General features: G+C 46.8%; 45 protein-coding genes, 1 tRNA gene and 1 riboswitch (2 of these 47 only partly in view). Of the genes, 20 read left to right on the top strand and 26 right to left on the bottom strand.

The genetic code is table 11. From position 1 onward, the window contains the following. Positions 1–875, top strand: the 3' portion of a protein-coding gene (locus KUA48_RS05580) for an L-fucose/L-arabinose isomerase family protein (protein WP_218432441.1). The gene continues 604 nt to the left of window position 1, outside the view; the window shows 875 of its 1,479 coding nt (coding positions 605–1,479); its start codon lies off the left edge, out of view; it ends in the stop codon at positions 873–875. 198 nt (positions 876–1,073) lie between these two features. On the opposite strand, the gene KUA48_RS05575 is transcribed toward KUA48_RS05580, so the two are convergent. From KUA48_RS05575 to KUA48_RS05560, 4 genes are all read right to left on the bottom strand, one after another. Continuing rightward, entirely contained in the window at positions 1,074–2,078 is a 1,005-nt protein-coding gene (locus KUA48_RS05575; protein ID WP_118154936.1) for a TerC family protein, read from the bottom strand. A gap of 306 nt (positions 2,079–2,384) precedes the next feature. Further along, a complete protein-coding gene (locus tag KUA48_RS05570; protein WP_218432439.1) occupies positions 2,385–2,849 on the bottom strand; it encodes a copper resistance protein NlpE in 465 nt (154 codons plus the stop codon). A 150-nt stretch (positions 2,850–2,999) separates the two neighbouring features. After that, entirely contained in the window at positions 3,000–3,293 is a 294-nt protein-coding gene (locus KUA48_RS05565; protein ID WP_117587460.1) for a hypothetical protein, read from the bottom strand. Between the two features lie 60 nt (positions 3,294–3,353). Further along, positions 3,354–5,009, bottom strand: a complete 1,656-nt coding sequence (locus KUA48_RS05560; RefSeq protein WP_218432437.1) for a carboxylesterase/lipase family protein — start codon at positions 5,007–5,009, stop codon at positions 3,354–3,356. 201 nt (positions 5,010–5,210) lie between these two features. On the opposite strand from KUA48_RS05560, the gene pafA reads away from it, so the two are divergent. Both pafA and KUA48_RS05550 read left to right on the top strand, forming a co-directional pair. Next, the gene (gene pafA, locus KUA48_RS05555; RefSeq protein WP_118255002.1) at positions 5,211–6,836 is read left to right on the top strand and encodes an alkaline phosphatase PafA; all 1,626 of its coding nucleotides are present in this window, start codon (positions 5,211–5,213) and stop codon (positions 6,834–6,836) included. Between the two features lie 324 nt (positions 6,837–7,160). Continuing rightward, positions 7,161–8,186, top strand: coding sequence for a lysylphosphatidylglycerol synthase transmembrane domain-containing protein (locus KUA48_RS05550; protein WP_218432436.1), 1,026 nt, complete (start codon positions 7,161–7,163; stop codon positions 8,184–8,186). On the opposite strand, the gene KUA48_RS05545 is transcribed toward KUA48_RS05550, so the two are convergent. Then, entirely contained in the window at positions 8,176–9,216 is a 1,041-nt protein-coding gene (locus KUA48_RS05545; RefSeq protein ID WP_218432434.1) for a carbohydrate porin, read from the bottom strand. The two genes, KUA48_RS05550 and KUA48_RS05545, sit on opposite strands and share 11 nt — an antisense overlap. Positions 9,217–9,575: 359 nt before the next feature. Between KUA48_RS05545 and KUA48_RS05540 the strand changes: the two genes are divergently transcribed. Continuing rightward, positions 9,576–10,049: a PaaI family thioesterase gene (locus KUA48_RS05540; protein ID WP_006848268.1), complete on the top strand. Its 474-nt coding sequence runs from the start codon at positions 9,576–9,578 to the stop codon at positions 10,047–10,049. A gap of 69 nt (positions 10,050–10,118) precedes the next feature. Here KUA48_RS05540 and KUA48_RS05535 read toward each other — a convergent pair whose 3' ends face one another. The 3 genes from KUA48_RS05535 to KUA48_RS05525 all read right to left on the bottom strand — a co-directional run bounded on the left by KUA48_RS05535 (position 10,119) and on the right by KUA48_RS05525 (position 14,918). Further along, positions 10,119–10,955 (bottom strand): CPBP family intramembrane glutamic endopeptidase, encoded by an 837-nt coding sequence (locus KUA48_RS05535; RefSeq protein ID WP_218432432.1) that lies wholly within the window; start codon positions 10,953–10,955, stop codon positions 10,119–10,121. Positions 10,956–12,257: 1,302 nt separating this feature from the next. Continuing rightward, positions 12,258–14,243 carry a cation-translocating P-type ATPase gene (locus KUA48_RS05530; RefSeq protein ID WP_218432426.1) on the bottom strand — a complete coding sequence of 662 codons (1,986 nt, stop codon included), beginning with the start codon at positions 14,241–14,243 and terminating at the stop codon, positions 12,258–12,260. A 237-nt stretch (positions 14,244–14,480) separates the two neighbouring features. Next, positions 14,481–14,918 carry an Hsp20/alpha crystallin family protein gene (locus tag KUA48_RS05525; protein ID WP_022121596.1) on the bottom strand — a complete coding sequence of 146 codons (438 nt, stop codon included), beginning with the start codon at positions 14,916–14,918 and terminating at the stop codon, positions 14,481–14,483. Positions 14,919–15,367: 449 nt separating this feature from the next. On the opposite strand from KUA48_RS05525, the gene KUA48_RS05520 reads away from it, so the two are divergent. Both KUA48_RS05520 and KUA48_RS05515 read left to right on the top strand, forming a co-directional pair. Then, on the top strand, positions 15,368–18,022 hold the full coding sequence (locus KUA48_RS05520) for a SusC/RagA family TonB-linked outer membrane protein (protein WP_218432495.1): 2,655 nt from the start codon (positions 15,368–15,370) through the stop codon (positions 18,020–18,022). A 12-nt stretch (positions 18,023–18,034) separates the two neighbouring features. Then, the gene (locus KUA48_RS05515) at positions 18,035–19,717 is read left to right on the top strand and encodes a RagB/SusD family nutrient uptake outer membrane protein (RefSeq protein ID WP_218432424.1); all 1,683 of its coding nucleotides are present in this window, start codon (positions 18,035–18,037) and stop codon (positions 19,715–19,717) included. 72 nt (positions 19,718–19,789) lie between these two features. Here the strand turns inward: KUA48_RS05515 and KUA48_RS05510 are convergent, their stop codons facing one another. Further along, positions 19,790–21,838 carry an outer membrane beta-barrel protein gene (locus tag KUA48_RS05510; protein WP_218432422.1) on the bottom strand — a complete coding sequence of 683 codons (2,049 nt, stop codon included), beginning with the start codon at positions 21,836–21,838 and terminating at the stop codon, positions 19,790–19,792. A gap of 195 nt (positions 21,839–22,033) precedes the next feature. Between KUA48_RS05510 and KUA48_RS05505 the strand changes: the two genes are divergently transcribed. Then, positions 22,034–23,557 carry a sensor histidine kinase KdpD gene (locus tag KUA48_RS05505; RefSeq protein ID WP_218432420.1) on the top strand — a complete coding sequence of 508 codons (1,524 nt, stop codon included), beginning with the start codon at positions 22,034–22,036 and terminating at the stop codon, positions 23,555–23,557. A 76-nt stretch (positions 23,558–23,633) separates the two neighbouring features. Next, positions 23,634–24,365, top strand: a complete 732-nt coding sequence (locus KUA48_RS05500) for a response regulator transcription factor (protein WP_218432419.1) — start codon at positions 23,634–23,636, stop codon at positions 24,363–24,365. Between the two features lie 142 nt (positions 24,366–24,507). Here KUA48_RS05500 and KUA48_RS05495 read toward each other — a convergent pair whose 3' ends face one another. Then, complete coding sequence (locus KUA48_RS05495; RefSeq protein ID WP_006846406.1) at positions 24,508–24,783, bottom strand: hypothetical protein; 276 nt, start codon at positions 24,781–24,783, stop codon at positions 24,508–24,510. A 234-nt stretch (positions 24,784–25,017) separates the two neighbouring features. On the opposite strand from KUA48_RS05495, the gene KUA48_RS05490 reads away from it, so the two are divergent. From KUA48_RS05490 to KUA48_RS05470, 5 genes are all read left to right on the top strand, one after another. Further along, positions 25,018–26,106, top strand: a complete 1,089-nt coding sequence (locus KUA48_RS05490; protein WP_218432417.1) for a glycerate kinase — start codon at positions 25,018–25,020, stop codon at positions 26,104–26,106. A 51-nt stretch (positions 26,107–26,157) separates the two neighbouring features. Next, the gene (locus tag KUA48_RS05485) at positions 26,158–26,796 is read left to right on the top strand and encodes an HAD family hydrolase (protein WP_218432415.1); all 639 of its coding nucleotides are present in this window, start codon (positions 26,158–26,160) and stop codon (positions 26,794–26,796) included. Positions 26,797–26,881: 85 nt separating this feature from the next. Further along, positions 26,882–27,102: riboswitch (cobalamin riboswitch) on the top strand. A 74-nt stretch (positions 27,103–27,176) separates the two neighbouring features. After that, positions 27,177–29,168: a TonB-dependent receptor gene (locus tag KUA48_RS05480; protein ID WP_218432413.1), complete on the top strand. Its 1,992-nt coding sequence runs from the start codon at positions 27,177–27,179 to the stop codon at positions 29,166–29,168. Between the two features lie 5 nt (positions 29,169–29,173). After that, entirely contained in the window at positions 29,174–31,234 is a 2,061-nt protein-coding gene (locus tag KUA48_RS05475; protein ID WP_218432411.1) for a YncE family protein, read from the top strand. Between the two features lie 38 nt (positions 31,235–31,272). Next, positions 31,273–32,058 (top strand): DUF4465 domain-containing protein, encoded by a 786-nt coding sequence (locus tag KUA48_RS05470; RefSeq protein WP_218432409.1) that lies wholly within the window; start codon positions 31,273–31,275, stop codon positions 32,056–32,058. A 641-nt stretch (positions 32,059–32,699) separates the two neighbouring features. Here the strand turns inward: KUA48_RS05470 and ettA are convergent. Next, positions 32,700–34,397, bottom strand: coding sequence for an energy-dependent translational throttle protein EttA (ettA, locus tag KUA48_RS05465; RefSeq protein ID WP_218432407.1), 1,698 nt, complete (start codon positions 34,395–34,397; stop codon positions 32,700–32,702). A 182-nt stretch (positions 34,398–34,579) separates the two neighbouring features. Between ettA and KUA48_RS05460 the strand changes: the two genes are divergently transcribed. Continuing rightward, a complete protein-coding gene (locus KUA48_RS05460; RefSeq protein ID WP_022120191.1) occupies positions 34,580–35,233 on the top strand; it encodes an MgtC/SapB family protein in 654 nt (217 codons plus the stop codon). A gap of 58 nt (positions 35,234–35,291) precedes the next feature. Here the strand turns inward: KUA48_RS05460 and KUA48_RS05455 are convergent, their stop codons facing one another. Both KUA48_RS05455 and KUA48_RS05450 read right to left on the bottom strand, forming a co-directional pair. Next, complete coding sequence (locus KUA48_RS05455; protein ID WP_218432406.1) at positions 35,292–36,017, bottom strand: bifunctional 2-polyprenyl-6-hydroxyphenol methylase/3-demethylubiquinol 3-O-methyltransferase UbiG; 726 nt, start codon at positions 36,015–36,017, stop codon at positions 35,292–35,294. Positions 36,018–36,054: 37 nt separating this feature from the next. Further along, a complete protein-coding gene (locus KUA48_RS05450; RefSeq protein ID WP_218432405.1) occupies positions 36,055–36,744 on the bottom strand; it encodes a DUF4476 domain-containing protein in 690 nt (229 codons plus the stop codon). A 36-nt stretch (positions 36,745–36,780) separates the two neighbouring features. Here KUA48_RS05450 and KUA48_RS05445 point away from each other — a divergent pair, with 36 nt between their 5' ends. Then, positions 36,781–36,948, top strand: coding sequence for a hypothetical protein (locus tag KUA48_RS05445; protein ID WP_153073310.1), 168 nt, complete (start codon positions 36,781–36,783; stop codon positions 36,946–36,948). Positions 36,949–37,324: 376 nt separating this feature from the next. Here KUA48_RS05445 and KUA48_RS05440 read toward each other — a convergent pair whose 3' ends face one another. The 5 genes from KUA48_RS05440 to KUA48_RS05420 form a co-directional block, all read right to left on the bottom strand. Then, positions 37,325–39,028 (bottom strand): acyl-CoA dehydrogenase family protein, encoded by a 1,704-nt coding sequence (locus KUA48_RS05440; protein WP_153080266.1) that lies wholly within the window; start codon positions 39,026–39,028, stop codon positions 37,325–37,327. A 35-nt stretch (positions 39,029–39,063) separates the two neighbouring features. Beyond that, positions 39,064–40,086 carry an electron transfer flavoprotein subunit alpha/FixB family protein gene (locus tag KUA48_RS05435; RefSeq protein WP_006847062.1) on the bottom strand — a complete coding sequence of 341 codons (1,023 nt, stop codon included), beginning with the start codon at positions 40,084–40,086 and terminating at the stop codon, positions 39,064–39,066. Between the two features lie 13 nt (positions 40,087–40,099). Next, positions 40,100–40,969: an electron transfer flavoprotein subunit beta/FixA family protein gene (locus tag KUA48_RS05430; protein ID WP_006847063.1), complete on the bottom strand. Its 870-nt coding sequence runs from the start codon at positions 40,967–40,969 to the stop codon at positions 40,100–40,102. 271 nt (positions 40,970–41,240) lie between these two features. Next, on the bottom strand, positions 41,241–41,843 hold the full coding sequence (locus KUA48_RS05425) for a riboflavin synthase (protein ID WP_218432404.1): 603 nt from the start codon (positions 41,841–41,843) through the stop codon (positions 41,241–41,243). A gap of 116 nt (positions 41,844–41,959) precedes the next feature. After that, the gene (locus KUA48_RS05420) at positions 41,960–44,494 is read right to left on the bottom strand and encodes a glycosyl hydrolase 115 family protein (RefSeq protein WP_218432403.1); all 2,535 of its coding nucleotides are present in this window, start codon (positions 44,492–44,494) and stop codon (positions 41,960–41,962) included. Positions 44,495–44,703: 209 nt separating this feature from the next. Between KUA48_RS05420 and dnaG the strand changes: the two genes are divergently transcribed. Together dnaG and cls are read left to right on the top strand one after the other, a co-directional pair. Beyond that, positions 44,704–46,665, top strand: coding sequence for a DNA primase (gene dnaG, locus KUA48_RS05415; protein ID WP_153073318.1), 1,962 nt, complete (start codon positions 44,704–44,706; stop codon positions 46,663–46,665). Positions 46,666–46,734: 69 nt separating this feature from the next. Next, entirely contained in the window at positions 46,735–48,159 is a 1,425-nt protein-coding gene (gene cls, locus KUA48_RS05410; protein WP_153095115.1) for a cardiolipin synthase, read from the top strand. A 48-nt stretch (positions 48,160–48,207) separates the two neighbouring features. Here cls and rsmD read toward each other — a convergent pair whose 3' ends face one another. Genes rsmD through KUA48_RS05395 form a run of 3 tightly spaced genes read right to left on the bottom strand, consistent with a single transcriptional unit; the run spans position 48,208 to position 50,127 of the window. Then, on the bottom strand, positions 48,208–48,777 hold the full coding sequence (gene rsmD / locus KUA48_RS05405) for a 16S rRNA (guanine(966)-N(2))-methyltransferase RsmD (RefSeq protein WP_264915842.1): 570 nt from the start codon (positions 48,775–48,777) through the stop codon (positions 48,208–48,210). A gap of 55 nt (positions 48,778–48,832) precedes the next feature. Then, the gene (locus KUA48_RS05400; RefSeq protein WP_218432402.1) at positions 48,833–49,642 is read right to left on the bottom strand and encodes a DUF3822 family protein; all 810 of its coding nucleotides are present in this window, start codon (positions 49,640–49,642) and stop codon (positions 48,833–48,835) included. Positions 49,643–49,647: 5 nt separating this feature from the next. Further along, positions 49,648–50,127: a hypothetical protein gene (locus KUA48_RS05395; protein WP_117586237.1), complete on the bottom strand. Its 480-nt coding sequence runs from the start codon at positions 50,125–50,127 to the stop codon at positions 49,648–49,650. Positions 50,128–50,204: 77 nt separating this feature from the next. Between KUA48_RS05395 and KUA48_RS05390 the strand changes: the two genes are divergently transcribed. Next, the gene (locus KUA48_RS05390; RefSeq protein ID WP_217755444.1) at positions 50,205–51,737 is read left to right on the top strand and encodes an ATP-dependent RecD-like DNA helicase; all 1,533 of its coding nucleotides are present in this window, start codon (positions 50,205–50,207) and stop codon (positions 51,735–51,737) included. Positions 51,738–51,839: 102 nt separating this feature from the next. On the opposite strand, the gene KUA48_RS05385 is transcribed toward KUA48_RS05390, so the two are convergent. The 5 genes from KUA48_RS05385 to potA all read right to left on the bottom strand — a co-directional run bounded on the left by KUA48_RS05385 (position 51,840) and on the right by potA (position 56,505). After that, a tRNA-Tyr gene (locus KUA48_RS05385) sits at positions 51,840–51,921 on the bottom strand. A 157-nt stretch (positions 51,922–52,078) separates the two neighbouring features. After that, on the bottom strand, positions 52,079–53,386 hold the full coding sequence (locus KUA48_RS05380) for an ABC transporter substrate-binding protein (RefSeq protein ID WP_215652458.1): 1,308 nt from the start codon (positions 53,384–53,386) through the stop codon (positions 52,079–52,081). Positions 53,387–53,466: 80 nt separating this feature from the next. Continuing rightward, complete coding sequence (locus KUA48_RS05375) at positions 53,467–54,261, bottom strand: ABC transporter permease (protein ID WP_118154242.1); 795 nt, start codon at positions 54,259–54,261, stop codon at positions 53,467–53,469. Between the two features lie 23 nt (positions 54,262–54,284). Next, positions 54,285–55,070, bottom strand: coding sequence for an ABC transporter permease (locus KUA48_RS05370; protein WP_153073323.1), 786 nt, complete (start codon positions 55,068–55,070; stop codon positions 54,285–54,287). A gap of 31 nt (positions 55,071–55,101) precedes the next feature. Further along, positions 55,102–56,505 carry a polyamine ABC transporter ATP-binding protein gene (potA, locus tag KUA48_RS05365; protein WP_118154221.1) on the bottom strand — a complete coding sequence of 468 codons (1,404 nt, stop codon included), beginning with the start codon at positions 56,503–56,505 and terminating at the stop codon, positions 55,102–55,104. A 137-nt stretch (positions 56,506–56,642) separates the two neighbouring features. Here potA and KUA48_RS05360 point away from each other — a divergent pair, with 137 nt between their 5' ends. After that, positions 56,643–57,308 (top strand): SprT-like domain-containing protein, encoded by a 666-nt coding sequence (locus tag KUA48_RS05360; protein ID WP_118255449.1) that lies wholly within the window; start codon positions 56,643–56,645, stop codon positions 57,306–57,308. A gap of 53 nt (positions 57,309–57,361) precedes the next feature. Then, a protein-coding gene (locus KUA48_RS05355; RefSeq protein WP_218432395.1) for a hypothetical protein crosses the window boundary here: on the top strand, positions 57,362–57,671 show its start. It continues 635 nt past the right edge of the window; the window shows 310 of its 945 coding nt (coding positions 1–310); the start codon lies at positions 57,362–57,364; the stop codon falls past the right edge of the window.

Here is a 57,671-nt window from a genome sequence, read left to right as displayed (position 1 = left end):
TAGCTTACAAGGAGCACGAGAACGACCCACGTATCGACGATGTTTGCGCTGATATGGCCAAGGAGATGGGCGAGGGATGCTACTATCCTGACCTCAGCCGCAGAATGGCACAGTTTGAGTTGACATTGCTCGACTGGGCAGAGGCTCACAAGGGTTCTCGCCAGTATGTAGCATTCGCTGACAAGTGCTGGCCTGCATTCCCAAGCCAGTTCGGTTTCGAGCCTTGCTATGTAAACAGCCGTCTCGTTAGCCGTGGTATTCCTGTAGCTTGCGAGGTAGATATCTATGGTGCACTCTCTGAGTACATCGGTATGTGTGCTTCTGACGATACCGTTACATTGCTCGATATCAATAACTCTGTTCCTCAGTATATCTATGATGAGGACATCAAGGGCAAGTATGATTATAAGTTGACTGATACCTTCATGGGCTTCCACTGCGGTAACACTCCACAGTGCAAGATGTGCTCTAGCCGTAAGATTAAGTATCAGCTCATCCAGAACCGTTTGTTGGAGAATGGTGGTAAACCAGACTTCACCCGTGGTACTTTGGAGGGTGATATCGCAGCTTCTGACATCACATTCTACCGTCTGCAGTGCGATTCTGAGGGCAACCTCCGCAGCTACATCGCAGAGGGTGAGGTTCTCGATGTTCCTACCCGTTCATTCGGTGGTATCGGTATCTTCGCCATCAACGAGATGGGCCGCTTCTATCGTCACGTATTGATTCAGAAGGGTTATCCACACCACGGAGCCGTAGCATTCTCTCACGTAGGTAAGACCTTGTTCGAGGTATTCAAGTATCTCGGCATCAAGGATATCGCTTACAACCAGCCAGCTAGCCTGCCTTACCCAACAGAGAATCCTTGGAAGTAAATTGAGTGAAGAGGGAAGAGTGAAGAAACAAAGTTCGGCGGCCGAAGGGTAAGCCAATTCATTTGCTCTTCTTTCTAAACTGAGTTCATAAAAGATAAGGGCGATTGCTTATCCCTTGTGTGGGGAATAGCAATCGCCCTTTTTATGTTTTCCTGGAAGGAGATTACCTGATGATAATCTCCTTTACGAATGGTTTGCTTATTTCGTATTTTCCAACGCTTCCTGTTTCTGCGGAATCACCACCGAAGCCCCGATGCTGACGAGCAGTACGAGGATGATGAATACCAGCGAACTGACAGCATCAATCTCGAAGAAATCGTGGATGAGCATCTTCACACCGATGAACACCAGCAGCACACTCACACCCACCTTCAGATAGCGGAACTTGTCTGCTATCGCTGCCAGCAGGAAGAAGAGGGCACGCAAGCCCAGGATGGCGAAGATATTCGAGAAGAACACCACGAACGGGTCGAGCGATACCGAGAATACGGCTGGGATGCTGTCGAAGGCGAAAATCAGATCACAGAACTCGATGAACACCACCGTCATCACCAGCGGACCCAGATGCAGGCGCTTCTGCATAAACTTCACTACCGGATGCTCCAGGGCATTGATTTCCTCCTTCTTGTTCCTGTTGAGGAACATCTTGGCACCGCTGTAAACCAGGAATCCTCCGAATACGAGTAATATCCAGGCGAACCGGCTGATGAGCGCAGCACCCGCGAAGATGAAGACGAAGCGCAGTACGATGGCTCCCAGAATACCCCAGTTCAGTACGTGCTGGTAATCTTTCTTGTTTACTCCGAACGAGGTGAAAATCATCATCATCACGAAGAGATTATCTACCGAGAGCGTTTTCTCTATCAGATAACCCGAGATGTAGGAGATGGTCATATAGTGCCGGTATTGCTGCAGACTCCCCTCATAGTCGTTCGGGTCCAGTTTGAGATGCGAAGCATAGCGCGAGGCTATCAGCTTCAGGTCGTCGAAGTTCTCGATGCCGTGCACCATGTCTCCATGAAAATAGATGAATACGGCGAAGGCGAGCGCGAGAATAATCCATACAGCCGTCCATGAACCGGCTTCCTTGATAGACACCACATGTGCCTTTCGGTCGATGACCAGCATGTCTAATACGAGTATGGCGGCGATGAAAATCACGAATCCCACCAAAAACATCGATTCAGTAAAAACATGTTCCATTTTTCTTTATCCTTAATCTATTTAGTATATACCATTGAATCTTAAAATCATTTCATCTGTTAGAAACGTGGGCGCAAAATTAGGAAAAATATCTGGAATAGCGAAGGTTCCGGTGCAAAACTTAATTGATTTTAACTTGAAAGGCAGGAATGTAACAGGTTTGTAATAATAGCGCTGTGAGAACCGGCAAAAAAGGCGTTTTAAAGATAAAAGGGTAAAAAGGTAAAAAAGTAAAAAGGTAAAAAGAGCCTAGCGGAATGTTAAGCTAGGGGGCTCTTTTTACCCTTTTACCTTTTAAAGGCTCTTTTACCTTTTCTTAGTCAGCACATAGTGCTTAGCCATGGCGCCTTCAGGCTCGTTGCCCAGCGAATCGGTCATGATGAGGCTGTTGGCATCCTTTATCTTGTAGTAAGATGTCTCGCCGCTCGATGGACGGATGATTTCTACCACGTTGTTAGCCAATACCTTGAAGATACCGCTCGCTTCGTCGTGACCATCCTTGCGCTCCAGATAGTCGGCTGAGTACTGGTAGGTGCTGTCGGCGTTGAGCGTCAAAACGGTCTTGATGCCCGGACAGTCGGCAGCAGGGAGAGTTCCCTCGTAGGTGCCGGCGATGGAATCGAGAATGACATCGTTGGAATTGAGCGAATCATTTTCAGCATAACTGAGGCTATCCTGGTTAGCCCCCTGGCTATTTGTCTTCTTGCCATTGCAGGAGACAACTGATAATGCAGCGATGACGGCTGCTGTCAAAACTAATTTCTTTTTCATACTATACTGCTTTTTAATTGTTACTTATTTACGGAATCTCTTCTCTTAGAGAGCACTTTCCCCGAGAAGGATTTCTCTTCGCAAAAATAGTGTTTTATTCTGTTATCCGCAAGTTTTACACAGAAAATTATAGAATATTATACTATTTTCTTAATTGATGATGACTGGCACAATCTCTTCTTCGCTAGGCCAATGAGGCAGATAGAAGAGCGGGCGAGGGGTGCCGCCCAAGCCCGTCCAGTCTATCTGTTTCACAAAGTCGAAATCGGGAGGGCCGAAGTCGAAACTTCTGCCGTAGAGCACGATGGCGCCTCTGCCTTCATCTATCTTCCACAAACCGCCCCCGTAGGTGCATTGCTCGCCGGGTGACAGCATGTCACGGTGCAGGTAGACACGCCCGAACTTCAGTACTCCGTCTCTGTTGATAATGAATTTCTGAAACATCTCTATTTCTGGTTTATTCAATGAAATCTGTATTCCGATTGATTCAATGTAATGAGAGAATTATTTCTTCTCCCAAAACAGTTTGTCTATGAAATCATAGCGCTTCTCCATCTGGGCATCAGTTTTTACGACGGTATTCACGTCTATCTGAAGCACAGGGGCTACTGCCTTGCCGTTGGTGGATGGCCACTCAGGCAGACCCAGACCATTCGGATTGCCGGTCTTTACGAAATTGACGTAATACTGGCTGAAGATGTCGCTGATCATATAATCCTCCGGCTGCCAGTTGAACACGCGGTTGGTTGGCAATGTACCCATTGCATACTCGATGTCGGCAGAATGAACGGCTCCCTTGTCTTGTGGCGCAGGAGCCGCATCTTCCTTGGCATCTACCACGCCGCCAGCCAATGCAGCCACCTTACCCTTGATGGCCATAGCAGGACGAGGATGGCAATAGCGGTAGCGGTAAACAGGCTGTCCGCCGGTCAGCTTGTGCATGTTGCCCCACTTCCATGTAGAATAATCGAGGAAGATGTCCGAAGCTAGGTTCACGCCCGGCTGCTCCAATACATCCTTATCGCTGTTGATGCCGTAGAGGCGGAAGAGTTCTTCGATGTTCTCTTCTCCAAATGTAGCCTTGGCACCCGCCTTCAGATTCTCGACGGTAGGCTGCTTGCCCATCAATACGGCTGCAGGAGTCATCTCCTGGTTGTTGCCGCCGATAAGCAGAGGCACCTTGGTCTGCTCGCCCTTGGCAAATACCTCTACAGGCTGTTCTTTCATGAAATATCCGTCGATATTATAGACAGGAACCGCTCTTACTTCCGCCAGCTTCATCAATTCCTCGGCAGGAAGGGCACGAAGTTCGTTGAGGTTCTTCATTCCTGCGTTCTTTTTCACCTTCTTTCCAGTTTCCTTACCCATCTTCTCGGCTATTTTCTGGGCAAGCTGCACTCCTTTCTCCTCGGCCTCCTTCAGCGTAGCCACCTTCTTGAATCCCATCACCGAACCGCTGGAACCCATTGCCTGGGCAAAGAGTCCCTGACAGAGAGGGGAAGCCATCAGGGCGCTGACCGACATGGAACCTGCCGATTCGCCTACGATGGTGATGCGGTTAGGGTCGCCGCCGAAAGCCTCGATGTTATCCTTTACCCACTGGATGGCAGCCACCTGGTCCATGAATCCATAGTTGCCGGAACCCTTGTAGGATGTTTCCTTAGAGAGCTGTGGGTGGGCGAAGAATCCGAAGATGCCCTCACGATAGTTGGCTGTGATGGAGATGATGCCCTTGCGTGCCATCGCATCGCCCGCATATCGAGGTTCGCTTCCGCTACCCGCCATCAGTCCTCCGCCGTTGAAATAAATGAGTACCGGCAGATGCTCCTTCATGGTCTTTGCCGGTGTCCATATATTAAGGTAGAGGCAATCCTCGCTGTTGGTCTTCGTACCGAAGTTCATATCGCCGAAGAGAGGTTCCTGCATCGGGTTCGGTCCGAACTCCTTGGCCTCGCGAACGCCCTGCCATTTCTGTACAGGCTGCGGAGCCTTCCAGCGGAGATTTCCTACAGGAGGAGCAGCGAACGGAATACCCTTGAATACTGTGATGCCTGAGAGGTCTTTTCCTTCGAGGATACCTTTGGCAGTCGTTACCTGAGTCTGCGCCATCATTCCCATACCAGGGAGCAGAAAGGCGATGGATAAGAGTAGTTTTTTCATATCGTAAATCTGTTAGTTTTGCAATAATACTGCAAATATAACAAAAATATCGTTACCTTGTCTTATTCAGTCCCATTTTTAAAATCTTTTTGTAAAAAGGCAATGCTTTCACTCTTCTTTCATTTCTTTGTAACACGATGGCAACATCCTTTAAATACCTTTGCAGCGGTAAAAAGTATTACAGTATTTTTGAAGAAAGAAATGAATAAGGTATTTAGTTTTATTGCGTTGGCATTTCTGGGATGCGGCTCTGCTGCTGCCCAACAGGTGAATGTTTCTAACGTTCAGCGCCCCAAACTGGTAGTGGGCATCGTGGTTGACCAAATGCGATGGGATTATCTCTATCGCTATCAGAAGCGCTATGGTGAAGGTGGGTTCAAGCGACTGCTCAACGAGGGCTTCTCTTGTGAAAACACCCGTATTCCGTATGTTCCATCGGTTACCGCCATCGGTCATACTTGTCTCTATACAGGCAGTGTGCCTTCTATCCACGGAATCGCCGGAAACAATTTTGTGAAGAATGGCAAGAAGGTGTATTGCACGGATGATGAAACCGTGAAGCCGGTGGGTTCCAACAGCAAGGCGGGCTTGATGTCGCCTAGAAACCTCTGGGTTACGACTCTCGGAGATGAGATGAAGATTGCATCCAACGGCAGAGCCAAGGTAGTGGGAGTGGCATTGAAAGACCGTGCTTCCATTCTTCCTGCAGGTCATAATCCGAACGGTGCCTACTGGTTTGATGATGAGAGCGGAAAGTTTATCACCAGTTCTTATTATATAAACCAGTTGCCGAAGTGGGTGGACGCGTTCAACAACCAGCATCTGCCAGAGCGTTATCTCTCGGAAAAATGGAACACACTCTATCCTGAGAATACTTACGTTGAAAGTACGGAAGATGAGAACGAGTATGAGGATGGCATCCGCAAGGGCATGAAGGCTACGCTGCCGCTCAATCTTCCAGCCCTTTATAAGAAATATGGTTACAGCATTATCCGCAAAACTCCTTTCGGCAATTCGCTGACGATTGATTTGGCAAAGGCGGCGATAGACGGCGAGCAGTTGGGTGCAGATGATGAAACCGACTTGCTGGCAGTAAGCTGCTCAAGCACGGATTATATCGGTCATCAGGTGGGAACTCATGCGGTAGAGACCGAGGATACTTATCTGCGTCTGGACAAGGCGATAGCCGATTTCCTTTCTTATCTCGATGAGAAGGTGGGCAAAGGAAATTATCTGGTTTTCTTGAGTGCCGACCATGGAGCGATGAACAACGCCCGTTTCCTGCAAGACTGCCGCATTCCAGCGGGTAATTGGGATGGTGATGCGGTGGCTGAGAAACTGAATCAGACCCTGGCTCAGGAGTATCCTAACGTGGGCAATCTGGTGAAGACCGTGATGAACTATCAGGTGTTTTTCAACCGTAACATCATCAAGAAAAACAAGTTGGATTTCGCCAAGATCAAGCAGAGCGTGGTGGACGTGTTGAAGGAAGACTGTTGCGTGCAGTATGCCTGCGATATGGAGAAGACGATGACCGAGAGCATTCCTGAGGATGTGAAGATGCGCATCGTGAATGGTTACAACCGTGAGCGAAGCGGTGATGTGGCTATCGTATTGAAGCCGAATTTCTATGCCCACGGCATGAAGGGAACCGATCATGGTGAGTGGAATCCATACGACACCCACATTCCTTTGATTTTCATGGGTTGTGGAATCCAGCACGGTGCAACCACCAGGCAGACATTCATGACCGATATTGTGCCAACCATCGCCGCCCTGCTTCATGTGCAGGCGCCAAATGGTTGCGTAGGTCAGCCGATATTCTAGATTTTGATTTTATGTTTCTGAGCCCTATTCCGAGATTCCGATTTTGGAATAGGGCTCTAATCGTATTCTAACATCATTATTCTAATCGTATTCTAATATGCTCTTATCGGAAAAATGATTACCTTCTTCGGAAGTATGCAATCTCGGGAGTTGATGCGGATGAACTATACGGCAGCCGCGGAGACTCTGGTGCGCTCTTGGAATGATATAGCTGTAGAAGTTTTGGATAGATATCAATATTTAATAGACAGACAACAAAATAGATTGGCCATTTAATCGTTATATTACTATATATAAAAAGTATAGTTTTATTTTGAGAGTAATATGAAAAAATGGCATTTATGGTTGGCGGTTTCCATCGGACTGGTGGTCATCGTTGGAATGATGATTCGGGAGTTTGATGTGGAAGTTCTGAGCAGGATAGATTTATCTCCCAGGTTCTTTCTGGGGGTAGTAATGGGCGTGTTGCTCTTTGCGGTCCAGAATCTGATGCTCACCCTCCGTTTCCGTCATCTCTGCCAGCGTAAGTTATCCGTAGCCGAGGCGTTTCGCATCAATGTGCTCTGCGAGTTTACTTCTGCCGTCACTCCTTCGGCGGTGGGGGGAAGTGGTTTGGCTTTTGTCTATCTCAATCGCGAGGGAGTTTCTATAGGCAGAAGTATCTTCACCATGTTTGCAGCCTTGCTGGCTGATGAGGCTTTTCTTGCCATCAGTTGCGTGTTGCTCTATTTCTGTGTTCCGTCGCATCTCTTGTTCAGCTTGGTTGATGGAGTGGGGATTTCTGTAGATGCTACGAACGAATGGATTAAGGGCGGAGTGCAGGTTATCTTCATCGTCAGCACCCTTATCGTTGCTGTCTGGACGGCCATCCTCTACCTCTTATTGTTGCATCGTCCTCAGATTCTGGGCTGGGTATTGAAGGGATGCTGCAAGATTCCTTTCCTTCGCAGATTCCTGCCCAAGGTAGAGAAGTTTTCCGAGGAGATGACGATGGCTTCGGAGGAGGCAAAGCTGGAGGGCGGAAGATTCTGGTTGCAGCTGATGGGTTATACTTCCCTGGCGTGGCTGTCGAGATTCGCCATCGTGGTAGCTATTCTCATTGCCTTCCATTGCCAGGGCAACATGCTGGTGGCTTGGTGCCGCCAATGGGTGATGTGGATGATTTCCATTCTGAGTCCTACGCCTGGCGGAAGTGGCGTGGCAGAGTTGATGTTCCGCCTTTATTATTCCGATTTCCTGCCCGAGGCCTCAGTAGCCATCCTTGCCGCCATGCTCTGGCGCGCCATCTTCTATTACCCTTTCCTGGTGATGGGCACCCTGGTCTTGCCGAAATGGATTGCTAGAAACTGACATAGAGTCGGGCACTGAGCGCCGTGAAATCTCCATTGTCGTTTTTGATGTATTGGAACGATGGCTGAAGGGAGATGGATTCCGTCAGCTGTCTTTTCCATGTTACTTCCAGCGAATATTCCGAACCCTGCTGGAAGCGGGCGTACTGACCTGACAGGCCGCACTCGTTCTTATCGTCCTGATAGGCGCCGCCCAGTTCAGCGTATCGGTAGCAGGCATTCTGATGACTGGTGTTCTCTGAATACTGTACCATGCACGAAATGTTCTTGTCGCCTGCCTTCCATACGCTCTGCTCTCCGTAAATCCACCAGGCACAGGTGGTTTTGCTCTTGGATTCATCTGCAGAAACCAATTCGCCATCCTCGTTGATCGGATATTGACGGGTATGAACGGCAGCACCTGCAAAATATTTCCCACCTTTATCGTTGTACTCCAACTGCGACATATTGAAGATTCCATCCTTCTTCGGGCGGACCAGGAAAGGATTGTCGTGAGCTTTCCAACCATTATATCCTGCACCATTATACAGACTGTTTCTGAATGTCCATTTTCCCTTGGTTACATCAAAATAAAGGGTCAAGCCCGAATACGGATAGTTGGCTATCGGATAGCTGGATGCAACGGTAGGGAAGATTCCCTCAGAGCTGTTCTGGAAAAGTGCCGTAACATCAGAGGTGAAGAAATCCTCGTTCACATTCCTCACACCTACAAACAGATGGCCCGAATTCCACTCGTGCATGTAGCCCAGCACGGCAAGCATGGCGAAGTTGTTGTCTGCATCTATGTTCGAAAATCCCTGCCAGTCGTCAATAATGCCATCGTTGGTCTTTGCCACATGCAGCGTAGCCGCCTCGAACGAATCCTTTCCTTTTCCTATCGGAACACTCAGTTCCAATCTCAGCTGATTGATCAGATTCGTATTTTTGTTCATGTCCCATTGCCATTCAGAAATATATTGTCCGTTAAAGCTCTGTGCATAAGCAAGGCAAATATTGATGCAGCCTAAAATAATAAAAATAATTCTCTTCATTTCTTCATGTTTTTGTATAATCTTCATGTTTTGTATCATTTCTTGTTCATTTGCTCGCCTCTCGCGAGCATCTCGCTAATTCATGCTGCAAAGGTATAGGATATTTCTAAATCCAGCAATACTTAATAATCGGTATTTTTATTTCTTCTAAATAGCAGGATGCTCTTCTTTATCCCCATTTTTAGGTATTTTTATTTATTCTAAATAGTTTGGGCTCCGTCTGCCCCCTTATTTTCAGGTAATCAGAGGGAATTAATAATAATAATTTTTAAAAACTTTGCCTTATTAGATATTATTCGTACCTTTGCATTGTTTTAAAATGTTTAATCAGTTAGAAATCAGTTTAATCAATTAGAAAAATGAAGAAGATATTAAATCCATATTTGAACAAGGAGGGTTACAACTGCGTTTGCTGTGCCCCCAACAATCCTGTAGGTTTGCATCTTGAGTTTTGGGAAGAGGGTGAGGATGTGCTTACCATCTGGAATCCCGGCGAGAATTACCAGGGCTGGATCAATACCCTGCATGGCGGAATCATCAGTATGCTGATGGATGAAGTGGCAGGCTGGGTCATCAACCGCAAACTGCAGACCACGGGTGTGACGATGCAGCTCAACGTGAAGTACAAGAAACCTGTGATGACCACCGATTCGCAGATTACGGTGCGTGGTCACATCGCCAGTCAGCGCCGTAACATCGTCACCATCCACCTGACTCTGGAGAATTCAAAAGGCGAGGTTTGTGATGAGGGCGAAGCCATCTACTTTACCTTTGGTCCTGATAAAGCCAAAGAGATGGGATTCGACTGCTGCAAGGTAGAGGGGGAGGAATAACTCTCCCCTTATGGTGAGGAATTTGATAAGGAAGCCTTTCTTATGAAGACTTCCTTTTATGAAGTCTCTTTACGATGCAGCAGCAGTCTTCTTGTTGAAGAGCCAAATCGACAGAATGACGATTGCGATGCTTATCAGGCTGAGGCTTGCTTCCATCATCGGAGTGCTGGCGATGTAAGTATCGTAGCATTCTTCAGGAATCAGGCAGAGCGTATTGTTGGTGATGTGGATGATGATGCCCGGAATCAAACTCCTGGTTCGGTAACACATCCACGCCATGACGATTCCCAGAATGATGGGTCCAGGAATCTGTGCCGGGTTGAGATGGATGAGCCCGAACATGATGCTTGAGCCGATGATAGCATACCAGGGACTGATGTTCCATCTCAGCATCTTTCGCATCATCAATCCGCGGAAGAGGTATTCTTCGGCTATAGGAGCAATGATGCAGAGCACCAGAATTCCAATCGGATTATGTGCCAGGTTAACAAAATCCTGCTCCATGTAATCAGGCAAATCCATGAATCTTTCTAAAACACTCATAGGAATGGCCTGGAACAGTCCCACCAAGAAAACCAGCAAGAAGATGATTGCCTTAGGCTTCTGCTGAATCTTTTCCAGGCGAACACGCAGGTGGAATTTCTTCCGGCATTTATGAATCATATATAGCTCTGCAGCCAGCATATAAATTGCCGGGATCCATGCACTATTGATGGTTGTCTTCGTCAGGAATTCGATAAATTCGCAGCTCAAAGCTGCTGCAATGCCAACCGGAAAGGCTGCAAGCATGGACATCAGATAGACGTAGATGGCACTTCTGGTGCCAGGCCATGCACGATACAGAAACCATCCCTTGGTTCCGTTTCTTCCCTTTGATAGGATTGCTGAAAGTTTCTCTTTTTCCATAAAGCTGTAGTTTTGTTTTTTTATGCAAAGATATAATAAAATCCTGGCTTGTAGGGTTAAGTGCATGTTATTTTTATGTTAAAATATCGCCACCCTCGAAGAAGTTAAGTTTTGTTTGTCATGCTCAGTCTGCGTTTAAGAGTTTCTTGAATCACAATTCCCCAGAAAGCCGTTTCCTGCCCATTTTGTGGTCTTCATTGATGACCGGCGCCTGCCATCTATTAAGACCAGCCTCGGTCTTCATAGATGACCGACTTTTGGCACAAGAAGACTGTTCTTTCGATTGCCGGTGCAAAGATACAAAAATTCGAAGCAGAAAGCAAGCTTTTTCCCGTAGAATGTTGAAAAATATTATGTAAGTGGTTGATATATAGGAGTATAAGTGTTTGCGGTTTTTACATCTGATTGCAAAAGCCGCCTTTTGAATCGTTTTTTGATGTTTGGAAAGCGGTCATTTTCGGTCATGGTCATTTTCGGTCATTTTCAAAATGATTCGGTCATTTGGGCCTATAGTATATATAAATATATATTTATATAATACTATAGGGGAGATTTGCGCCCCCGAAAACGAAAATGACCGAAAATGACCGTGACCGAAAATGACCGGATTAGGCTTCTGAAAGTTATTCGGAAAGAAATAATGGGTGATTGTAATATGATGATAATCAATGAATTAGCTTATGTTGTAGTTTCGGCTTGTACCATGTTTTGTATTGTAGGAACAGCACATATTCCTCTTCTCTCTACCCCAGTTTTCTTGCTCTTTTTACGAGAATCTTGACAAAATATATCAAGAAATTCCTTGTTTTACCCCTTTCATTCAGCCTTTAACCACTCTTATTTTTGCCTTCTGAAGGGGTGAAAAGTGCCATCGGAGCCACTTTTTCTTGCTTCTAGGGGCGTTTTTCTCCTCCTTTCTCTGCAAAAAAACAATCCAGCCTTTCTTGTCATTTTTGCTTGGGTAATGTGATTTTCTGTTGACAATGGAGTCTGGCTATTTAGGGGATAAGGTCGTTAAGGTCATTAAGGTCAAGGTCATTATCGGTCATTAAGGTTTTTCAATACCTTAAAAGTCCTTTACGATTTGCTATGAAAATCGCCTTTGCAAAAAGGGTGGTTTATGGGTTAAAATCAAGCTTTTTTTCGGAAAAGTGTAGCTTTTAGCCCTTGTTTTCATAGGAAAAGTGTGTTTTTTATTTGGTTATTTCGTAGGAAAAGTGTATTGGGGTATGCTTGAAAAAGGGGAAAAATATAATGGCAAGTTCCAAATTGATGCATCGGGAACCTGCCATTTTCTTTCATTTACACCAATCTCAGCCTCAGCGAATTAAGCACTACGCTTACGCTGGAGAAGGCCATCAGGGCACTTGCCCACATTGGGGTTATCTGGAAATCAATGCCGAAGATATGCAGTGCTCCGGCTGCCAGAGGGATGCAGATGATGTTGTAGATGAACGCCCAGAAGAGATTCTGCCAAATCATGTGAACCGTCTTCTGGCTCAGTTTTACGGCTTCCGGAAGTGCCAAGAGGTCGTCGCTCATCAGCGTAATCTGTGCCACATCCATCGCCACATCCGTTCCCTTTCCTATCGCCATGCTCACGTTGGCAAGGGCCAGAGCCTGGGTGTCGTTGATTCCGTCGCCCACCATCGCTACCTGCTTGCCTTCGTCCTGAAGTTTCTTTACCAATGCCTGCTTGTCGCCAGGCAGCACCTTACTCTGGTAATGCTTGATGCCGGCTTTCTCTGCCCAGTAGTGAGCCGCTTCCTCCTTGTCGCCACTCATCATATAGACCTCTATTCCCTTTTCCTGCATCTGCTTCATCGCTTCCTGGGCATGAGGTTTGAGGGTCTCTCTTGTCTCCAGATCCAAATCCTCCTGTTTGGTGAAATCAATGTTCTGGTTAGGAATGGTGAGGGTGCCTGTCTTGTCGATGACGAGGGCGTTGATCTTGTGGAGATTCTCCAGCGCCGACGCATCCTTGATAAGGATTTGCTTCTGCGCCGCCTTTCCGATGCCCACCATCAGGGCGGTAGGAGTAGCTAAGCCCATGGCGCATGGACAGGCAATGACCAAAACGGCTACGGCTGAAAGAATGGCCTGCGGAAGTGCTGCGTTGCCGCCTATTAGCCACCATATTATAAAGGTGATAAGGGCGATGGCTGCCACGGCTGGAACGAAAATCAGAGCCGCCTTATCCACGATGCGCTGCACGGGTGCCTTACTGCCCTGCGCCTCCTGAACCATTCGGATGATGTGCGCCAGGGCGGTGTTCTCGCCAATTTGCTTGGCTCTCATGCGGAGCTTTCCCTGACTCGGAATGGTGCCGGCCAGCACGTTGTCGCCTGCCTTTTTCATCGCCGGAGTCGGTTCGCCGCTGATCATTGCTTCATCTACATAGGCAGCATCGGGAGTCATGAAACTCTCTGCCTGGGTAACCACGCCATCCACCGGAATCTTCTCGCCGGCTCTTACCTCTATCATGTCGCCTATCTGAATGGTGGAAATCGGAACTTCCTCCATCTTGTAGTCGTTGGTGCCTTCTATCTTCTCGTAAGTCACCAGTCGGGCGGTTTTCGGCTGCATTCCCATCAGTTGGCGGATGCTGCTTGCCGTACTGTCCTTCGCTTTTTCTTCCAGGCATCTGCCGGTCAGCACGAAGGTGATGATCATCACGGAAGCATCGAAATAAGTGTGCCATTCTATGCCTCTCGCTCCCCAGACCATTTCTCCGAAGAAGGTGTTGAAGGTGCTGAAGAGGAAGGCGATGAGGGTGCTGAGTGCCACGAGCGAATCCATGTTTGCCGTATGATGCAAAAGCTGCTTCCAGGCGGAAACATAAAACTGTTTGCCGCAGTAGAGCAGGTTGGCGAGTGCCAGGAGCAGACAAATCTGGTTGGCGAAGGAACTCGAATGATGAGCCGAAGCAACACCATCTGAAATCATATTCTGTTCCATGCCCAGGGAAATCCATCCCATAGAGAAACTCATGGTCAGGATGGCGAAGAGCCAGGAAGCGAGGGTTCGGCGGCGCAGGAGGGTGAACTCACGGCGGTTGATTTCCTCCACGCTTCTGTCGTTTTCGATGACGAGGTCGTATCCGGCGTTGCTGATTTCCCGTTTCATATCTTCCAGAGAGATAATGTCGGGGTCATAATCTACCAGGGCAGTTCGGCTTGCCAGGGAAACCGAGGCGGAGTTAATGCCCTCGAGCGACTGCAGCTTCTTTTCAACATTGGCAGAGCATACGCTGCAAGCCATGCCTATTACTGGAATTGTTTTCTTCATCTGTTTCTTATATTAATATTCTGAAATCTATAAGCAAAAGCTTTCATGTCTGCTTTTCTGCCTGCAAAATTACATATTAATTATGGAAAAAAAAAGATTTATGGTGAAAAACTCTTGGCTGCTCCATGAAAATCATCATAATAAGGTAGATGAAAAATGCGATGTTTCAGGTAAGGGCACAAAAAAGGCAGGTTCCAAATTGCTTTGGAATCTGCCTCCATCATTTATGGGAGATGATTATTTGACTTCGATGTTCTTTGTTGTCTTAGCCTCCTCCTTAGGAGTAAGCTTTGGAATCTCGACCTCGAGTATACCATCAGCTACCTTTGCTGAAATCTTCTCACGATCAGCATCCTCAGGCAGCGTATAACACTGCTGGTAGTTGCTGTAAGAGAATTCGCGGCGCAGATAGTGCTCGTGCTTGTCTTCATCCTTGTGTTCCATCTTGTTCTCGATGGCGATGTTCAGATTACCATCGTTATCGATGTTTACACGAACCCACTCTTTCTTCAAACCAGGAGCTGCAACCTCCATGATGTAATTCTTATCTGTCTCCTTGATGTTAATGGCAGGAGCAGTAGCATTCATACGTGACATTACTTCGGTATTGAATAAAGTATCATCAAAGAAGTTACTCAACCAATCTGAATCATTATTTCTACGTGCTAACAACATAATTAAAACCTCCAAATTTTATTTTACTCGTCCTCTCGGTTCCTTACGGCTCCGTCGGGATTTCTGCTTGTTAATATTCTTGTTATTTTTTTGCTTTCGCCTCGAAACTCCGTCATTCTTCCGAACTCCTTTATCTTTTGGCTTCAGCTTTCACTCTCTGTTTTTGCAACTTATGTGCCAGCGGACTGAAAGTGGTAATGTTGGCACGAAAGGATAAATATTTTAAACTTTTCTGCCAGATGATGCGGTTATCTCAACAAAAAAGTGTAACTTTGTCACCAACTAAATAATTCCAAGAAGCTTGTTTTTTTTGAAGTTTTTTCAAGAAAACGTACTTTGAATCATACTTTTTTATTATATTTGCAATCGAAAATCGATTTGAACCTTGACTAAACGATGATATAGTTATGGAACAGAACTTAAAAAACATATTTTATGCGATGGGTGCGATGATTCTTGCACCCCAAACCCTCAGTGCTCAGTCTGTGAACATCGAAGGCTTAGACTCTCTGCGCTTATCAGGTTCGGTGAGCGTGGTGGAACCTGAACTTCTGAAGAAGGGTGTGCTCAATAATGCACTGGATGCCCTGAGCGGACAGACGGCAGGTGTTAACGTCACTACAAACGGTCTTGACCGTATCGCTATGTTGAACTCCGTCCGCGTTCGTGGTACGACTTCTATCATGGGCGGCAATGATCCTCTGGTGATTATTGATGGTGTTACATCTGATGTGGCAACGCTTGCCACAATCTATCCCGCCGATATCGAGAGCTTTACGGTACTGAAGAATGCCAGCGAAACGGCACTCTATGGTTCCCGTGGTGCTTCGGGCGTTATCCAGGTAAAGACCAAGAAGGGTACGGATAAGGGATTTCAGATTTCTTACGAGGGAAACTATGGTATAGAGGCGATGTACAAAAGTATGGAGATGCTCAATGCCGCCGAATACATAGCTGCTGCACAGAAGTATGGGCTGGAGTATAACAATAAGGGATATGATACCAATTTCCGCAAGGCGATTACCCGAACCGGAAATATCCAGAACCATTATCTGGCCTTCAGCGGTGGCACTCCGCAGAGCAACTACCGCGCTTCTTTTGGCTATATCGACCATAACACGATAATTCGGAGCAAGGGCTATCGTAATCTGGTGGCTAAGATTGATGTCACCCAGAAGGCATTTGGCGATAAACTGACGGGAGATTTCGGCGTGTTCGGTTCGTCTTTCAAGAACAATGATATCTTCGACAGTCAGATGCTTTTCTATTCTGCCGATGCCATGAATCCTACTTATCCTTATGATAAGCTGAACGGCAGTTGGGTGAAGAATGGGGCTGCATCTCAGGTGAATCCTCCCGGTGCCGTGCTCAAGGAGCGTGATGATACGAAGAATATGAACTTCAATGCTCATCTGAAGTTGAACTATGATATGACAAATTCTCTGAGTGTTTCTGCTTTCGGAGCATACAGTTATGCTTCCAACGAGAACAACCAGTTCTGTCCTACCTGGCTTTGGGCGCAGGGCAATCTCTATCGTGGGGAGTTCAAGAGCGAGGACTGGCTTGCCAATGTATCGTTTAACTATCAGCATTCGTGGGGAATCCACAATCTGAAGGCAATGGTGGGTGCAGAATATCAGAAGGATATTCGAACGGGATTCTGGACTTCTGCGAAGGGAATCACCAACAACGACATGTATTACCATAATATAGGTGCTGCTGCATCACGGCCTTTCGGTGGGACAGACAGCAAGTACGAAGATCCGACCCTGGCTTCTGTGATGGGCAATGTCGACTACACCTTATATAATAAGTATAGTCTTTCGGTTTCCATGCGTGGCGATGGTTCTTCGATGGTGGGCAATGACCATACCTGGGGTTTCTTCCCATCCGTCTCTCTTTCCTGGGATATGAAGCAGGAGAAATGGCTCCGTTCTCTCAAGGAAATTACCATGCTGAAACTGCGTACGGGCTATGGACGCTCAGGTAATCTTGGCGGAATATCTTCTTATACCACTTTGAATACGGTACGGCAGAATGGTATTGTTTCGGTGAACAGTTCTCCTACGGTTACGATGGGAATGATTAGCAATAACAATCCTGATCTGAAGTGGGAAACCCGCGCTACCTGGAATATCGGAGCTGATTTGGGATTGTGGAACAACCGGCTGGTTCTGACGGCAGAATATTACTATTCCAAGACCACCGACATGCTCTATGCCTATGATGTGCCGGTTCCGCCTTTTGCCTATGATAAACTGTTGGCAAACCTGGGTTCTATGAGCAACCAGGGTTTGGAGGTCGGCGTTTCCTTCACTCCTATCCAGAAGAAGGACATGGAACTGAATATCAATATGAATCTCTCCTGGCAGAAGAACAAACTTCTCTCGCTGAGTGGTGAATATGACGGAATGCAGATGTCGGCAGCCGATATTACTGCGATGGGTGCCTTGTCGGGTGCCGGTCAGCATGGTGGTTACAACAATGTGGTCTATCAGATAGTTGGTCAGCCTTTGGGGGTATTCTATCTTCCTCATTGCAAGGGAATTATAGAAGATGGAAATGGGCATTACCGCTATGATATCGAAGATTTGGACAAGAACGGAACCGTAGATTTGAGTGATGGCGGTGACAGATATATTGCCGGTCAGGCTACTCCTAAAGTAACGTTGGGTTCCAATATCAGTTTCCGTTATCGCGACTGGTATCTTTCATTGCAGATGAACGGAGCCTTCGGACATAAGATATTCAATGGTACGGGCTTAGCCTACACCAATATGTCGAGTTTCCCGGATTATAATGTGCTGAAGGGAGCTCCTGAGAAGAATATCGTTGACCAGAATGTTTCTGATTATTGGCTGGAGAAGGGCGATTATCTCAACTTAGAGAATCTCACGCTGGGCTATGATATCCCTATCCGAAAGGGCGTGGTGCAGTCGCTCAGAGTTTCGGCGAGTGTCAACAATCTTGCCACCATCAGCAGTTACAGCGGCTTGACTCCGATGATTAACAGCTACGTGGTGAACAGTACGATGGGTATTGATGATAAGCGGACTTATCCTGTTTACAGAACCTTCTCATTGGGTTTAAGTGTTCAATTCTAAAATCAGAAAGTTATGAAACGATATAGATTTTTATTTCTGCTGCTGGCGGCATTGTCTATGACATCCTGCCTGGACGAACATCCTAAGGATCAGTTGGACGAGGATGCCATCTATGGTTCTGCATCTGATATTTATATCAATGCCGTGGCTTCTCTCTATAATTATATAGGTGGAGCTAACGAGAGTGAGGGCATCCAGGGCACCTGCCGTGGCATTTACGATTATAATACGCTGACCACCGATGAGGCGATGATTCCGATTCGAGGCGGCGACTGGTATGATGGTGGCCTCTGGAATGCCATGTACCAGCATCGGTGGAGTGCCGATGACCAGTCTCTTTATGATACGTGGAAGTACCTTTATAAGGTTATCGTGCTGGCTAATAAGTCTTTGGATGTTATCAGCAACAAGTCGGCCCTGCTTTCTGCCGCACAGCAGGAGGAATATCGGGCTGAGATAAGAGCCATCCGGGCTATGTTCTATTACTATGCTATGGACATGTTCGGTCGGGTTCCATTGGTCCTTTCCAGTGCAGAACAGCTCCATTCCAGCCTGTTCCAAGGTCAGACAGATCGCAGTTCTATCTTCCAGTTTGTCTTTCAGGAGTTGCAGCAGGTATTGCCTTCACTTCCCGACCAGCACAGCAATAAGGAAGGCAATTATTATGGTCGCATCACCCAGCCGGTAGTCAACTTTCTGTTGGCGAAATTGGCTTTGAATGCAGAAATCTATATGTATGATGACTGGACCCAGGGTTATGCGAGCCGTCCGAAGGGAAGTGACATTCATTTCTCTGTGCCGGCTTCTGATGCCTCTTTGCGCAATGGCGATAAGGTGGACTGCAGGAAGTTGAATGCCTGGGAAACCTGCATTTATTATTGTGATAAACTGGCAGAAGAAGGCTATGTCCTGGAGTCGGATGATTCATTCAATTTCTCTACGCATAATGAGACATCGAAGGAGAATATCTTCACGATTCCGATGGATAAGAATATCTATACCAACCAGTTCCATTATCTCTTCCGCTCTTACCATTATACACATGGCGGTGTTTTGGGATGGGGAAGTGAGAATGGCACCTGTGCTACGATTTCTACGATGAAAGCCAATCATTATGGCGAGGCTGATGAAGATGCCCGTTGCAAGATGAACTTTGTGGCGGGAGTGGTAAAGGTAGATGGTCATGAACTGCTGATGGATAATGGAAAGCCGTTGGAGTATCAGCCTTTTGAAGTGGCTCAAAACCTGACCAACAGTAAGTTTGTCAAGACGGCTGGAGCGAGGATGGCGAAGTATGAGGTGGATAGAACCTCTTATATGGACGGCAAGTTGCAGAGTAACGACATAGTTCTTTTCCGATATGCAGATGTTTTATTGATGAAGGCAGAGGCAAAGGTCCGAAACGGAGAGAATGGTGATGAGGAGTTGAATAGGATTCGTGCCCGTGTGGGAATGCCTTACCGTAAGGCTACGCTCGATAACATTCTGGAAGAGCGGTTGCTGGAGTTGGTATGGGAAGGATGGCGTCGTCAGGATCTCATCCGTTTCGGCAAATTCACCGGTGCCTACGATCTCCGTACGCCTCTTCAGGGTGAATCCTCCGGCTACACCACCGTCTTCCCGATTCCTCAGAAATGCATCGATTTAAATTCTGAATTGGTACAGAATAAGGGATATGTCAATATTTTGAAGTAAAGAAACTTGAATAGTGTAAGAAAAGAGAAAAGCTCGCCAGGACTTTGATGGTCTTGGTGAGCTTTTCTCGTTTTATTTCCCGAATCTGGAAGTATCTACTTCTTCATGCTGCTTGGCCTTGTAGCCGCCGAAACGATAGGTGAGGGAGAGGCCGATGATTCTGCCAAAGTACATTTTGTTGATGACGTGCTGACCTCGATAGGTATCATGCAGATGGTTGTCGCCCGTCTCGAAGATGTCGTTGCAGTAGGCTTTCAGCTGAAGCTTGTCGTCCTTGAGAGGCTTCCAGGTGAGGGCTGCGTTGAGATAGCCTGAGGCTGGGATGTCGATGATTCCTTGGATGGCGTCGGTACGAACGGAAGCATCGAGGTTGAGAAGCACATGCTTGCCAAAGAGAAAAGTGCCGTTCCACTGGGATAGACAGAACCATTTGCTGCGGTCGAATGGAAGATCATAGAATTGGGAATTCTTGTCGTTCTGATAAACGCCAGTAAAAGTAAGGCGATTCTGCCACCAGTTGCCTATGTTGATTGGGGCTGTGAGCATCAAACCTACCTGGTTTACATGGTCGAAGTTGACATGCTTGTATTCCATCTCCTTCTTCGTGTCGCTCTGGTAAGGAAGCTGACGGAATTCATCTTTCGAGTTGTTGAAGAAGAAACTTGCCACATATCTGCTGTGCAGAATGTAGGTAAGCGAGAGGCTGAGGTCTCGTGAAGGCTTCAACGTCGGGTTTCCTACAATTTTTCCATATCCGCCCGCATTATAGGTGGTGAAGTTCTTCACCGACCAATAAGTAGGGTAGTCTCTGTCGCAATCCAGGTCGAATTGGATGATGTGTCCAGCCTTTGGAAGATAGGTGATGGAGAGTGTAGGGAAGAGGTTCCACTCATTCCAGATTGGGGTGTGGTAATATTCTTCCATGAGCGATGCTTCCATCGTGAGTTTTTGTCCGAACGACTTGCTGGCTCCGATGTAGAAACTCATTTGGTCTTCGTTTTGAAAGGTGTTGCCATCAAAAGACTTGTTGTTGTTCTCCTGCGAGCTCTTGTCTCTTGATGTGGTGTAATTGATGCCGTAGTTCAAGCCCCAGTCTTTTCCTAAGTCGTGCTCCTGCTTGAGGTAAGCGTGCCATTTGTCGATTCGCTGCTGGCTTGTGATGTCGTAGATTTCATCGTAGAGACTGCTTTTTAGCCATTGTTCATCCGGTGAATTATAATAGGTGTATTCTGCTCCTGCCGAGAAACCGAATGGTGTGGAGTAATCCAGACGGAAATTATGAAACTGACTCTTGGCATGGATTCTGAGAAGGGATGTGAAATCGCCATCATCCTCTGAAGTTCCTCTCGTGTTATTGAATTGTGAGGTGTAGGCAAAGCTGAGCTGATGATTCTTCGCCAGATGATAGTTGATTCCCAGTCGGATGTTATGGTTGAGATGGCGTTTGTTGTTGTCGCTATGTGTAGAGAAGGCATAGGAAGTGCCATCCGTCAAGGTGTGGGCAAACTCATTTTCATAATAATAATATCTCTTGCCATGACCGAAGGAGTAGAGCATGTCTATTTCCCATTTCTTATTGGTGAAGAGCAGGGAGGCGCGCTCTGTGTAACTGTTGCGGTTCTGGTGGGTGTAGCCGCCGAAGAACTCGCCTTGCAGGGAGTGAAAGCCTGTGTTGTGCTTCAGCAGGAGGTTGATGACCTGTCCCTTTACCTGATAGCGGGCTGGGGCAGAATAGATGACTTCGGCGTTGGCGATGCGGCTGGTAGGAATCGTTTTCAGAAGCGAATAGAGCTGTTCGCTGGTCATGGTGGAAGTTTTGCCGTCTATCATCACGGTTACGGATTGGGCGTTGAGAGTCAAGGCTTCATCTTGTTCGCTCACGCCAGGCAGTTGCTTGATGGCTTCATAGGCATTATCCACCGGATGGTTTTTGATGAGTTGAGGCAGGTCATAGTTTAATGCCGCTCCTTTCACCTTTACGATAGGTCGGTTGCCTTTTACCATCACATCGGGGAGGGAATGGATGATGCTGTCCATTCTCAGGGAATCATTTTTGTTTCCTTGTGCCCAGCCGGCAAGACTGATCGCCAGGCAAGCGCTTAATATAACCAATCTTTTCATATTCTTCTTATCTTTTTATCGTTCTTTCGGAAAAAAAAGCTCCCGATTTCGGTTGCAAAAGTACTGTAAAAATCTCGTGTCAGCAAGGAATTTTGATTATCAAGTCTTATCAGAAGTGTTATTTAGTCTTATCAAATCAGAAATAATTCCCTGAAAAGTATCTTACTTATCTTCTTTTTTATTACTTTTGCAAGCATGAAGTTACATCTTAAATACATAGTTACGCTCGTCATCACGGCTCTGGTCTGCATCTTCGCATATCAGACCTATTGGCTCGTGGGGCTTTATCAGTCTCAGGAAAAGGAGGTTGAAGCGAAAATTAAGGGTGGAATGGAGTACGCTCACTTCATGGAGATGAAGAAGCGAATCGAACGATTGCGCAATGATGATAAAGGGCCTCATAGACAACTGACGGGTACTGTTGCTTTTTCTATGGATGAAGACGATGATATTGATCAAAAGGTAAAGGTGAAAAAGGTTCGTGGAGGAAAGATCGTTCAGTCTGTTCAAACAACTTTTACCAAGCAAGAGAAGCGTCGTGAAGATGACAAGGACCAGGAATTGATGATGATGATGTCGGGCAAGCTGGCAACTATGGTGCAACAAGCGCTGTTTGGCAAATTGAATGAAATCGCCAAACCTGACATCAATGACTATGACAGTGCATGGGTTGCCAAGATGCTTTCAGACAGTTTGTTGGTGGGCGACGATATTCATCCGCTTCCGCATCAGATTCAGCTTTTTGCAGAAAAGAAGGTTTTGGCGAAAGTGACGACGAAGGGGTATGTGCCTTCCGCCAATGCCAAGCAATACCAATATGTGGTTTGTAATGAGGGGGAGGCGAATGAGGAGAAATATGTCCTTACCCTAGAGCCGCTTACGATGACTGTGCTCAGCCAGATGGCAGGCATCCTTGCCACATCGCTCTTCATCATGCTCATCCTGGCTTTCGTCTTCTGGTTCCTGATTCATACGATGCTCAAGCAGAAGACGCTTGATGAGATGAAAAGTGATTTCACCAATAATATCACGCACGAATTGAAGACTCCGATAGCCGTAGCCTATGCTGCCACCGACTCCCTGCTGAACTACGGAATGCTCCAGCATCCTGATAAGGCGCGCAAGTATCTCACCATCGCCCAGAAGCAGTTGAAGACGCTCAGCGGATTGGTGGAACAGATTCTGTCGATGAGTATGGAACGACGGAAATCGATGCTTCTCAATATTGTGGAAGTTCCAATGAAGGAGGTGATTGAACCATTAATCTCCCAGCATCAGCTGAAAGTGAAATCAGAAGAAAGAACGGATAAAAAGGTGAATATTTCGTTGTCCGTAAAACCGGAAAATCTGATGGTTCATGCCGACCGGATGCATTTCTCAAACATCGTGAGCAATCTCATAGACAATGCCATCAAGTATTCTGAAGATAGCGTGAATATAGAAATCAAGGCTTTCCAAAAAGCCGAGGATGAAGTGCTGGTTTCCGTATCAGATAATGGAATCGGTATTGACCACGATAAATTGCCTTATATTTTCGACAAGTTCTATCGGGTGACGGATGGCAATAAATATACGGTCAAGGGCTATGGTCTCGGCCTTTTCTATGTCAAGAGCCTGATGGAGAAAATGGGCGGTTCTGTTTCCGTAGAAAGCGATCCGGGAAAAGGAAGCTGCTTTACCCTGCATTTTCTTAAAGGTAAAAAGGTAAAAGGAACCTAGTCCCCTTTGCACCCCCGTTCCCAGCGATTCCATCGCTGGTCTCCCAAGTCTTAATCTTAAAAGTAAAAAGTAAAAAATGAATAAGATAAAAGTATTACTGGTAGAAGACGAAACATCCTTGGCGATGATTCTGAGCGACACCTTGGAGGCGCAGGGCTTCGAGATGCGCACTGCGCATGATGGCGAAGAGGGGCTTCGTATGTTTGATGACCAGAAGCCTGATGTGCTGGTTGCGGATGTGATGATGCCCAAAATGGATGGTTTCGAGATGGTGCGCCGTATCCGCAAGACAGATTCCCGTACTCCTGTGCTTTTCCTCACGGCTCGTTCGGCGGTGAATGATGTGGTAGAGGGATTTGAATTGGGTGGCAATGATTATCTGAAGAAGCCGTTTGCCATCCAGGAGCTCATCGTCCGTATTAAGTCGCTTTGTCATCGGGCTTCTGCAGGAAATATTTCTTCTGAAGAACAGGAAGGGGGGAATGTTTCTCCTGATAATCCGGATGCTGCTGATCAATGGCTCTCCATCGGTCGTTATCGCCTGAATGTTACCAGTCAGATTCTGCAGTTGGATGGTAAAGATACAGAACTGTCACATCGTGAATCAGAAATCCTTCGCATGCTTGTGGAGAGCAAGAACAATGTGGTAGAGAGCAAGGATATTCTCCTGCAACTCTGGGGCGATGACAGCTTCTTCAATTCCCGCAGTCTCCATGTTTTCATCACCAAGCTCCGCCACAAGTTATCTGCCGATGAAAATATCAGAATCATCAATGTGAGGGGAATTGGGTATAAAATGATTTGCTAGAATCTTGTAAAAGAACTATTCTTCCTATCCATCAACAAGCGCATCGAATGCTTCTTTGAAGTATTTGTCGAACCACTCGGCTGGGTGATCTGTTATCTGATGCTTGCCTGATTTCTCGATGTGAATGGCAACACATAAATAATTAATGGAGCAAGTAACTCATTTTCCCCTTTCCTGGAGCTGCAACTTGTTTTATGATAGTATATTCGCGTGTCGCAAAATCAAGAGTTGCTTCTACATCGCTTCCATCAGGATTAGCAAGATAGGTTTTTCCGTTTTCAAAATACGGCACGGAAATACCTTTCGCCCACGCTTCCAGGTAGATTCGTTCCACCTCATCGTGTACGGCATTGTTGATTTCCCGAATCGTCTTGCCATTCGAGAGTCGCCAACCTTCTATTTCTTCATATTTGCACATAAGCCTTTAACCTTTAGAAAACCTTTGAAAAATCTACTGCAAAAATACGAGGAATCTTTTTAATAGCCAAATGTTTTAACCTCTTTTTTCTATCAGCTCTTATCTGAAGCATCTGTTTTTGAAAGTTTTTCCAAAAAAGGTTTGTGGTTTCAGGAATAATGGCTAATTTTGCGGGCTGAAAGGGAAATCGCTTGATAGGCGATGATTCTTGGAATGATATAATATAAATAGGATATGGATAGGAAAAATGATGGCCTCAGACTGATGGATGGGGCTGGATATAAGAAGATAATAATTGCTTGCGACTCTTATAAGGGTTGCCTTTCGAGCAGAGAGGTAAATGAGGCGATTGCTTCGGGAGTGAAGGAATGGAATGCGGATGCTGCTTCTTCCGAAATTATTACCCTGGAAATGAGTGATGGTGGAGAGGGAATGCTCGATGCTTTTCTTTCGGCGATGAAGGGAGAGCGAGTGAGGATTCATGCCCATGATGCGCTGATGAGATGGATTGAGGCGGAATACGGAATCGTGGATGATACGGCGATTATCGAGATTGCGCAGACCGCCGGACTGGCTCTGATTGAGCCTGAACAGCGCAACCCGATGAAGGCTACTTCCTGGGGCGTGGGCGAGATGATTATGAATGCTTATCGCCGGGGCGTGCGACGTTTCATCGTGGGCTTGGGTGGCAGCGCCACATCCGATTGCGGCATTGGAATGCTCAAGGCGATGGGCGACGACTGGAAGAAAATCCGCCAGGAATGCAGTTTTGTGTTGGCTTCGGATGTTACCAACCCGCTTTGCGGCGAAAATGGGGCGGCTCATGTTTTTGCCCCTCAGAAGGGAGCTGATGCTAAGATGGTGCAGATGTTGGATGATAGGGCGAGGAAGTTTGCCGAGGTAAGTGCCAAGCATTTCGGATATGATAGAAGTGAGGCTCCTGGGGCTGGTGCGGCCGGAGGACTGGGTTATGCTTTCCTGCAATATTTCAATGCAGAGGCTCGTCCAGGGGCTGAACTGCTTTTAGAGAAAATAGAGGTTGATGTGCTCATTCAGGATGCTGATTTCGTGATTACGGGCGAAGGTCATAGCGACCGTCAGACCTTGATGGGGAAGTTGCCGCAAAGAATTCTGGAGCATGTTACCAATCAGAAAATCTGGCTAGTATCGGGCGGAGTTAGCGATAGAAAGGCTATGCTGGATGCAGGATTTGATAGAGTTGTTCAGGTTACTCCTGAAGAAATGCCATTGGTTGAGGCGATGAAGCCAGAAGTGGCTCGTAATAACATAATAAAGGCAATTCGTGAGCAATTTGCTTTGTAGTTTCAGTTATTATCTGTACCTTTGTGACCGTTTTCAAATAAGGTAAGAATAATGAAGTATATAATTTTTGATTTTGATGGAACCATCGGCGATTCGCAGAGTCTCATAGTGAAGACTCTGCAGGATACGATGCGTGCAAGAAAGCTGGAAGTGAAATCGGAGGAGGCTTGTGCCAAGACCATCGGTCTTCGATTGGATGAGGCCTTCGTTTCGCTCTTCGGAATGAGTGCTGAGGAGGGAATGGAATGCGCAGCAACCTATCGCGAAATCTTCCTGGAGAACAAGATGACGATGATCGTGCAGCCCTTTCCTCACGTAATAGAAACCCTGAGAGAGTTGCATCGCTGTGGGTTTGTATTGGGTATGGCCAGCAGTCGAAACCATTGCTCGCTGGATGGATACGTACATCAGATGCAGCTGGAGGATATATTCTCTTCCATTGTTGCAGGCGATGATGTGGAGCATGCGAAGCCGGCACCCGATATGGTCTTCAAGGCATTGAAGGAGATGAAGGGAACGGCAGATGAAACCCTCGTGGTGGGCGATATGAACTTCGATGTAGATATGGCGCATCATGCCGGCTGCAAGGCCTGTGCCGTGACTTATGGCAACGGAAACCGCCAGCAGCTCGCCTCTGCCGAATGGATCATCGATGATTTCGCAGAACTCCTGGAAATCGTAAAAGAATAAACTGAACTCTGAATAAAAAGATAATTTTATCCTTGCTGGAATAAAAAAGCGGATAAAGTTATCTTTTTATTCATTTTTTTATAGTAACTTTGCACCCGCAATTGGTTTGCTGCCACCTTCTGCCGCCTCAGGCAGGATGAGTGCGTAGTGATTAAAAGGGAATCGGGTGAGAAGCCCGGACAGTCCCGCTGCTGTAAGCGTCTTATTGCGGCAAGCACCATGGTCACTGACAATTTTTCGGGAAGACCGCTTGCCATGAGTTTGAGGACGCAAGTCAGAAGACCTGCCGTTGCCATCTCTACCATCAGAAAGTGATGGAGGATGAAATCATTGAGCCTCGTGGGTTAGGCTTTTGAATGAAGATAAAAACATAATAGTAGATGAAAAGATTGTTTGCAATAGCCATGCTGGGTGTTGTTGCAGGGTCTGCCTTTGCCAATGGCGAAACGCAGGACTCTGTACGAGTGCATCACATCCAAGAGGTTGTGGTTACCTCACGATTGATATCCAGGGAAACTATTCCATCACAGACATTGGGAGGTGAGGAACTCAAAAAGTTGAATTCCTTGTCGGTAGCCGATGCCTTGCGTTATTTCTCGGGCCTGCAGCTCAAGGATTATGGAGGCGTGGGTGGCATCAAGACAGTCAACATTCGCAGTATGGGTACCAATCACTTGGGTATCTTCTATGACGGCATCGAACTGGGCAATGCACAGAACGGGCAGATAGACTTGGGGCAGTTCTCGCTCGACAATGTGGAGGAGATTTCGCTCTACAACGGTCAGCGTAGTGCCATCTTCCAACCAGCGAGCGACTTTGGTAATGCTGGCTCCGTCTATATCCGTACCAAGGCTCCCCGCTTCATGATGGGCAGGCGATACAACTTGTTGGTGAGGGCTAAGTATGGGTCGAGCGATACCTTCCGGTTTTCATCGCTTTGGGAGCAGAAACTCTCCGATCATATATCTTCCTCGTTAAGTACAGGTGTGCTGACATCGAGCGGTCGCTATAAGTTTCGTTATAGGCGAGTGACCGAAGATAATACGGTGGCTTATGATACCACCGCCGTGCGCCACAATGGTGACATCTGGGCTTTCCGTGTTGAGGAAAATGTGAGGGGAGGCATTGCCGATGGATATTGGAACGTGAAGGCATATACCTACCATTCGGAAAGGGGAATACCTGGTGCCATCGTCAATAATGTGTGGCGACGAGGCGAACGCCAGTGGGACCACAATACCTTCGGACAGGCTGTATTCCAAAAGTCATTTGGTGACAAATTCTCTACCAAGGCATTGGCTAAGTATGCCTATTATGTGACGCGCTATGTCAATAATGATGAGACGCAGATACATGTAGACAATACCTATCGTCAGCAGGAGATGTATTTCTCCACTTCGAATGTCTATGAGATATTGTCAAAGTGGAGTGTCTCAATGAGCTATGACTTCAAGTGGAACAAGTTGAATGCCAATATGGTGGACTTTGCTTTCCCTCATCGTTACTCCAACTTCGTGTCGTTAGCCACGGCATTGACGTTATCACGCATCCAGGCACAAGCCTCGTTGGTGGAGCAGGTGGTCAAGGACCATGTGAAGTATGGGGCGTCTTCGTCATCTCGCAGCACACTGACGCCAGCATTCTTTGTAAATGTCTATCCGTTCGAATCCAAGTTGCTGGCAGTGAGGGCCTTCGCTAAGAAAAGCTTCCGCATGCCGACCTTCAACGACCTCTACTATGCAGATATGGGTAACAGTAAGTTGAATCCAGAGTCGGCATTGCAATATGACCTGGGATTTGTGCTGAACAAGGATTGGAAGCAAGGCATCGTCGACCATTTCCGCTTACAGGTGGATGGCTATTACAATACGGTGTACGACAAAATTGTAGCTTATCCCAAGGGACAGCAATTCCGTTGGACGATGCTCAACTTGGGCAAGGTACACATCAAGGGCGTCGATGCCATGGCAGAAGTGGGACTGGAGCCAGCCAAGGATTGGAAAGTTACGGCCCGCTTGCAGTACACTTATCAGGATGCTCGCGACGTGACCGATCCCAATACCTCTTATTATAAGGACCAGATACCTTATATCCCATGGCACAGTGGGTCAGCAATCTTGGGTCTGTCATGGCGAGAGTTGGACTTGGCGTATAGCTTCATCTATTCCGGTGAACGTTATTCGCAGCAAGAGAACATCCTCTACAACCATCTCCAGCCCTGGTATACGCACGACATGAGCGTGGTTTATCATGCCAGGAGATGGTCGGCAAGACTGGATGTCAACAACATCTTCAGTCAGGATTATGACGTGATACTTAACTATCCGATGCCGAAGCGCAATTATATGCTGACATTGGAATATAACTTTTGAAAAAAATGAAGGATAAGATATATCATCAACCCAATCTGGCGAAGTCTTGGTTCTTAGCCTTGCTTTGTTTTCTGGCTCTATGTATGCAGTCGTGTCGGGATAGCGACACCGTCATCTCATCTGAGCCTGAGGATACAGGCAGTAAGGCAGAGAAGGGCGATGTCATGGGACTCTACTTGCTCAACCAGGGCAATATGGGCAGCAACAAGGCTACCCTCGACTATCTGGATTTGTCGGGTGATAATAGTGAAAACGTCATTTATCATCGCAACATCTACTCTGAACGCAATCCTAACGAGATTAAGGAACTGGGTGATGTTGGCAATGATATCAAGATATATGGCTCCAAACTGTGGATGGTCATCAACTGCTCCAACAAGGTGGAGGTGGCAGATGCCTATACTTGCAAAAAAGTAGCGAAGATAGACATCCCCAACTGTCGATACCTTGCCTTTGATGGGGGATTTGCCTATGTGAGTGCCTATGTGGCTCCTGTGAATATGCGCCAGGATGCCGAAGTGGGAGCTGTTTATAAGGTGGACACGCTGACCATGAAGGTAGTGGACAAGGTGACGGTGGGCTATCAGCCCGATGAATTGGCTGTTGTGCATGGCAAACTGTATGTTGCCAACAGTGGCGGTTATCGCAATCCCAACTACGATCGTACGGTGAGCGTCATCGACCTCACGACCTTTAAGGAGGAGCGGAAGATTGATGTGGCAATCAACTTGCATCGCTGTCGTGCCGATAAGTATGGACAGCTATGGGTGAGTTCCCGAGGCGACTACAAGGAGGTGCCTTCACGATTGTATTGGCTCAAGCCTAATGCTGCAGGGCAGATGGAAAAGGGAGGTGAACTGGAAGTGCCGGTCTCCAACATGTGTATCGTGGGCGATTCACTATATTATATAGGTGTGCAGTGGAATGAGACTTCAAAGAAAAATTCGATAGAGTATGGTATCGTGAATGTCAGCCAACACAAGGTAATTGCTCATTCCTTGTCTAGTGCTCCGGAGATACAATCCATCGAGATGCCATACGGCATCATCGTCAATCCTCAGAAGAAAGATTTCTACCTGATGGATGCTAAAAATTACGTATCAAGTGGCGAATTGCTTCATTTCAAGGCAGACGGCACCTTCGACTGGCGAGTATGGACAGGTGATATTCCGGCTGAGGCTTCGTTTGTTTATCGCAAACCTCAGTTGTCATCGTCGGATCCGAGCCAACCAGCCGAGGAGTATAGCAAGTATATCTTGGCGGTGGACGAGTATATGCCCGCACCGGGACAGTTCATCAACACCCTGCCTCAGTATGAGGAGGGTGACGATGCTAAGACGATGGCAAGGAAATGTACCGAAGCCATCGGCGGTGACAAGGGTGGTTTGGTGAGCCTGGGTGCCTATGGTGGTTACATCACCTTTCATTTCGATCATTCTATAGCGAATGTGAAAGGTGAGAAAGACCTTTACATCAAGGGCAATGCTTTCAAGGACAATAGTGAGCCTGGCATCGTGATGGTGTCGCAGGATGTGAATGGCAATGGTTTGCCCGACGATCCTTGGTATGAACTTTCGGGTAGTGCTGATGTTGACAGTGTGGGCAAGGTGGTACATGGCTATGAGATAACCTATACCAAGGATGCCATGCAAGATATTCCGTGGACAGACAATCAGGGCAAGAGTGGAGTTGTTAATCGCAACACTTTTCATGCCCAGGAATATTTCCCTTTGTGGCTGTCAAGTCCATTGCGTTTCGAGGGTACCCTTTTGCCACGTAATGGTCATGATACCAGCGGCACTGGAACCCATTGGATTTGTGATGCCTTCCGATATGGATATGTTGACAATGTGAGCAATAGCGACATCGATGGCTGTAGCTTCGATATTTCATGGGCAGTTGATAAGAATCGCAAGTCAGTGGCACTCGACCACATCGACTTCGTGAGAGTGTATAGTGCACAGAATCAAATGTGTGGTTGGCTTGGTGAGACTTCCACAGAAGTGAGTGGGGCTGAGGACCTGCATCTACAGAAGTCAATCAGTGCCAAGAGTAGAAAGAGATAATAAATAATAAGATAATTTTAGTAATAAACAAAAGAACAATGATGAAAAAGTATTTTTATTTGTTGGCACTTGTGTGTGCCACTAGTTTCTTCACAGCATGTAGTGACGACGACGATGACAACACTCCTAAGTATGAGACCATCACTTTCGAGGGTAGTAACTGGAATGCATTGATTGATAATGCTCAGTATGGTGGAAAGAAGCTCTATGGAGAGAGTGGTAGCGGCTTTACAGAGGATAATGGTGTGTATGAGTGGACTGATGCTACAACTTCTTTGCATTCAAAGATAAATGGTGCAGATTATGGTCATGGCATGTCTTGGGCTTATTGGAATGGCGGTGCTGCTGTTTCTAACTATCACAGTACCATTGCGGAAGGTACATCTAATACACAGCTTTCTATTCCTGCAGATCTTGCAGCTCACTCTGGCAGCAACTTCTTGATGATTTATGGTTCTCCTGTTCTTGACTTTAAGGATGGTAAGGCTCACACCATGAAAGGCCTTTGGATTACCAATGGTACTTACTTCCTCAATGTGATGGCTAATGGCGATGGCTTCTGTGCAAAGGCTAAAAGTTCTACCCAAATCTCTGTTGTGTTCGAAGGTTTCAAGGCTGATGGTACTACATCTACAGGTACAGTTAAGTACACAGTTCAGAATGGTACAAACTCTTTGAAGAGCTGGCAGTATGTTGATCTCTCTTCTCTTGGCGAGATTAGCAGCTTGAAGGTAAACTATGAGGCTTCAGAAGATATGAAGGGGAAGTATGGTTATAATGCGCCTGCTTATATAGCTGTAGATGACGTAGAAATCTATAAGTAAATCTGATACAGCGATAGTTTCTTATGAAAACGGCTGCATAGAAACAAAAAAGAGGGTGCGTCATATTTTTATGGCGCACCCTTTTGGGTTAGCTGCAACAGGTAGAATATTGAAAAAGATTAGTTTTCCCTATCTGCTGTATTATATGTTTTTTTTGTTTTTGCGTCAAAGAATTGCCATATTGCCATATTGATAGGTTATCTCTTTGATTACGAATGTGTTATGTGTATGGCAATTCTCTGTTCTTCGGTTTTATCTGCCATATATTGCCATAAAAACCAGCGAAATATAGGTGTTTTAGAGGGATTTTGGGGTGAAAACTAAGAAAGCATTGAGCAAAAATCCTTTTTTTCGGTTCAATGCTTGGCTTTTTCATTTGTTTTTTTGCAATTTAACTGACGACATAGAAGAAATTACGTCCCGACGTAGCATCTGATACGTCCCGACGTAATAATCGTTATGTCCCGACGTACAGCCAGATACGTCGCGACGCAGTTTTCTGAACGTCCTGGTTGCATCTGGTAAAGCTTTTGAAAACGGCTGCATAGAAACAAAAAAGGTGTGTCTTAAGGCAAAGACACACCTTTTCTTTTGTTTTTTATTGTTTCAGAACCGAGTTCTTCTTTATCTTTTTCGAATCTTTATTCCTCCATCAACTTGCGGTAGCGACCCTTCTTGATTTCTGTATCGCCCAGGCGGCGCGCCTTGTTGATTTCATATTCAGAATAGCTGCCCTCGAAGAAGAAGACCTCACCATTGCCCTCGAAGGCAAGAATGTGGGTACAGATTCGGTCGAGGAACCAGCGGTCGTGGCTGATTACCACCGCACAACCGGCAAATGCCTCTAAACCTTCCTCCAAGGCACGGAGGGTGTTCACGTCGATGTCGTTGGTAGGCTCATCGAGGAGCAAAACATTGCCTTCCTGCTTCAATGCCAATGCCAACTGCAGACGGTTACGCTCACCACCCGAGAGAACGCTGCAGAGCTTGCTCTGGTCGGTGCCCGAGAAGTTGAAGCGGCTGATGTAAGCACGTGCATTCACATCTCTGCCACCCAGACGCAAGGTTTCGTTGCCCTGAGAAATCACCTCGTAAACAGTCTTCTGAGGGTCGATGTCCTTGTGCTGCTGGTCAACATAAGCCAGCTTCACGGTCTCACCCACCTCGAATGTGCCGCCATCTGCCTGATCCAAGCCCATAATGAGGCGGAAGAGGGTAGTCTTGCCGGCTCCGTTAGGACCGATTACACCTACGATGCCGTTAGGAGGAAGAATGAAGTTGAGGTCGTTGAAGAGAACCTTTTCGCCGAACGCCTTCTTTACATGCTGCGCCTCGATAACCTTGTTACCCAGACGAGGACCGTTAGGGATGAAGATCTCCAGCTTCTCCTCGCGCTCCTTCTGCTCCTGGTTGAGCATCTGCTCGTAAGAGTTCAGACGAGCCTTACCCTTAGCCTGACGGGCCTTAGGTGCCATGCGAACCCATTCCAACTCGCGCTCCAATGTCTTGCGGCGCTTAGAGGCAGTCTTCTCCTCCTGAATCATTCGCTTGGTCTTCTGGTCGAGCCATGAAGAATAGTTGCCCTTCCATGGAATACCTTCGCCACGATCCAACTCCAGAATCCACTCGCTCACGTCGTCGAGGAAGTAGCGGTCGTGGGTTACGGCGATTACCGTACCCTCATACTGCTGCAGGTGCTGCTCCAGCCAGTCGATGCTCTCAGCATCCAGGTGGTTGGTAGGCTCATCAAGCAGGAGTACATCCGGCTTCTGCAGGAGCAGGCGGCAGAGGGCCACACGGCGGCGCTCACCACCCGAGAGATTGGTAACAGGCCAATCGCCAGGAGGACAGTGTAGGGCAGCCATCGCACGCTCCAGCTTGGAGTCGATGTTCCAGGCATCGGTTGCATCAATGATATCCTGCACCTCAGCCTGACGCTGCATCAGCTTGTCCATCTTATCAGGGTCTCCGTAATATTCTTCGAGACCGAACTTATTGTTGATGTCCTCGTATTCTGCGAGTGCATCATAGATTTTCTGCACACCCTCCATCACGTTTTCCTTCACGGTCTTGTTCTCGTCGAGCGGAGGATCCTGAGGCAAGTAGCCCACAGAGTAGCCTGGGCTCCAAACCACCTCACCCTGGGTAGGTTGCTCAAGTCCTGCGATGATTTTCATCAACGTAGATTTACCGGCACCGTTCAAACCGATGATACCGATTTTTGCTCCGTAGAAGAACGATAGGTAGATGTTCTTCAGAATCTGTTTCTGGTTTTGTGGGATAATCTTAGATACGCCCACCATTGAGAAGATGATCTTCTTGTCGTCAACTGTTGCCATGTATATAAATAAATGTGTATTTGTGAATAAATTGCCGAAATAGGCACTAACAGTTGCAAAGATACATTATTTTTTTGAAATTCTCGCCTTTCTTTCAAAGAAAAGTTGTATATTTGCATTGATAACATCAAATAGAGGCATTTTGTGATGCTTCTTTCATCTTTTAAAAAGAAAGGATATTTATGGATGCAACCTATATAGACCTGACTGTTCGCCTGTCTCTGGCTCTCATTTTGGGAGGAGCGATAGGTATCGAAAGAGAATACCGTGCCAAGGAGGCGGGGTTCCGCACTCACTTCCTGGTAGCCCTGGGTAGTGCACTTTTCTGTGTTGTTTCCCAGTATGGATTTGGCTTTGATCTGAAGGATTCCTCGCGCGTTGCTGCCCAAGTGGTTTCGGGTATCGGATTCCTGGGTGCCGGTACCATCATCTTCCAGAAGAATGTGGTCAGGGGCTTGACTACTGCTGCAGGCTTGTGGGTGACGGCAGCCATCGGTCTGGCGTGCGGTACGGGAATGTATGTGGCTGCAGCTATTACTACGATGATGGTGTTGATGGGACTGGAGGTGCTGAATTATCTGATACCGCAGTTGGGAACCTCTACCATCGAACTGAATTTCTCTGCTCCATCAAGGGACAGCGTGAAGGAATTCATCAGTAAAATCAAACAGAAAGGCATGGAAGTTCATTCTTACGAACTGAAAGAACGGAGATTTTCTAAGGAAGAATTTGTGGAGGCGAGCATTGAAATAAAAGCCAAACGGGGGTTCCATACGCTGGAGATTCTGGATTATATGAATGATTTCTCAGACGTCACGATTTCGACGATTAAATAGAAAGAAAAGATAAAAAGGAGTTAAGACCATCATCTTAACTCCTTTTATCTTTATATGCTTAGAAAATCCTAGCCAGATAGTCGTAATGTTCGCCTTCTGCCACGAGTTCGCCATGCAGACCGCAGGTTTCGGCGATGGATTTGAGCAATGGGAAATCTACGTAGAGCCAGTCGAAACAGTCTCCCTTAATGTCTTTGTAAATCATCTGATAATCCACTTCACCATAGTAGGCACCATTCAGATTGATGTCGAAACTTCCGTCTTCATTCTCGTAGATATATTTGAGGTCGGAGGAATCAATAAGAATCTGTCCGCCCTTGTTGAGCAAAGCCTTGAGACGGTTGAAGAGGGTAGGGAGATGTTCTATCTTTCCGGCGATACCCGTTCCGTTCATCAGGAGGAGGATGGTATCGAACCCTGTTTCCAGATGTTCATCGAAAAGATTGATGCATTCCGCATCCTTTACTCCTCTCAGTTCCATCGCTTCGCAGCTCAGAGGAGAAATATCAATGGCTTTTACCTCCAAGCCTTTCTCCTGCAAGGCGAGCGTATGGCAGCCGCTGCCGGCTCCGATATCCAGTACACGCCCTTTTGTGAGTTGCAAGGCCTTCTGCTCCAGCATCGGCATCTCTTCAACTTTTCTGAAGAGATGTTTCACCGGCATTTCGTCCTCTTCGAACATAGAGGAGATCACACGTAATCTTCCTGCTCTTCCCGATTTCTGATAATCAAGGATAGCGGCACCCATCGGGTCTTTGTCTTTTGATAATATCTTTGTATTCATTTATTTTGCAATTTTTGACTGCAAAATTAATGCTTTTTCATTGAATATGCAAGTTTTGAGGAGATATTCTGCTGCTTCTTAATATTTCTCCTACCTTTTGCTTTTCGCTTTCAAAACTGAATTGCTGATAGATGATAGTGGCATTCTGCAAATCTATGATATGAGGAGCCATCAGTCTGAGGGCTTTCATCTTGCTGTCACCAAAAGTGAATATATTCATCATGCTGACGGCTTGGGCACAAGAATAGTAACAGCCGAGGCTAGCCACTTCTATCAGGTCGAACTTGTTGTCATCAAAGCTTGCCTTCTTCACCTTATTATATAGTTTGGAGAAGGAAGCATCATCGAGACAATAGCCGTAATCCATTCTGCCATCTGGATCACATCTTCCATCGTAGAGGGGTGGAGTTGGGTGTGACTGCTGTACATTCGATGTCTGGCTGTTGGGTTCTATGATTCTTGTATCGTACTGCACAACCTTTCCGTTTCTGTCGAAGAAGACCGTGATATACTTGGAATCTCCAAACAGATTATTATATTTGGCATATTCCCATTTGTCCCCATACATGTCGAAACTGGTGAGCTTAGGCTCTCCCAAGATGGCAATCACTTCTTGTTTGGTCATTCCGCGCTCTACGTTTCTTTTTCCTTTAGCCGAAGCCGAGAGGCATACGGCAAACATCAATATGGTTGTGGCGATGAGCGCCATCCAATCATTCCTTTTCATAAGCTAAACTGTTTTTATAAGTTATTATATTGTTTTATGGTTGCAAAAGTACAGCTTTCTTTTGAAATAAAAAGAGAAGGATTCCCTAAAGTAGAAGGGAAAATCCCTATTTCCGATTTTGGTTATTTGTTTCACTTTTCGGGAATGGCTGTGATTATAAAAAGAGATTATTGTTTACTGCTAAAGCCTAATATGACTGAATAAACGCACCGAGACGACTGGGTAAGTAACGAAAGGCGTTTAATCAGATTCAATGAACTAATATATTAAGTATACGAAGCCTGTTTCTAGAAGATTCCGACTGCAGTCAGCAGCTCTGCTGAGCCTAGTCAGCAGGTCTGCTGACTGCAGTCGGAAGGTCTGCTGAGCCTAGTGGCAACCCTCTTTAGTTGTACGACTATACACCAACTTTTAGGTCGAACCATGAAGCGAATAAGTTTACGGTAAGACATCCGCAGCAAAAATTTGTGGCAGACCCAACAATGACTCGAAGTAATACAAAGAAGAAAAAATAAAATGAAAAAGTCCGTAGGAAAGCAAATTCCCACGGACTTTTTATATAATATTTGTAATGATAATCTTATGCCTTGAAGCTCTCCAAGTCTTCTGCCTTGAAGTTCTGGATGTATGCTGAATGACCGAGAACTTCCTCCTCTGCCATGCGAACATAAACATTGGCACTCTTCTGGAACATCTCTGGTGCCTTGGTAGCATCGTCGAGGATGAGAAGAGACATTACGATGTCGCCAGTCATGTTGTAGAGACGGCGAGCCAGGAAGTCGTGAACTGCCTGATCGTTTGCTTCCTTCACCTTGTTGATGGCTGCCTCGTAAAGTTCTACGAGTTTAGCTACACGCTCCTTCAATGACTTCAAGTCATCTGATACCTCATTCTCCAACATCTCCTTGATGATGCTGAGATAAGTGCCGTTGGTGATGTAGCGGATAGCTGCTACTACCTGAAGCTGGGTGGTTCCCTCGTAGATAGAGAAGATGCGGGCATCACGGAACAGGCGCTGGCACTTGTACTCCATGATGAAACCAGAACCACCGTGAATGCTGATGGCATCGTATGCATTCTGGTTGGCATACTCTGAGTTCATACCCTTAGCCAATGGAGTAAATGCATCAGCCAAGCGGGTGTATTTCTTCATTTCCTGACGCTCCTCTGGAGTGAGCTTAGTGTCGCGGGCGATGTCTTCCAAAGCCTTGTAGATATCTACGTAGCGAGCGCAGCAGTAGAGGAGTGAACGGCCTGCATCCAACTTAGCCTTCATTCTTGAAAGCATGTCGTATATAGCTGGGAAGTTGATGATCTTCTCTCCAAACTGAGCACGCTCCTTGGCATAAGCCAGGCCCTCGTTGTAAGCCTCCTGCTCAACACCTACACTCTGAGCTGCGATACCCAGACGGGCACCGTTCATCAAAGCCATTACGTACTTAATCAATCCGAGACGGGTGTTACCGCAAAGCTCAGCCTTGGCATTCTTGTAAACCAACTCGCAGGTAGGAGAACCGTGAATACCCAACTTGTGCTCGATGTGACGAACGGTTACGCCGCCATCACGCTTGTCGTAGATGAACATAGAAAGACCACGACCATCCTTGGTGCCTTCTTCAGAACGAGCCAGAACCAGGTGGATGTCTGAGTCACCATTGGTGATGAAACGCTTCACACCGTTCAGACGCCATGTGCCGTCCTCATCCTGTGTAGCCTTCAGCATTACGCGCTGCAAGTCAGAACCTGCATCAGGCTCAGTCAAGTCCATACTCATGGTCTCGCCAGCGCAGATGCGAGGGATGTACTTCTGGCGCTGCTCCTCAGAACCGAACTCATAGAGTGTATCGATACAGCTCTGGAGAGACCAGATGTTCTGGAAACCGGCATCGGCAGCAGCAATGATTTCAGAAGCCATAGAGAAGATGGCGTTAGGCAGGTTCAAGCCGCCGTAACGGCGAGGCATAGACAAGCCCCAGAGGCCAGCCTTGCGGGTAGCATCGAGGTTCTCGAATGTCTTGCTGGCATAGATCATGCGGCCATTCTCCAAGTGTGGACCTTCGAGGTCAACATCCTCAGAGTTTGGTTCGATGATGTTAGCAGCTACATCGCCGGTAATATCCAGCAATCGCTTGTAGTTCTCGATGGCATCCTCATAGTTGACAGGAGCATCTTCAAACTGGTCTTTTTCTACATAATTTCTTTCCTTCAAGTCCACAACACGCTTCATAAGCGGATGATTCAAGTGGAACTCTATCTCAGGATGGTCTGTATAATAATTAGCCATTTTGCTTTTCTTATTTAAATAATGTGTAATGCAGATTACTTAGAATTCTGCTTGTAGTACTTGATGAGCTTAGGAACCACATCCTCAACATTGCCGTTGATAACGTAATCGGCAATCTTGTTGATTGGAGCATCAGGATCGTTGTTTACAGAGATGATGATGCCTGAATCCTGCATACCTGCGATGTGCTGAATCTGACCAGAGATTCCGCAAGCGATATATACCTTAGGATGAACGGTAACACCAGTCTGACCAATCTGACGGTCGTGATCTACCCAACCTGCATCTACTGCAGCACGGGAAGCACCTACCTCACCATGGAGGAGATGAGCCAATTCGAAGAGCTGGTCGAAGCCTTCCTTGCTTCCTACGCCATAACCGCCGGCTACGACGATGGCAGAACCCTTCAGGTTGTGCTTGGCAGCCTCTACGTGGTGGTCGAGTACCTTTACTACGAAGTCCTCAGCAGGAACATACTTGCTTACCTCAGGGTAAACTACTTCCTTCTTGCACTCACCCTCGTAGATGCTCTTCTGCATCACGCCAGAGCGGACTGTAGCCATCTGTGGACGGTGGTCTGGGTTTACGATAGTAGCCACGATGTTACCACCGAAGGCAGGACGAATCTGATAGAGCAGACCCTCATAGTGCTTGCCGCTCTTCTTATCGTCGTAATCACCGATTTCAAGTTCTGTACAGTCGGCGGTAAGACCGCTGGTCAATGAAGAAGAAACACGAGGACCGAGGTCGCGACCGATAACGGTAGCACCCATCAATGCTATCTGAGGCTTCTCCTCCTTGAAGAGGTTGACGAGAATGTCTGTATGAGGAGCTGAAGTATATGGGAACAATCCCTCAGCATCGAAAACAAATAATTTATCTACACCATAAGGGAGAATCTGATCCTCTACCTGACCCTTGATGCCGGTACCAGCCACGATGGCATGGAGCTCCACGCCCTGCTGGTTAGCGAGCTTACGACCCTTGGTGAGCAATTCCTGAGATACCTCGGCAACGGTTGTGCCTTCTACCTCGCAATATACAAATACGTTGTTCATTGTTTTTTCAAAATTATCCGATAATACTTTCGTTCAACAATTCCTTCATCAGTCCGTCGATGTCTTCATCGCTGCTGGTCAAGGTCTTGCTTTCCTTAGCCTGGAACACGATGTTCTTCACGGCCTTCACCTTGGTAGGTGAACCGCTCAAACCGCACTGTGCAGGGTCGCCGTCAACATCGGCAACACTCCACTGGTTCAGAGTGAGGTAAGGGCGCTCTTCATAGAGGTTGGCCCAAGGCTCATCACCCTTGCGCTCCATAGGGCAGGTAGCGTATTTATATTTCATTACGAGCTTCACGTTGCATGGGCGACATGGAGCAGCACTTCCGTTTACGGTGATAACCAATGGCAATGGAGCCTCAACAGTCTCCACACCACCATCAATGAGGCGGCGTATAGTAGCCTTGCCATCCTCTACCTTGAGGATTTCCTCTGCGTAGGTTACCTGGTTCAATCCCAACTTCTGAGCCACCTGCGGTCCTACCTGAGCTGTATCACCATCGATAGCCTGGCGACCACCGATTACGATGTCAACGTCACCAATCTTCTGGATACCAGTAGCAAGGGCATAGGAAGTAGCCAATGTGTCAGCACCGGCAAAGAGACGGTCGGTAAGCAACCAACCCGTATCAGCACCACGATAAAGACCCTGGCGGATGATTTCGCCAGCACGTGGAGGACCCATAGTCAAAATACCAACTGTAGAACCTGGATTCTGCTCTTTCAATCGGAGAGCCTGCTCCAATGCGTTCAAATCTTCAGGATTGAAGATTGCAGGAAGGGCAGCGCGATTTACTGTGCCTTCGGCGGTCATCGCATCCTTACCCACATTTCTTGTGTCAGGTACTTGCTTGGCAAGTACTACGATTTTTAAACTCATATTTTTAAAAATGGTTATTGTTATAATTTCCTAAGTTTGTTAGTGCTCAGTACTCAAGTTGTACGTCGTCTAGTGCGATTGTCAGACTTGCTATCGTCTAATAAGTTACTGTCCAATGTTCAATTTGGGACAAAACACAGGGGCAAAAGTAACACTTTTTTATGGCTTACGCAAATATTTTATTAAAAAAATGCCCATTTAGTCTTGCTTTGTGCGCAAAACGCAAGAAATGTGCATGTTTTTTAGAACGTCCGTACTTAACTTTTCCGGCTTATTCAAAGCTCTTGAGTCGAGCGATATATTTGCCCAAAATGTCGAATTCTATATTTACTGCCGTTCCCACTTCGATGTCGCAGAAGTTGGTATTCTCTCTGGTATAAGGAATGATAGCAACGGTAAATGTGTTGTCTGTAGGATCACAGACGGTGAGCGAAACGCCGTTAACGGTAACGCTGCCCTTGTCCACCGTGAAATAGCCTTTTCTTGCCATTTCCTTATTGAGCTCATATTCGAAAGTAAAATAAGTAGAGCCATCAGCGTCTTTCATAGCGATACATTTGGCAGTCTCGTCCACATGTCCCTGTACGATATGACCATCCAGACGGCCGTTCATCACCATAGAACGCTCTACGTTCACCTTGTCGCCTACCTTGAGCAGTCCCAGGTTGCTGCGGTCCAGGGTTTCCTTCATGGCGGTAACGATATACGTGCCATCTTTTATTTCCACTACGGTGAGGCACACACCATTATGAGCCACGCTCTGATCGATGCCGAGTTCATCAACGAAAGAGCACTTCAACGTAAAGTCGATGTTCTCCTTATCATGTCTGATAGCTACGACGGTAGCCATTTCTTCTACGATTCCACTAAACATAATTTCAGTATTAATTTAACATATACTGCAAAGGTACGAGAAAAAATGAAATCTCCCAACTTTTCTATCTGAAATGTTGGGAGATTTATATTATATTAATGCTTTTATCCGGCAGATTATATCACCTTGACTCTCTGTTTACCTTCTCTTCCATCTATCACAATCTTCTCGAAAATAATGGCAGGATCGTTTGGTGTGAGAGTAAGGGTATGGATGCCATCGCCTGTAACGGGCAGTTCTATTTCTATCACCTTGTCGATGATGCGGGAGGCTACCGTAGGATAGTAGATGTTGTAGATATTCTCCGGCTTCTCGTTCAGATTATGATTTAAGTTGACGACGACCGGCTCGGCTCCATCTACGCTTACGCCATAAGTCATGCCGCCCTTGTTCTGATAATCAAGGGTAGATTTGGTGATAATATGTATGCGTACCTTCTTGCTGTCAGTAGCAGATGATGCGCCTTGGCGTGCCAGAGCGTTCATCTTGAACCTGTAGGTGAGGCTGGCTCCTTTTACGCTTTTGGTGTATGGCATCAGGGTGACACCGGCTACACTTTTGCCCATGAATGGAATCTCTGTCCATTTTGCCTCGGCAGCATCCGTCTTGCTGCTATAGTAAGGAGCTTCGATTTCTACCACGCCGTTGTTTTCGCTGATAATCACTCCATCCTTGGAGGTTACCCGGAAGAGTTCCGGACAGGTATCTTTCTCGAAATCATCATTCCAACTCTTGTAGCCGATATGCTTCTGGGTCATCATGCCGTTCCACTTGCCGCCAGCCATCTTATGATTGTAATAGTCGCAGATCAGGGAATCGCGCTTGAAGAGGCGCTCGCATTCATCAGCCCATACATTCGCCTTCGGATTGCCCTGCTTGTAGAGGGCGTGGTTCTGTGTCTGGGCAAAGTACATCTGGTGCAGATTGCTCATCATCTCGATAGGGAAGAGGATGATCTGGCGATAGGCATCGTGATAGGATGCCGGCAGACAGTTGTACTGGCGCAGCGCATCGGCTTCGAGCTGGAGATACTGATTTACCACCTCCTGCCATTCTCCGTTTTCCAGACTGTAGGTGTTCTTGTCGAGCATCTCAGGGGTGCAGCGGCCGTTGTACTTGCAGGTGAGGTTCAGAATGCGGGCAGCTTCATCAGCTTGCGATTCACCAAACTGCTGTGCGCACCAGTCGCGGGTATGACGGGTGATGTTGTTTACATCGTATTTATGTGGATTCCAAGCCATGTCCATAAACTGGCTGATAGGATATTCCATCGGCTTGAGGTCGCCAACATTGAGAATCCAGAGACGGTCAATGCCATTCTCGTAAGCAAGCGTCAACTGCTCCCAAGGATTCTGCACAGGAGTTACATTGAGCATCTTTGAGTTTCTTGGAGCACCTACGTAATCTACGTGATAGTATAAGCCCCAACCGCCTTTGTGTTTGCGTTCCTTGGCATTCGGCACACGGCGCACGTTACCCCAGTTGTCATCGCAGAGCAGGAGGGTTACGTCATCAGGCACCTTCATGCCCTTGTCGTAGTAATCCAATACCTCTTTATATAGTGCCCAAACCTGTGGGGTTTCGCTAGCCTTTCTGCCGGTTACGTCAGCGATAATCTTACGCTGGTCGTTGATGATGTTGGTCATCAGCTTCGTATCTGCCTCTTCGCTCATCGCTTCATCGCCGTCGCCGCGCATTCCGATGGTTACAATCTGTTCAGTTCCCTTCATTCGCTCAATGCCTTCACGGAAGAACTTCTGCAGGTTTGCCTTGTTCTTCTGATAGTTCCATGGTCCCCATCCCTTTCGGTTGCGGGCGTATTCCTGGTGGTTGCGGGCCATCGGCTCATGATGGGAAGTACTCATCACTACGCCCATCTCATCTGCCGTCTTCTCGTTTTCAGGGTCATCGGCATAGAAAGCCCAGCCCCACATGGCAGGCCACATCATGTTACCTCTTAGTCGCAATACCAGTTCGAAAACGCGCTGATAGAAACGGTGGTCGCCATATTCGGTGCCGTAGGTGTTCTTTACCCATGACGTTAGGCAAGGCGCCTCATCGTTGAGGAAGATGCCGCGATAACGTACGGCTGGTTCGCCATCTGTATAGATTCCTTTGTTTACGAAAATGGAATCGTGGTGCTCTACAGGTACGTCTGCCCAGTCATACCAAGGCGATACGCCCATCTGCTGCGAGAGTTCGTAGATGCCGTAGATGGTGCCTCGTCGGTCGCTGCCAGCAATGACGAGTTGACCATCTATGAGCGTGATAATAAACTTTTCACGTTTGCCCTTCAGTAGATTTCCGTTGATGCGCTTCTGTTTCACCAGTTGGTCGATGGCTGCAGAATGGCCGATGGTGCCTACGAGGATAGCTGGTCGGACTGTGTCGCTTTTTTTCAGAAAACCGGCATTCGAGGTGAGGGTGGCTGTGGCTCCACTCACACTTTTTATATCTTTCAGCAGGGCATGAGCAGCATAGCTCACTCCTTTGCAGTCGTTGGTATCCATGTAGATTTCTACCCGGTTATTGGCATTCAGCAGCAAGTCTCCTTGCTTGAAATTCACAAATCTGTCGGCTGCGCTCATGCTGATTGTTGAGAGCAGGGCAGCGCCAGCCAGGAATGTTTGCTTGATGTTGTTTAGTTTCATGTTTATTTATCTTGTTGTTATTTTATCCGATTGTCAGCAATGTGTTTTTGCCGGTTGCAAAGGTAGCCAAAACTATCCGGATATACTTTATTTTATGTAATCTTTAGTTTTTAATATGTTTCATTTTTACTTTTCTGTCCGTTTCTCTTTGTGTTTTCAAAGAAAAATAGTAATTTTGCATAGTAAAAACAGAAAAAAGAATATATATAATGATAGACAGACCGACGATAGCAAAAATTATGGATGCTACCAAGATAGAAGAGGTGGTATCTGAATTTGTTACGCTCAAGAAGCGTGGCATCAATTATGTCGGCTTGTGTCCTTTTCATAACGATTCCAATCCATCTTTCTCTGTATCTCCAACAAGAGGTATCTGTCATTGCTTTACCTGCGGAAAGGGAGGCAATGCAATCAACTTTCTGATGGAACTGGAACAGATGACCTATCCCGATGCTCTTCGCTGGCTCGCCAAGAAATATAAAATAGAAATTCAGGAGCGTGAACTGACCAACGAAGAAAAACAGCGCGAGAGCGAAAGAGAATCCATGTTTATCGTCAACGATTGGGCGGCGAAATATTTCCAGGATATTCTCTTGCATGATGTGGATGGTATCGCTATCGGTATGGCTTATTTCCGAGGAAGAGGTTTCAGGGATGATATCATCAGAAAATTCCAGTTGGGTTTTGCGCTCCCTAAGCGTACTGCTCTTGCTGAGGCGGCTAAGGCGGCTGGTTATAATCCGAAATATCTGGTTGATACGGGACTCTGCTTCAAGGTGGATAAGGACGAAGCCGGCAATAAGTCGGGTGAGGATAAAGTTCTTGACCGTTTCTCGGGCAGAGCCATCTTCCCCTGGTTCAGCGTGAGCGGCAAGGTAGTGGCTTTTGGCGGACGAGTGCTCGACAGCAGAACCAAGGGCATCAGCCAGAAATATGTCAACTCGCCTGATAGCGTTATCTATCATAAGGAGCGCGAACTCTATGGACTCTATCAGGCCAAGAAGGCGATAGCCAAGGAGGATTGTGTCTTTATGGTGGAAGGATATACCGATGTTATCTCGATGCATCAGTGTGGCATCGAAAATGTTGTGGCCAACTCGGGTACGGCGCTGAGCGTGCATCAGATTAGATTGCTGCACCGCTTTACCAGTAACATCGTTCTTCTCTATGATGGCGATAATGCGGGTATTCATGCTGCGCTGAGAGGTACCGATATGCTGCTCGAAGAAGAGATGAACGTAAAGGTTCTCTTCCTCCCTGACGGCAATGACCCAGATAGTTTCGCCCGCAGTCATTCGGCAGAGGATTTCAGAAGATATATTCAGGAGAATCAGACCGACTTCATACAGTTTAAGACCGATATTCTGCTACGCGGCGTGACAGACCCTGTAAAGCGAAGCCAGGCTATCAATTCGATTGTAGAGAGCATCTCGAAAATCAAGAATCAGATAACGCGCGCTTCTTATATCACTGACTGTTCTCACCGTTTGGGCGTGAACGAGGCAATTATCGTGAATGCCTTGAACAATTTTGTGCGCAACGGTATGAGTGAGCAGGTAAAGGCAGAGCGACGTGCAGCGGGATTGAAAGATTCGCCTGTAGCGGCAGCGCAGCAGGTGCAATCAGCTATGAGAGCGGTTACCCCACTGGATAAACTTCTGGAAGTAGAAGGACTTCTGGTACAGTTGATTATTCATCATGGCGACCAGCTCATCACAGTACAGGATGTAGACGGAAATGATGTGGAGGTAGCTGTGGCCCAGTATATCAGTCTTGATTTGGGTGGAGATGGCTTTAAGTTTCATAATGATTTATATAATCAGATTATGCAGGAGGCTGTGGAACATCTCGAAAAAGAAGATGATTTTGTCGCCGAAACTTATTTTGCCAATCATCCGAATCCGGAAATCAGCAGGTTGGCAGGTTTGCCTACAGGTGACCAGGAGGTATCTACGGCTAGTCTGCAGATGAAGATGAGCGCCGATAAGCTCCGTCAGTTTGTCTTTAAAGACATCTTGAGTTTCCGCACTCATTATATTGCTCAGCGTATTATTGAGGTACAGCAGGAGTTTGCCAGGAATCCGACCAATCGTGAACTGCTGCAGGAGTTTATGAAACTCAAGCAGATGAACACGCTTCTGGCGAGTCAGGCAAACAATATCTTCAATTAACCGGAACTCCTGTTCTGTGGGGAGGAACTCTGTAATGAAGTATTAGAGATTTAAAAGGAGAAATGCTATATGATTTATTTTCACTGGATATATCTGTTGCTTTATGTCGTGATAACCGTTCCGGCTATCATCACCGTCTTGATGGACAATCGTCAGCCCGCCAAGACGATGGCATGGATATTGGTCTTCTTCTTCATCCCCTTTGTGGGTATTATCTTCTATTTTTTCTTCGGACAGAATACCCGCAAGGAACGGCTTATCAGCGACCGCAGTATGGACCAGCTCACCAAGCGCTCCATGCTCGAGTTCGTTGAGCAGGAGAATCTTCACCTGCCAGACAGTAATAAACCGCTGATGAATCTCTTTGCCAACCAGAGTTGGGCGCTGCCTTTTAAAGATAATCAGGTGGATATTTATACTGATGGCTATGATTTCTTCCTCACCTTATTATATAATATAGGACAGGCAAAGCATCATATTCATCTCGATACCTATATCTTCGAAGCCGATGCCTTGGGATATCTGATAGCTGATGCCTTGATTGATAAGGCGGAGCAGGGAGTGGAGGTGCGACTGATTTATGATGATGTAGGCTGCTGGAAGGTGCAGGATGAATTCTTTGAACGTATGCGTGATGCAGGTATTGATGTACATTCGTTCATGCCAGTCCGCTTTCCGGCTTTTACGAGTAAGGTAAACTATCGTAACCACCGCAAACTCTGTGTCATAGATGGTAAAGTGGGCTTTATCGGCGGCATGAATATAGCTCTGCGCTATGTGAAGGGTGATAAGAAACAGGCCTGGCGCGATACGCATCTCCGTATTGAGGGCGGTGGAGTTTACGCCATTCAGAGAGCCTTTCTGGTAGACTGGTATTTCGTAGACCGTACGTTGGTTACCAATCGCCAGTATTATCCACCGGTCAGTGTGCATATCCACAACAATTGTCTCGTACAGATAGTTACGAGCAGTCCTATCAGTCCTTGGCCTGATATCATGCAGGGCTATGTCCGTATCCTGCTTCAGGCCCGGAAGTATGTGTATATGGAAACGCCTTATTTCCTGCCAACCGAACCTGTATTGTTTGCCATGAGAACAGCAGCTCTGGCGGGTGTGGATATCCGTCTGATGTTGCCTCGTCATGCTGATGCCAAACTGGTAGAGTGGGCATCACGTTCGTATGTGATGGAAGCGATAGAGGCTGGCGTAAAGGTTTATCTCTATACGGCAGGCTTTAATCATAGTAAATTGCTGGTGAGCGATGATGATCTCTGTACGATAGGCAGTACGAATATTGACTTCCGAAGTTTTGAGAATAATTTCGAAGCGAATGCGTTCTTCTTTGATGAGGGGATGGCACAGCGCGTGAAGGCTGTCTATCTGCGGGATGAGGCGAAGAGCATCCTGGTAGATGATGTATCTTATTTCGTAAAACGTCCGTTCCTGCAGCGCCTTTTCGAGAGTACGGTAAGATTGCTCTCGCCGCTGCTGTAACGAATAAATCCCCGTTTGCATCTTGTCTGGTGCAAACGGGGATTTTTTCTATCTGAATATTGAGAAGTTTACGCTTCCGTAACTTCTGTGTTCCAGGAATCGTGGATGCTCGGAGAAATCATAGTCTTTGCCATGCTCAAAGACGAAGATGCCTCCTTCGTTGAGATAGTCGCCATTCAGAACGAGGTCTGGAATCTGCGGCAACTCCTTCAGAGCGTATGGAGGATCGGCAAAGATAAAGTCAAACTTCTGCTTGCAGGTCTTCAGAAAACGGAATACATCACCACGAATCAGAATATCCTTGTCTTCGCCTAACTTCTGAAAACATTGGCGTATGAAGTTGGCATGATCGCGGTCGGCCTCTACGCTGACTACCCGGCTGCAGCCTCGTGATACCAGTTCGAGCGAAATGCTGCCCGTACCGGCAAAAAGGTCGAGGGCAGAGGTATCTTCGAAATCAATATATCCCTGCAGAACATTAAAGATGTTCTCCTTTGCAAAATCTGTTGTCGGACGCGCCTTAAACGAACGTGGAATGTCGAAATGGCGTCCCTTATATTGTCCTGTTATGATTCTCATATTTACTTTGAACTTTGAATGTTGAACATTGAACTTTATGATAAGCTATTCTGTTGAATTCTTAACAATCAACTTTTAACAATCAACTCTTGTCTTACTTACTTAGGTACAGTGCCATCAAATCGAATGGCAGACCTTTAATCTCTGTGATGGGCGCACGGTTGAATTCGGCGGCAGGGTTCAGAATGAAGGTCTTCTTGATGTAGAGTTTCGTGTTGTAGAGGAACCAGTCCTTGTCCGGAACATTGCCTGATACATGCAACTCATCCTGCATCTGGTTGAATCCTAACTGCTTCCATACATAGAGAATGAAATAGAGGTCATCCTTGGCATGCTCGGCATTGAACGAGTTGAAGAATTTGAAACGGTTCTTCTCGAAACCGAAAACGTCCAGCTTCTTGTCGTGGAAATAAACATAGAGCTTGCGGTGAATGCCGGTGAAACTGCGATGATGCAGATAGTGCCACATCGGTTGCATGATAGGTGTGAAGCGAACATCCTTAAAGTTGTCTTCTACCACCATCTTCAAATCCTTGTTGATAGGGAATACCGCTACCGCATTCAGTTCCGGCTGCACTCTGTAGAGAATGGCATCGCTGTTATGGCTGTTGAAGGCATGCTGATAGAGCACATCGATATCCTCTTCATGAAATTCTTCGATAGGAACCAGCAGGATAGGCGAATCGAGATATACGCGTACCTTCTGGTATCCCCGCTGCAGGAGAGTACTCTCCTTGAAAGCCTGACGCAAGTTGGCTGCCATCGAAACACCACTCTTTACAGTATAAGGTTCATAGATGAGCTGATGCTCAGCTTCACGGTCAACTACCGAAAAACTGAGGGTGTTTCTGCTCACGCGGATGGTGAGTCGTGCTTGCTGAATGTTGTTACCTTTTATTTGCATATCTGTTACCAATTACCTGCGTTGTTATTATCTGTCGTTAAATCGCCTATCTTGAGTCCGGGATAGTTGCCGGCATAGTTGGCCTCCTCTATCTTCTGCTGGATGGAACCTTCATCAAGTCCGTCGAGGAAGGTTTCATAACCGGCCCCACATTCCATCACCGGAATCTGCTTACCGCTTTTTCCTACGATAACCGTGGCAGCAAGTGTAAACTTCTTACCGTCGGCATAGGGAATGTATTGAGCATCTTCCTGTAAGTACTTGCCTTTTACCAGTGTCGGAAAATCTCCTGTATATACGCCGTGTTTCGCCTTGTATTTCTCTTCAGCCTGACGTATCTGCATCAGTTTCTCCTTCACCTCTGCTTCTCTGCTAGCCATGGCCTTCTGGAAGCGGATGGGCTGGCTCACACTCAGAATACAGAGTAGCATCATGATGATGACGCATGCTCCCAAAATATAATTATTCTTTATTCTTTTTCTCATTTCAAAAAGTATTATTACTTTTGCATAGCAAATAGGTGCAGTAAATTTTCTGCAAAGATACTAAAAGTTTTCGAAATATGAACATTGAAGAGTTAAAATATCAGATATTACAGCAATTTGGCTTTCCGCCAACCTCAGAACAGGCTCAGGCGCTCGATGTTTTCGTGCAGTTTATGACGGATAGTAATCCTCATGCTGTGATGATTCTCCGGGGTAGTGCGGGTACCGGTAAGACGTCGCTCTCGGGTGCTATCGTCCGTACGCTCCGTGCTGTTCGCCAGAAGGTGATGCTCCTTGCTCCTACGGGTAGGGCGGCTAAGGTTTTCTCTCTGAACAGCGGGATGCCTGCCTATACCATTCATCGCCGCATCTATCGCGAAAAGGCGTTTGCCGGAGTGGATGGACAGTTCAATCTCAATGATAATCTCTATACTGATACGCTTTTTATGGTGGATGAGGCTTCGATGATTGCCAATCTGGGATTGGGCGGAACCACCTTTGGCAGCGGTTGTCTGCTAGATGATCTGATTCATTTTGTGTATCAGGGACGTAACGACCGCCTCTTGCTGATTGGCGATAAGGCACAGTTGCCTCCTGTTGGTGAGGAAGAATCACCAGCCCTTTCTGCTGCGATGCTCCAGGGATATGGACTGTCGGTTTATGAGTGCGATTTGAACGAGGTAGTCCGCCAGAGTCAGCAGTCGGGTATTCTCTTTAATGCTACCCGCATCCGTCAGATGATTACCCACGATGACATTACCCAACTGCCTAAAATCCGTTTCTCCGGTTTCTCGGATATCAGGGAGATGCCGGGTGCAGAACTCATCGAGGCTCTTGGCGACAGTTATCATCATGTAGGACTGGACGATACCATTGTTGTGACTCGTAGCAACAAGCGCGCCAACATCTTCAACCAGGGCATCCGCAACATGGTGCTTGATAGGGAAGAGGAACTGGAGAGTGGCGACATGCTGATGATTGTGAAGAACAATTATTATTGGATGGAGGAAGAAAGAAAGAAGATAAAGGAAAGGCAATTAAGTGAAGAACGAAAAGTGAAGAGTGAAAAATTTAATACTTTAGCTAATCATACAGTTCAAAGTAACGAAGTTTCAAGTCATGAGATTCCTGCTTTTCTGGCTAATGGAGATAGGGCGAAGGTGATGAAGGTGAGTCGTCGCATCGAACTCTATGGTTTTCATTTTGCCACCCTTCTGTTGAAATTTCCCGATTATGATAATTATGAACTGGAGGCTACGGTATTGCTGGATACCTTGACGAGTGAGGCTTCTGCTTTGACCCATGATCAGCAAGAGCAGCTTTTCCGTAAGATAGAGGAAGATTATCAGGATATACCACTGAAGGCAGACCGTATGAAGGCAATCCGGCAAGACCCATATTTCAATGCTCTGCAAGTGAAGTTTGCCTATGCTGTTACCTGTCATAAAGCGCAGGGTGGACAGTGGTCGCATGTCTATGTAGACCAGGGCTATATGACGGATGAAATGCTTACTCCCGATTATATCCACTGGCTCTATACTGCATTTACACGAGCCACAGAGATGCTCTATCTCGTGAACTGGCCAAAGACGCAGGTAGAAGGAGAGTAATATTACTCTTCTTCTTTTGTTCAGGATTTATATGAAAAGAAAAAGTCCGGCTCTCTCTCGAAAGTCGGACTCTTAAATTTTTGAGTTATTTTTTGGGAAAAGTGGGTAGTGATGGATTCGAACCACCGAAGGCATAGCCAGCAGATTTACAGTCTGCCCCATTTGGCCACTCTGGTAACTACCCAAAAGCTTTATATCTCAAAAGCGAGTGCAAAGGTAATGCTTTTATTTGATATTACCAAATTTTTTCGGCACTTTTTTCTCTTTTCCTTCAAAAAATGTTCATTTTCCCCTATAAAATAGGTTTTCCCCTCTCTTCCCCCTTTTACTTTTTTACCTTTTTACCCTTTTACCTTTACCACATGTCTTCTGCGGTGTTTTCTTGACAGCCTTCTGTGCTTGTAATGCTCATATTTCTTGATGGCAACGAATACCGTGAGGGCAAGGACTACGGCCAGCAGGAAGATAACGATGCCGCCGCCCAGATTGTCTCCCTTCACCTTCGACCACATATCCAATACCTCGGGAGTATGATCGCCGGCATCATGAATCATGGCGCATCGGGCTACTATGCTGCTGTCTGGATACATGATAGGGTTGAGATGGGCATTCCTGCCTTCCTCGCCAAAGAAGTAGGCCAGATTTACAGGTTGGGGATAAGCCTCAGTATCGCTCATAGCTTCTAATACTTTCTTGCCTGCCACGCTGCTCACATATCCTGTAGTCTCCATATTAGCGAGTGCCACGTCTTCCTGACAGAGATAGTTGATGAAATAGGCGGCAGCCTTCGGATTGCGGGAATATTTAGGGATTACCCAACCGTCGAACCATACATTGCTTCCTTCTTTCGGTACCTCATATCCCAGTTCTACACCCACTTTCCCGGCTTCTTCAATAGCCCAGACGGCATCACCGCTCCAGGTCATGTTGAGATAGGCTTTGCCTTTGGTCATGGTCTCCTTGCCGAAGTCGGCTTCCCATCCTTCAATGTTTGGCTTCAGAGCTTTCAGCTCTTTCTCTACTGTGGCTACGGCAGCGGGTGAATAGTCGTTCATCAGCTGTGGTATGGTCACCTTGCCTGCTTCCAGGTCTTTGCGGTGTGCCCAGATGAGGGCGGTGCCATAGGAGTCGCGGTAGGAATCCTTCATCAGGAGTTTGCCCTGATATTTTCTGTTCCATAAAGTTCCCCAGGTTTGTGCATCATTTATAGGTACGTGCACCTTATTATATAGGATGCCACAGGTTCCCCACATGTAAGGCACGGCATAATGGTGGGCGATGCGGCCATTGTTGGAGGTGGCATCTATCTGCTCAACAATGTATGGTGATACGTTGCTGATATAGTTGGGCGTCTTGCCGAAGGCGGTGTCGATAGGCAGGAGAAGGTCTTTGCGGAGCATGCGCTCGATGATATATTCTGACGGGCATACCACGTCGTAGTCTTCATGACCTCGCTCTATCTTGGTAAGCATCACCTCATTGATGTCGAAGGTCTGGTAGATAACTCGGATCTTCTTGCCGGTCTGCTGTTCATACCATTTCGGGAAGTTGGCAAGAACGTCTTCATCTATATAATCAGCCCAGTTGTAAACCTTCAGAATCTCCTCGCGGTTCTCTTTGTTGTAACAGGAAGAGAGCGGCAGAATCATCAGCAGGCAAAGAAAGAGAAAGACGATTGTCTTAACTCCTTTTACTCCACTGACTCCTAATAATATCTTGTTCTTCATTCTCATTTCTTCTTATTTTTCTCAGAACGTTTGTTGATGATAATCAGCATCACCAGTACCAGTACGAAGATGATGGTACTCAGCGGACGAAGTTCTGGAGTTAGTCCTCCCTTTCTTGCATCGGCATAGATGAATGTGGAGAGGGTTTCCAGACCTTCGTTACCTATCGTGAAGATGGTGACGGCGAAGTCATCGATACTCATCGTGATGGCAAGCATGAAACCGGAAATCATACCCGGCAATATCTCTGGGATGATGACCTTGCGAAGTGCCTGCATCGGAGAGGCGCCCAGATCGAGTGCCGCCTCATAGAGGTTCGGATTCATCTGCTTCAGTCTTGGCATCACACTCAGGATAACGTATGGCAGACAGAAGGTGATATGCGAGAGTACTACGGTAGTATACCCCTGCGGAATGCCCAGCGTGATGAAGAGCAGGAAGAGCGAGATACCGATGATGATGTCGCCGTTTAGTATCGGAATATTGTTGACAAACTGTATGGCATTACGTGCATAGCGGTTGCGCAGGTTGTAGATGCTGATGGCTGTCAGGGTTCCGAAGAGCGTGGATACGGTTGCGGTAATCAGGGCGATGGTTACGGTATTGACCAGTGCCGCTGTGAGCGAATGGTGTGTACCTTCGGCAAAGAGATTCTTGTAGAGCTGTAGCGAGAAACCCGTCCAGTTGCCCATCACCTTCGCTTCTGTAAACGAGAAGATAATGATGATGAAGATAGGGGAGTAGAGTAGCAGCAGGAGCAACCAGAGATAGCCCTGACAGAATACTTTCTTCATCATATCCTTACTGAATAATGACTGCATCATCTGATACCTCCTTCCTGTTTACTGCCATCACCTGCGATGAGGGTGGAGGCGCCGATGAGGAAAAGCATGATGAGCGAGAGGGCTGCACCGTAGTTCCACATCGAATTGTTGATGTTCTCCTGGATGGTGGTACCGAAGAGCTTGATGTTGTTCATCGTCAGCAGTTCGGAGATAGCGAAGGTAGAGATGGTTGGCATGAATACCATCAGGATGCCACTTGCTACGCCCGGCATGGAGAGGGGCAGGATGACCTTGAAGAACTGCTGCCAAGGCGATGCTCCCAGGTCTTCGGCTGCTTCGATATAGCTGCGGTCCATCTTCTGCAGGGTGTTGTAGATGGGGTAAATCATGAATGGGATGAAGTTGTAGACCATACCGAACAGGAGGGCGCCCTCACCCAGCGGAAGGTCGGCAAAATCGAAGAGGGCCACGGTGGCAAGTGTGCGCACCAGGATGTTTACCCACATCGGCAGAATGAAGAGCATGACGATGGTGTTGGCATACTTCATTCTGGTTTGTGTCAGAATATAGGCGGCCGGATAGCCCAGCAGAATGCAGAGCAGGGTGTTGAGAATGGCGATGCCTATCGAATACACAAAGGTGTTGATGGCTTCGGGGTGTGCCAGGAACTTCTGGAAGTTGTAGAGCGTCAGGGCTCCGTTCTCATCGGTAAATGCGAACACTACGATGAGAAGCAATGGCAGTACCACAAATATCGCTGCAAAGATGGCGTAAGGTATCGACCAGCTTTGTCGCGAAGAGATAAACTTGATAATGTTCAATTTATAATTGATAATTAGGAATTAATAATTTTTATTCAAACGAAATATTCTCCTGAGGAATGGTGATAGCCACATGATCGCCTAAATCCCATACATCCTGTGTATCTACATAGAGCTTCTCGCCCCAGTCGGTATCTATGGTGAGATGATAGTGGTCGCCCTTGTAGAGAATGAAGCTGATGTTGCCTGTAAAGGTGCCTTCGCTCTCGTTGTCGAAGAGTTCTATCTTGTTGAAAGGCACGTTCACCCGGATGGTTTCGTTTCCGTTTTCATCGGTCTGAATCTTGTCCTTTATTTCTTCCGGAATCTCCATCTGGTATTCGCATCCCAGGAATTCTATTGTTCCGTCGCCGTTTACCTTTGCATCGAAGGTATTGGTGATGCGCTCCTTCTTCATGATGTGAATATTGTCGGGTATCACGCTCATTCCTATCGTCTGGCCTACTTCGAAATGCTTGTAGTTCTGGATGAGAAATTCATTGCCCTTCTCGGTTTCTGCCAGCATCTCGTAGTGTACTCCCTTGAAGATAGAAGAGGTTATCTTGCCCACAAACTGGGCGTGGGTGGTATCGGTGGAAACTTCTATATCCTCAGGACGTATCACGACATCCACTTCCTGGTTGCAGCCGAAGCCCTTGTCTACACAAGGCAGTTCAGTACCTGCCACATTCACCAGACAGTCGTGGACCATCGTTCCGCAGAGAATATTGCTCTCGCCGATAAAGTCGGCTACGAAAGCATTGGCTGGTTCGTTGTAGATATCGGTAGGTGTACCTATCTGCTGTATCTCTCCCTCGCTCATCACCACGATGGTATTGCTCAGGGTGAGGGCTTCTTCCTGGTCGTGAGTTACGTATACGAAGGTAATGCCCAGGCGTTCGTGCATCTGCTTCAATTCCAGCTGCATGTCTTTACGCATCTTGAGGTCGAGTGCTGCAAGCGGTTCATCCAGGAGAAGAACTTCAGGTTCGTTGACAATGGCACGGGCGATGGCGATACGCTGCTGCTGACCGCCCGAAAGCGAGTTGACATCACGATATTCATAATCACTCATGTTTACCATCTTCAGGGCACGTTTTACCTTCGGCAAAATCTCTTCCTTCGGTGTGTGCTTGAGCTTCAAACCGAAGGCGATATTGTCGTAAACGTTGAGATGAGGGAACAGAGCGTATTTCTGGAATACCGTGTTCACATTTCGCTTGTAAGGAGGAAGGTTAGTAATATCGTTGCCGGCGATGGTGATGATGCCTTCGCTGGCGGTTTCAAACCCTGCCAAAAGTCTCAATAATGTCGTTTTTCCGCATCCCGAAGGACCCAGAATGGTCATAAATTCGCCCTTTCTCACATAGAGATTGATGTTGTTGAGGGCTGTTTTCTCGCCAAATCTTTTCGACACATTCTTAATATCTATGATATGCTGTGCTGTCTTGTTCATTTTTGTTGTAAATTTGCGTGCAAAGTTACTCATTTTTCGATAAATATTGAAAGAAACAAAGAAAAAGTTGTATCTTTGCAAACGTTTTGTAGTATCTGATATACAGAACTGAATAATTATTGAATAAATATACATACATGATTGTTACAATAGAATGGATGGAGGAGTGGTTCAGGCGTTTCGACCAGGAATATTTCGGGGGAAAACTGCCTGTTCCTGAACTCGGACTTACTCATGCCAAGACTCGGTTGGGGCAACTTGCCTATAAGCGGGCCTCCAGATGGGGACGCACCAAGCTCTACGATTTCAAGCTCTCCATGTCTACTTATTATGATATGACCGACAAACAGGCAAAGAGTGTCTTGCTCCACGAGATGATACATTACATCATCGGTTATACGGGACTGAAAGATACCTCGGCTCACGGGATTGTGTTCAAGGGACTGATGGATAAGCTCAACAGCCAGTATGGCTGGGATATCAGAGTATCGACATCCACTAAGGGCTGGAAAGTAAGTGAAACTGTAAAAAGCAGGAAAGAGAAGAAGGGACCGCAAATTTATCTGATGCTTGCCATCGAGATGAATGATGGAAGACATTATCTCTCGAGAGTGAATCCGAGTTTTGCCCGTCGCATCGAAAATCAACTGAAGACGGTCAGGGAAGTGGTTTCTCATCAGTGGTATACTACGATGGAGAACTATTTCGAAGACTATCCGCAGGTGCGCAGCTTGAGAGGAAGGCGCATCTCGAAGGCCGATTTCGGAAAGTTGCTCAATGTGCTCACTCCCTTTCAGCTGTAATGTCGGGCGAATGTATAAGAAAAAGAATAACTAAAACTCATTAAAGATACAAAATGAAAGAAACCTGGAAAATGATAGCCCTGCTGGCAGTAGCCATTGGAGGACTGCTGGCTTATGCCTTTATTCCAGAGCAAGTGGCTGAAAACATTCCGCTGAAACAGATTGGAATGGATGCGCTCACCGGTAAAAGCGAGGCAGAACTTGCTGAAGAGGAAAAGGCTGACAGCATGATAAAGGAACCCGTGGATACGGCGGCGCAGCGAGTACTGATCTTCGGCGACTCGATGTCGGAATATCTAGGTCTGCGACTGGCTGATTATGCCAACAAGAACGGTCATAAGCTCACCTGTATTACCTGGGTGA

The sequence above is a fragment of the Segatella copri genome (assembly GCF_019249795.2).
GTDB lineage: Bacteria > Bacteroidota > Bacteroidia > Bacteroidales > Bacteroidaceae > Prevotella > Prevotella copri_B.
The sequence above is the reverse complement of the archived record's forward strand: the minus strand, read 5'-3'. Positions and strand labels throughout refer to the sequence as shown.

Coding starts and splice junctions, on each gene's coding strand:
- KUA48_RS05575 (WP_118154936.1), bottom strand. CDS start 2,078: ATGGAACATGTTTTTACTGAATCGATGTTTTTGGTGGGATTCGTGATT.
- KUA48_RS05570 (WP_218432439.1), bottom strand. CDS start 2,849: ATGAAAAAGAAATTAGTTTTGACAGCAGCCGTCATCGCTGCATTATCA.
- KUA48_RS05565 (WP_117587460.1), bottom strand. CDS start 3,293: ATGTTTCAGAAATTCATTATCAACAGAGACGGAGTACTGAAGTTCGGG.
- KUA48_RS05560 (WP_218432437.1), bottom strand. CDS start 5,009: ATGAAAAAACTACTCTTATCCATCGCCTTTCTGCTCCCTGGTATGGGA.
- pafA (WP_118255002.1), top strand. CDS start 5,211: ATGAATAAGGTATTTAGTTTTATTGCGTTGGCATTTCTGGGATGCGGC.
- KUA48_RS05550 (WP_218432436.1), top strand. CDS start 7,161: ATGAAAAAATGGCATTTATGGTTGGCGGTTTCCATCGGACTGGTGGTC.
- KUA48_RS05545 (WP_218432434.1), bottom strand. CDS start 9,216: ATGAAGAGAATTATTTTTATTATTTTAGGCTGCATCAATATTTGCCTT.
- KUA48_RS05540 (WP_006848268.1), top strand. CDS start 9,576: ATGAAGAAGATATTAAATCCATATTTGAACAAGGAGGGTTACAACTGC.
- KUA48_RS05535 (WP_218432432.1), bottom strand. CDS start 10,955: ATGGAAAAAGAGAAACTTTCAGCAATCCTATCAAAGGGAAGAAACGGA.
- KUA48_RS05530 (WP_218432426.1), bottom strand. CDS start 14,243: ATGAAGAAAACAATTCCAGTAATAGGCATGGCTTGCAGCGTATGCTCT.
- KUA48_RS05525 (WP_022121596.1), bottom strand. CDS start 14,918: ATGTTGTTAGCACGTAGAAATAATGATTCAGATTGGTTGAGTAACTTC.
- KUA48_RS05520 (WP_218432495.1), top strand. CDS start 15,368: ATGATTCTTGCACCCCAAACCCTCAGTGCTCAGTCTGTGAACATCGAA.
- KUA48_RS05515 (WP_218432424.1), top strand. CDS start 18,035: ATGAAACGATATAGATTTTTATTTCTGCTGCTGGCGGCATTGTCTATG.
- KUA48_RS05510 (WP_218432422.1), bottom strand. CDS start 21,838: ATGAAAAGATTGGTTATATTAAGCGCTTGCCTGGCGATCAGTCTTGCC.
- KUA48_RS05505 (WP_218432420.1), top strand. CDS start 22,034: ATGAAGTTACATCTTAAATACATAGTTACGCTCGTCATCACGGCTCTG.
- KUA48_RS05500 (WP_218432419.1), top strand. CDS start 23,634: ATGAATAAGATAAAAGTATTACTGGTAGAAGACGAAACATCCTTGGCG.
- KUA48_RS05495 (WP_006846406.1), bottom strand. CDS start 24,783: ATGTGCAAATATGAAGAAATAGAAGGTTGGCGACTCTCGAATGGCAAG.
- KUA48_RS05490 (WP_218432417.1), top strand. CDS start 25,018: ATGGATAGGAAAAATGATGGCCTCAGACTGATGGATGGGGCTGGATAT.
- KUA48_RS05485 (WP_218432415.1), top strand. CDS start 26,158: ATGAAGTATATAATTTTTGATTTTGATGGAACCATCGGCGATTCGCAG.
- KUA48_RS05480 (WP_218432413.1), top strand. CDS start 27,177: ATGAAAAGATTGTTTGCAATAGCCATGCTGGGTGTTGTTGCAGGGTCT.
- KUA48_RS05475 (WP_218432411.1), top strand. CDS start 29,174: ATGAAGGATAAGATATATCATCAACCCAATCTGGCGAAGTCTTGGTTC.
- KUA48_RS05470 (WP_218432409.1), top strand. CDS start 31,273: ATGATGAAAAAGTATTTTTATTTGTTGGCACTTGTGTGTGCCACTAGT.
- ettA (WP_218432407.1), bottom strand. CDS start 34,397: ATGGCAACAGTTGACGACAAGAAGATCATCTTCTCAATGGTGGGCGTA.
- KUA48_RS05460 (WP_022120191.1), top strand. CDS start 34,580: ATGGATGCAACCTATATAGACCTGACTGTTCGCCTGTCTCTGGCTCTC.
- KUA48_RS05455 (WP_218432406.1), bottom strand. CDS start 36,017: ATGAATACAAAGATATTATCAAAAGACAAAGACCCGATGGGTGCCGCT.
- KUA48_RS05450 (WP_218432405.1), bottom strand. CDS start 36,744: ATGAAAAGGAATGATTGGATGGCGCTCATCGCCACAACCATATTGATG.
- KUA48_RS05445 (WP_153073310.1), top strand. CDS start 36,781: ATGGTTGCAAAAGTACAGCTTTCTTTTGAAATAAAAAGAGAAGGATTC.
- KUA48_RS05440 (WP_153080266.1), bottom strand. CDS start 39,028: ATGGCTAATTATTATACAGACCATCCTGAGATAGAGTTCCACTTGAAT.
- KUA48_RS05435 (WP_006847062.1), bottom strand. CDS start 40,086: ATGAACAACGTATTTGTATATTGCGAGGTAGAAGGCACAACCGTTGCC.
- KUA48_RS05430 (WP_006847063.1), bottom strand. CDS start 40,969: ATGAGTTTAAAAATCGTAGTACTTGCCAAGCAAGTACCTGACACAAGA.
- KUA48_RS05425 (WP_218432404.1), bottom strand. CDS start 41,843: ATGTTTAGTGGAATCGTAGAAGAAATGGCTACCGTCGTAGCTATCAGA.
- KUA48_RS05420 (WP_218432403.1), bottom strand. CDS start 44,494: ATGAAACTAAACAACATCAAGCAAACATTCCTGGCTGGCGCTGCCCTG.
- dnaG (WP_153073318.1), top strand. CDS start 44,704: ATGATAGACAGACCGACGATAGCAAAAATTATGGATGCTACCAAGATA.
- cls (WP_153095115.1), top strand. CDS start 46,735: ATGATTTATTTTCACTGGATATATCTGTTGCTTTATGTCGTGATAACC.
- KUA48_RS05400 (WP_218432402.1), bottom strand. CDS start 49,642: ATGCAAATAAAAGGTAACAACATTCAGCAAGCACGACTCACCATCCGC.
- KUA48_RS05395 (WP_117586237.1), bottom strand. CDS start 50,127: ATGAGAAAAAGAATAAAGAATAATTATATTTTGGGAGCATGCGTCATC.
- KUA48_RS05390 (WP_217755444.1), top strand. CDS start 50,205: ATGAACATTGAAGAGTTAAAATATCAGATATTACAGCAATTTGGCTTT.
- KUA48_RS05380 (WP_215652458.1), bottom strand. CDS start 53,386: ATGATTCTGCCGCTCTCTTCCTGTTACAACAAAGAGAACCGCGAGGAG.
- KUA48_RS05375 (WP_118154242.1), bottom strand. CDS start 54,261: ATGATGAAGAAAGTATTCTGTCAGGGCTATCTCTGGTTGCTCCTGCTG.
- potA (WP_118154221.1), bottom strand. CDS start 56,505: ATGAACAAGACAGCACAGCATATCATAGATATTAAGAATGTGTCGAAA.
- KUA48_RS05360 (WP_118255449.1), top strand. CDS start 56,643: ATGATTGTTACAATAGAATGGATGGAGGAGTGGTTCAGGCGTTTCGAC.